35 protein-coding genes are annotated in these 44,533 nt (G+C 62.2%); 17 read left to right on the top strand and 18 right to left on the bottom strand.

Annotation, left to right across the window (positions count from 1 at the left end):
• Positions 1-420: 420 nt before the first annotated feature.
• The gene (locus R3355_RS22025; RefSeq protein ID WP_318963216.1) at positions 421-2,385 is read right to left on the bottom strand and encodes a sigma-54-dependent Fis family transcriptional regulator; all 1,965 of its coding nucleotides are present in this window, start codon (positions 2,383-2,385) and stop codon (positions 421-423) included.
• Between the two features lie 589 nt (positions 2,386-2,974).
• Here R3355_RS22025 and R3355_RS22030 point away from each other — a divergent pair.
• Positions 2,975-3,586 (top strand): VOC family protein, encoded by a 612-nt coding sequence (locus R3355_RS22030; RefSeq protein WP_318963218.1) that lies wholly within the window; start codon positions 2,975-2,977, stop codon positions 3,584-3,586.
• 225 nt (positions 3,587-3,811) lie between these two features.
• Complete coding sequence (locus R3355_RS22035) at positions 3,812-4,744, top strand: transporter (RefSeq protein WP_318963220.1); 933 nt, start codon at positions 3,812-3,814, stop codon at positions 4,742-4,744.
• 189 nt (positions 4,745-4,933) lie between these two features.
• On the opposite strand, the gene R3355_RS22040 is transcribed toward R3355_RS22035, so the two are convergent.
• Together R3355_RS22040 and R3355_RS22045 are read right to left on the bottom strand one after the other, a co-directional pair.
• Positions 4,934-6,115: a CaiB/BaiF CoA-transferase family protein gene (locus R3355_RS22040; RefSeq protein ID WP_318963221.1), complete on the bottom strand. Its 1,182-nt coding sequence runs from the start codon at positions 6,113-6,115 to the stop codon at positions 4,934-4,936.
• Positions 6,116-6,179: 64 nt separating this feature from the next.
• Positions 6,180-7,319, bottom strand: coding sequence for an acyl-CoA dehydrogenase family protein (locus tag R3355_RS22045; protein WP_318963222.1), 1,140 nt, complete (start codon positions 7,317-7,319; stop codon positions 6,180-6,182).
• 273 nt (positions 7,320-7,592) lie between these two features.
• Between R3355_RS22045 and R3355_RS22050 the strand changes: the two genes are divergently transcribed.
• Together R3355_RS22050 and R3355_RS22055 are read left to right on the top strand one after the other, a co-directional pair.
• Positions 7,593-9,803 (top strand): putative bifunctional diguanylate cyclase/phosphodiesterase, encoded by a 2,211-nt coding sequence (locus R3355_RS22050; RefSeq protein WP_318963223.1) that lies wholly within the window; start codon positions 7,593-7,595, stop codon positions 9,801-9,803.
• 130 nt (positions 9,804-9,933) lie between these two features.
• The gene (locus tag R3355_RS22055; protein ID WP_318963224.1) at positions 9,934-10,932 is read left to right on the top strand and encodes an AraC family transcriptional regulator; all 999 of its coding nucleotides are present in this window, start codon (positions 9,934-9,936) and stop codon (positions 10,930-10,932) included.
• A 127-nt stretch (positions 10,933-11,059) separates the two neighbouring features.
• Here R3355_RS22055 and R3355_RS22060 read toward each other — a convergent pair whose 3' ends face one another.
• The gene (locus R3355_RS22060) at positions 11,060-12,244 is read right to left on the bottom strand and encodes an MFS transporter (RefSeq protein WP_318963225.1); all 1,185 of its coding nucleotides are present in this window, start codon (positions 12,242-12,244) and stop codon (positions 11,060-11,062) included.
• A 212-nt stretch (positions 12,245-12,456) separates the two neighbouring features.
• Here R3355_RS22060 and R3355_RS22065 point away from each other — a divergent pair, with 212 nt between their 5' ends.
• Together R3355_RS22065 and R3355_RS22070 are read left to right on the top strand one after the other, a co-directional pair.
• A complete protein-coding gene (locus tag R3355_RS22065) occupies positions 12,457-12,624 on the top strand; it encodes a periplasmic nitrate reductase, NapE protein (RefSeq protein ID WP_318947763.1) in 168 nt (55 codons plus the stop codon).
• Positions 12,625-12,792: 168 nt separating this feature from the next.
• Positions 12,793-13,791, top strand: a complete 999-nt coding sequence (locus R3355_RS22070; protein WP_318963227.1) for an alpha/beta hydrolase — start codon at positions 12,793-12,795, stop codon at positions 13,789-13,791.
• Positions 13,792-14,081: 290 nt separating this feature from the next.
• Here the strand turns inward: R3355_RS22070 and R3355_RS22075 are convergent, their stop codons facing one another.
• The 3 genes from R3355_RS22075 to R3355_RS22085 form a co-directional block, all read right to left on the bottom strand.
• On the bottom strand, positions 14,082-14,963 hold the full coding sequence (locus R3355_RS22075) for a chemotaxis protein (protein WP_318947759.1): 882 nt from the start codon (positions 14,961-14,963) through the stop codon (positions 14,082-14,084).
• 504 nt (positions 14,964-15,467) lie between these two features.
• Positions 15,468-15,704, bottom strand: coding sequence for a glutaredoxin family protein (locus R3355_RS22080; protein ID WP_318963229.1), 237 nt, complete (start codon positions 15,702-15,704; stop codon positions 15,468-15,470).
• Between the two features lie 91 nt (positions 15,705-15,795).
• On the bottom strand, positions 15,796-16,935 hold the full coding sequence (locus R3355_RS22085; RefSeq protein WP_318963230.1) for a DUF5610 domain-containing protein: 1,140 nt from the start codon (positions 16,933-16,935) through the stop codon (positions 15,796-15,798).
• Positions 16,936-17,290: 355 nt separating this feature from the next.
• Between R3355_RS22085 and R3355_RS22090 the strand changes: the two genes are divergently transcribed.
• Entirely contained in the window at positions 17,291-18,544 is a 1,254-nt protein-coding gene (locus R3355_RS22090; RefSeq protein WP_318963231.1) for an OprD family porin, read from the top strand.
• Positions 18,545-18,607: 63 nt separating this feature from the next.
• Here R3355_RS22090 and R3355_RS22095 read toward each other — a convergent pair whose 3' ends face one another.
• On the bottom strand, positions 18,608-19,816 hold the full coding sequence (locus tag R3355_RS22095) for an ammonium transporter (protein WP_318963232.1): 1,209 nt from the start codon (positions 19,814-19,816) through the stop codon (positions 18,608-18,610).
• A gap of 386 nt (positions 19,817-20,202) precedes the next feature.
• Between R3355_RS22095 and R3355_RS22100 the strand changes: the two genes are divergently transcribed.
• The 4 genes from R3355_RS22100 (at position 20,203) to R3355_RS22115 (ending at position 22,319) form a co-directional block, all read left to right on the top strand.
• Positions 20,203-20,520, top strand: coding sequence for a DUF883 family protein (locus R3355_RS22100; protein WP_172147476.1), 318 nt, complete (start codon positions 20,203-20,205; stop codon positions 20,518-20,520).
• An 11-nt stretch (positions 20,521-20,531) separates the two neighbouring features.
• Positions 20,532-20,915, top strand: a complete 384-nt coding sequence (locus R3355_RS22105; protein ID WP_318963233.1) for a phage holin family protein — start codon at positions 20,532-20,534, stop codon at positions 20,913-20,915.
• Positions 20,912-21,247 (top strand): hypothetical protein, encoded by a 336-nt coding sequence (locus R3355_RS22110; RefSeq protein WP_318963234.1) that lies wholly within the window; start codon positions 20,912-20,914, stop codon positions 21,245-21,247. The genes R3355_RS22105 and R3355_RS22110 overlap by 4 nt, the downstream gene beginning before the upstream one ends.
• Positions 21,248-21,389: 142 nt before the next feature.
• Positions 21,390-22,319, top strand: coding sequence for a c-type cytochrome domain-containing protein (locus R3355_RS22115; protein ID WP_318963236.1), 930 nt, complete (start codon positions 21,390-21,392; stop codon positions 22,317-22,319).
• Positions 22,320-22,348: 29 nt separating this feature from the next.
• On the opposite strand, the gene R3355_RS22120 is transcribed toward R3355_RS22115, so the two are convergent.
• Positions 22,349-22,726, bottom strand: a complete 378-nt coding sequence (locus tag R3355_RS22120; RefSeq protein ID WP_318963237.1) for a DoxX family protein — start codon at positions 22,724-22,726, stop codon at positions 22,349-22,351.
• Positions 22,727-23,003: 277 nt separating this feature from the next.
• Here R3355_RS22120 and R3355_RS22125 point away from each other — a divergent pair, with 277 nt between their 5' ends.
• The 3 genes from R3355_RS22125 to R3355_RS22135 all read left to right on the top strand — a co-directional run bounded on the left by R3355_RS22125 (position 23,004) and on the right by R3355_RS22135 (position 28,479).
• A complete protein-coding gene (locus R3355_RS22125) occupies positions 23,004-24,335 on the top strand; it encodes a deoxyguanosinetriphosphate triphosphohydrolase (RefSeq protein WP_318963238.1) in 1,332 nt (443 codons plus the stop codon).
• Between the two features lie 3 nt (positions 24,336-24,338).
• The gene (locus R3355_RS22130) at positions 24,339-25,427 is read left to right on the top strand and encodes an FUSC family protein (protein ID WP_318947742.1); all 1,089 of its coding nucleotides are present in this window, start codon (positions 24,339-24,341) and stop codon (positions 25,425-25,427) included.
• Positions 25,428-25,521: 94 nt separating this feature from the next.
• Positions 25,522-28,479: an HD domain-containing phosphohydrolase gene (locus R3355_RS22135; RefSeq protein WP_318963240.1), complete on the top strand. Its 2,958-nt coding sequence runs from the start codon at positions 25,522-25,524 to the stop codon at positions 28,477-28,479.
• A gap of 80 nt (positions 28,480-28,559) precedes the next feature.
• Here the strand turns inward: R3355_RS22135 and R3355_RS22140 are convergent, their stop codons facing one another.
• A complete protein-coding gene (locus R3355_RS22140) occupies positions 28,560-28,904 on the bottom strand; it encodes a YggL family protein (RefSeq protein ID WP_318947739.1) in 345 nt (114 codons plus the stop codon).
• Between the two features lie 247 nt (positions 28,905-29,151).
• Here R3355_RS22140 and dacB point away from each other — a divergent pair, with 247 nt between their 5' ends.
• The gene (dacB, locus tag R3355_RS22145; RefSeq protein WP_318963241.1) at positions 29,152-30,591 is read left to right on the top strand and encodes a D-alanyl-D-alanine carboxypeptidase/D-alanyl-D-alanine-endopeptidase; all 1,440 of its coding nucleotides are present in this window, start codon (positions 29,152-29,154) and stop codon (positions 30,589-30,591) included.
• 27 nt (positions 30,592-30,618) lie between these two features.
• On the opposite strand, the gene R3355_RS22150 is transcribed toward dacB, so the two are convergent.
• The 7 genes from R3355_RS22150 to recQ form a co-directional block, all read right to left on the bottom strand.
• Positions 30,619-31,047: a hypothetical protein gene (locus tag R3355_RS22150; RefSeq protein WP_318947734.1), complete on the bottom strand. Its 429-nt coding sequence runs from the start codon at positions 31,045-31,047 to the stop codon at positions 30,619-30,621.
• 107 nt (positions 31,048-31,154) lie between these two features.
• On the bottom strand, positions 31,155-32,288 hold the full coding sequence (locus R3355_RS22155) for a CynX/NimT family MFS transporter (protein WP_318947767.1): 1,134 nt from the start codon (positions 32,286-32,288) through the stop codon (positions 31,155-31,157).
• 192 nt (positions 32,289-32,480) lie between these two features.
• The gene (locus R3355_RS22160; protein ID WP_172147466.1) at positions 32,481-32,774 is read right to left on the bottom strand and encodes a SelT/SelW/SelH family protein; all 294 of its coding nucleotides are present in this window, start codon (positions 32,772-32,774) and stop codon (positions 32,481-32,483) included.
• 137 nt (positions 32,775-32,911) lie between these two features.
• A complete protein-coding gene (locus R3355_RS22165) occupies positions 32,912-34,972 on the bottom strand; it encodes a FimV/HubP family polar landmark protein (RefSeq protein ID WP_318963243.1) in 2,061 nt (686 codons plus the stop codon).
• A gap of 283 nt (positions 34,973-35,255) precedes the next feature.
• Positions 35,256-36,659 carry a DHA2 family efflux MFS transporter permease subunit gene (locus tag R3355_RS22170; RefSeq protein ID WP_318963244.1) on the bottom strand — a complete coding sequence of 468 codons (1,404 nt, stop codon included), beginning with the start codon at positions 36,657-36,659 and terminating at the stop codon, positions 35,256-35,258.
• Entirely contained in the window at positions 36,659-37,099 is a 441-nt protein-coding gene (locus R3355_RS22175; protein ID WP_318963245.1) for a MarR family transcriptional regulator, read from the bottom strand. Before R3355_RS22175 ends, R3355_RS22170 begins: the two co-directional genes overlap by 1 nt.
• A 225-nt stretch (positions 37,100-37,324) precedes the next feature.
• On the bottom strand, positions 37,325-39,451 hold the full coding sequence (gene recQ / locus R3355_RS22180) for a DNA helicase RecQ (RefSeq protein WP_318963247.1): 2,127 nt from the start codon (positions 39,449-39,451) through the stop codon (positions 37,325-37,327).
• Between the two features lie 155 nt (positions 39,452-39,606).
• On the opposite strand from recQ, the gene R3355_RS22185 reads away from it, so the two are divergent.
• Entirely contained in the window at positions 39,607-40,194 is a 588-nt protein-coding gene (locus R3355_RS22185) for a YecA family protein (RefSeq protein WP_318963248.1), read from the top strand.
• 15 nt (positions 40,195-40,209) lie between these two features.
• The gene (locus R3355_RS22190; protein WP_318963250.1) at positions 40,210-40,611 is read left to right on the top strand and encodes a YbaN family protein; all 402 of its coding nucleotides are present in this window, start codon (positions 40,210-40,212) and stop codon (positions 40,609-40,611) included.
• Between the two features lie 363 nt (positions 40,612-40,974).
• Here R3355_RS22190 and R3355_RS22195 read toward each other — a convergent pair whose 3' ends face one another.
• Entirely contained in the window at positions 40,975-44,514 is a 3,540-nt protein-coding gene (locus R3355_RS22195) for a type I secretion C-terminal target domain-containing protein (RefSeq protein WP_318963252.1), read from the bottom strand.
• Positions 44,515-44,533 lie beyond the last annotated feature (19 nt).

Genomic DNA, 44,533 nt, shown 5'->3' on the forward strand with positions numbered 1-44,533 from the left:
GACCAAGGTGGATGGCGTCTACGATGTGATTTTCATCCACAAGACCATCCGCCAGATCGACTTGAGAAAGCGCAAGTGAGGATCGTCAACCCGTTACCCATGTCTCCCGACAGGCGTTACCCATGTATCCCGGCTGAACACCGTGCGCACCATTGCCATCTGTCCTGGTGCGCACGGCGCACCCTACGGCCCCCTTCACTCTAACCCTCTTCTAGCCGGCCGCCTCCAAAGGGGCGAGGGAACTAATCAGCATAAGCCCTGCAATCTGTAGGAGCGGTCCATGACCGCGAAAGTGTCTGGCCTCGTGAGGTTCGCGGGCATGGGACTGCGCGTCCCGCCCGTTCCTACAAGGAATTGCTGCATACAACAGCTAACTGGTACAGAGCCTAAAAGAACCCGCTCCGCGGCCAAGCCAGCAACTCACTCCCATGCCTTCGGCGGCACTATGTTGTAGACCTTCATCCAGCGGTAGATGGTCGGCCGCGACAGCGACAGTTCACGCGCCGCGGCGCTGACATTCCAGCGGTGCCGGCGCAAGGTTGCCTCCAGCTGCGCAGCCGGATCGGCGCTCAGGGTGCGGGCCTGTTCTGCCGGTGCTGGCAGGCGCGGCCCGGGGCTGGGCAGGCACTGCTCGGGCAGGTCGTCGACGGTGATCTCCTCGCCTTCGCAGGTGGCCAGGGCGTACTGCAGCGCATTGCGCAGTTCGCGAATATTGCCCGGCCAGGCATAACCCAGCAACGCACTCATGGCATCGCCGCGCAGGCGCGGCGGACGCTGGCGCTGCTCGCTCAACTCCATGAACAGCCGCTCGATCAGGTAACCCTTGTCGGCCCGCTCACGCAGTGCCGGCAGCTTCAGGGTGGCGCCGTTGAGGCGGTAGTAGAGATCTTCGCGAAACTGTCCGGCCTCGATCATCTGGCGAATGTCGCGGTGGCTGGCGGCGATCACCCGGATGTCCACCTTGATCGGTTTGTCCGCGCCCAGCGGCATCACTTCCTGCTCGGCCAGCACGCGCAGCAGACGGGTCTGCAGGTGCAGCGGCATGTCGCCAATCTCGTCGAGAAACAGGGTGCCGCCATCGGCCTGCTGGATCAGCCCGCGCATGCCCTTGCCGCGCGCGCCGGTGAAGCTGCCCGGCTGGTAGCCGAACAGCTCGCTCTCGATCAGCGACTCGGGCATGGCCGCACAATTGATCGCGACGAAGGCGGCCTGGCTGCGATTGCCGCTCTCGTGCAGGGCACGGGCCAGGCGTTCCTTGCCGGTACCGGTCTCGCCATTGAGCAGGACGTTGAGCGGTTCGCTGCACAGGCGCTTGGCGCGGGCCAGCATCTTGCGCATCAAGGGGTCGTCGTCGGCCAGTTCATCCAGGGCGCAGCGTGGTAGTTCGCGGCTGCTGGCCAGCGCCTGCACAGGCGCGCGGCGCGGCTCCATCAGGGCGGCGAAATACAGCGCATTCTGCCGATGGGTGCGGAAGGCGCGCACATGGTCGGCGCTGGCGTAGGGGATATTGAAAACATCCTCCAGCTCGCAATCGAACAGCTGCTGCACGCCGACCTTGGGGGCCAGCGCCGAGGGCCGCAGCGGCAGCTCCAGGGCGCACTCGGCGAGCAGTTGCCGGCCGGCGGTATTGGCCGCCAGCAGGCTGCCATCCTCGGCCATCGCCAGCAGGTAATGACGGTTGATCAGGACGAACTCGCGCGAGCTGTCCAGGCAGAGAATGTGCGTGTCACGGTAGCGCCTGAGGAAGTAGGCGTCCTCGATCATCCGCGCGTACTGCTTGACCAGTTGCAGGGCAAAGGTCTGCGAATCTTTCGAGGGCGGCGACTGCAGGGCGGAGATGTCCAGCACGGCGAGCAGTTGGCCCTGGGGATTGAAGATCGGCACCGCGGTGCATGTGAGGCTGACATGGTGGGCGCTGAAGTGGTCATGGTGGTGACAGGTCAGCGCCTGCTGCTCCTTGATGCAGGTGCCCACCGCGCAGGTGCCGGCATGATCCTCGCTCCAGTCGGCACCGAGGTAGAGGCCGGTCTTGCGGTGCGCGGCCTTGTCGTCCGGGTCGCCGAGAAACTGCACGGTGATCCCGCGGTTGTCGGTGAGCAGCACAACGTAGCCCAGCTCGGCGATATGCCGGTACAGCTGTTCGACGCCGGCGCGGGCCACGTTAATCAGTTCGTCGGCCTGATCCTGGTGATCGAGCAGCACCTGGCGCGGGACGAAACGCGGCGGTGCCGGCTTGGCCGGGTCCAGGCCGTAGTCCTGGATACAGCGTTGCCAGGAGCGCGAGATCAGCGGGTCGAAACCTTGCCCCAGCGGTGCCAGTGCCGGGTCGGCGGCATGGGACAGGACAGTGTCGATATGCACACTGCTGGGCGGGATGATGCGCATGCAGCCTCCTCGGACGCGCGACGCAGCATGCTCAGGCAGCACGCGCTGACGATCTTGTTTTTGTTGCGCCCCGGCCTGCTCGCAGGCAAGCCGGGCGCATCCGTCTATGGGCCAGAGTCTACTCCCCCAGCGCCTGCCCTGCGAAGCCTGTAATACCTGTAACGACGGGCATTACAGCTGTAAGCGGCGTGACAGTCGGCGGCCTTCCGCAGGTTGATACAAGTTTTTACCATCGCCAAAAATCCCTTTAAAAATCAATCGACTGCAGCCACAACCAAGAACCGCGACGGGGTTGGCATGGGTCCTGCCATCTAGTCGGTGAGCCCGGCAACGGGCCCCATAACAACAAGACGAGGATGCAGCATGCCCGCCATTACCCCGATGCCTTTTATCGATGACACCCGCCGCGCTGAGAGCCACCCCAGGCCATTGCTTTGCCGTCCCGGCTTGCCGCTGCGCCAGCAAGCGCCGCGGCGATTACCCCGCCGCTGACCCCTGCCCGCTTCGCACTTTCTCAGTCGAACGACATCGCAGGCGCGCAAGCCTGCGGCGGGCGACCGCTTGCCAATCCTGTACCAGGAGTATCGCCATGACTTTCCAAGCAACAACCCACCTGTTGCGCCGTTTCCTCCTCGCCCTCGCCGCTGCCGCGCTGTCGCCATTGGCGCTGGCCGGCGGGCTTCCCGGCATGCAGGGCCTGCAGCACATCGGCATCACCGCACCCAGTCTGCGCCAGGCGACGGATTTCTTCGTCGAAGTGCTCGGCTGCGAAGCCTACTTCACCTTCGGCGAGTTCAAGTTTGCGGACGACTGGATGGAGCGCCACCTGAACGTGCATCCGCGCGCCGTGATCAAGGACTTCCAGATGGTCCGCTGCGGCAACGGCACCAACCTGGAAATTTTCGAGTACGGCGCGCCGGATCAGAATCGCCGGCTGCCACGCAACAGCGATATCGGCGGCCACCATCTGGCGTTCTACGTGGACGACATGGATGCGGCGATCGCCTACCTGAAGTCGAAGCAGCTGCGGGTGCTCGATACGCCCAGCACCTTCAGCGAGGGTCCGGCAGCCGGCCTGACCTGGGTGTACTTCCTGGCGCCCTGGGGCCTGCAGCTGGAGCTGGTGAGTTTCCCGCGCGGCATGCAGTACGAGCAGGGGCTGGATCGACTGCTGTGGGACCCACGCCATCCGCAGCAATAACCCCGGCACCCCAGCTGCCGGCGAGACCTGCACCGTTCACATCAAACAAGAAAACGAGGAATCAAGATGCTGCCAAATACACCAATGCCGCTGCGCCCTGGCAGGCCGTTGAACAATGTAGGCGAGGCAGGCAAGACAAGGCAAAAACAGGCGAGGAAGGGGCTGGGGTCGCACTCGACTTTACTGGCTGTAAATGAGCATTCCGAGCCTGTTTTTAACGCAGTATTGCCAACGCAGGTAGTTTTTCAACGGCCTGCTGGTGCCCGGCAAGTCGATGCGAAAGTCTGGATAGCGCTCTGGGGCCTGCTGCTGTTGGGCGCGCTGCTGTCCTGGGGCCGGCCCGCTCAGGCCCTGGACCTGGATGCCGGCGACTATGTGCCCGCTGCCGTCGGTACCACCCTGGGGCTGCTCTACCTGCAGTACGCGGAGCGCGACCATCTTTATCGGGACGGTGACCAGCAGGCCGGCTCAGCCGGGCTGGATTCACAGATCGGCATCCTGCGTCTGGTGCACTACACCGACCTGGGCGGCTACCGCATCGCACCGCAGATCCTGCTGCCATTCGGCCGCCTCGACGGGCGTCACGATGGCGGCGCCCTGGGCGACAGCGGCGGCCTGGCCGACCCGATCCTGGCGATGCCGATCTGGCTGCTCAACCAGCCGGAGCGACGGCGCTTCTTCGGCATCACGCCCTATCTGTTCATCCCGCTCGGCAGCTACGACCACGACCGGGCGCTGAACCTCGGCGAGAATCGCTGGAAGTTCAATTTGCAGGCCGGCTATGTCACCGGGCTCGGCGACAAGCTGGCGCTGGATCTGGCGGCCGATGTGACCTTCTACGGGCGCAACCACAGCTACGGCGCACACAAGTGGACCCATCGGCAGAAACCCAGCTACCAGTACCAGGGCTTTCTGCGCTATCCGCTACGCGACAACCTCGACCTGCGTGTCGGCCTGTCCCACCAGAGCGGCGGCGAGAACCGCATGGAACAGAGCTGGCTGGACGACAGCCAGCGCAGCAGCAAGTGGTCGGCGGGCTTCGCCTGGTTCTTCCTGCCCGGCACCCAGCTGGCGGCCACCGTCGGCCGGGATATCGCAGTTGAACACGGCTTTCGCGAGGACAGCCGGCTGAATATCCGGTTGCTGCAGGTGTTCTGAGGAGTACGTGATCGGCGACCGGTGCGAGGCTTATGCGTTCAGGCTAAAGCCAAGCGTCGGCCGCTCAGGAGCGCAGCGACAGCACGGCGGATATGTGGAGCGTCGGTAATTGATGGTGCACTGCCTGCGGCGCTCGGCCAACCTCTGAGGTTGAGGAGAACGCTTGCGAAGAACAACACTATCCCCCGTTTACGCCACGACCTTGTTGGCTTTCAGTTCGGCAATCCGTTCGGCCGAATAACCCAGTTCGGCCAGCACCTGCTCGGTATGCGCGCCCAGTGCCGCACCGATATGACGGGGCGCGGGCAGGCCGCTGGAGAATTTGATCGGGCAGGCGATCTGCGCCTGCGGGGCGTTGCCTGGGCGCGGCACTTCGGTGACCAGGCCACGGGCCTTGACCTGCGGATGTTCGACGGCCTCGCTTAGGTTGAGCATCGGTTCCACGCAGGCATCCAGGCCGGCGAACAGCTGGCTCCACTCGGCAAAATCGCGTTTCTCGAACTCGATTTCGATCTCGTGCTTAAGCGCCTGCTGGTCTTGCGGGTTGGGCGACAGGCCGCGCGCGGCCAACTCCGGGCGGCCGAGGGCCGTGCAGAACTGCTGCATGAATTGCGCTTCCAGGCTGCCGACCGAGAACCAGCGGCCATCGCGGGTGCGGTAGTAGTCGTAGAAGCTGCCGCCATTGAGCACCTGGTTTTCCATCTGCGGCTCGACCCCGCCGGCCAGATAACCGGCGCCGGCCATGCCGTGCAGGCTGAAGGCGCAATCGGTCATGCTCACATCGACTTGCTGGCCCTCGCCCGTGACTTGGCGCTGGATCACCGCCGCCAGCAGGCCCATCACCCCGTGCAGCGAACCGCCGGCGATGTCGGCGACCTGGATGCCCAACGGCAGCGGCCCGCGATCGCGGCGCCCGGTGTAGCTGGCGATCCCGGCCAGAGCCAGGTAGTTGATGTCGTGACCGGCGCGGTCCTTGTACGGCCCGCTCTGACCATAGCCGGTGATCGATACATAGATCAGCCTGGGGTTGATCGCCTTGAGCGCCTCATAGCCAACCCCGAGCTTGTCCATCACCCCGGGGCGAAACTGCTCCAGCACGATGTCGTACTCGGCCACCAGCTGTTTGACCAGCGCCCCCGCCTCGGCCTGCTTCAGGTCCAGGGCGATGCAGCGCTTGTTGCGGTTGAGATAGGCGTGGCTGGCCGATACGCCGCCGTCATGGGGCGGCAGCACGCGCACCAGGTCCATGCGCGTCGGCGATTCGATGCGCAGCACTTCGGCGCCCATATCGGCCAGCAGCAGCGAGGCAAACGGGCCTGGCAGCAGGGTGGAGAAATCCAGCACTTTCAGCGAGGACAGCGGGCCTTTCATGACGGCTCCTTGTGTGCGGATTGAACAGCGCGTGGCGTGCGCCCGAATGGCGGGTTGCCCCCACCTACAGTTTCATACCTCGACTGATGATCTCTTTCATGATCTCCGAGGTGCCGGCGAAGATGCGCTGGATGCGCGCGTTCGCATACATCTTGCAGATCGGGTACTCCAACATATAACCCCAGCCACCGTGCAACTGCACGCCCTCGTCGACCACCTTGCCGAGCAGTTCGGTGGTGAACAGCTTGGCCTCGGCGGCCACTTCCGGGGTGAGCTTCTTCTGATTGTGATCCATCACGCAGCGGTCGACGAACACCTGGGCGACGTCGATCTGGGTGCGCATCTCGGCCAGTTTGAAGCGGGTGTTCTGGAAGTGCGAGATCGGCCGATCGAAGGCCTTGCGTTCCCTCACGTAATCGAGGGTCACCTGCAACGCCGCTTCGGCCCCGGCCACCGCACCGCAGGCATTGGTCAGGCGTTCCTGGGCGAGCATGTTCATCAGGTAGTAGAAGCCGCCCTTGGCATCACCCAGCAGGTTGGCCCTGGGCACCTTGACCTCGTTGAAGAACAGCTCGGCGGTGTCCTGGCTGTGCATGCCGAGTTTCTTCAGCTTGGCGCCGCGCTCGAACCCCGGCATGCCGCGCTCGACCAGAAACAGGCCCATGGCGTGCTTGTTGGCCGGGTCGGTCTTGGCCGCGACTATCACCACATCGGCCAGCAGACCGTTGGAGATGAACACCTTGGAACCGTTGAGGACGTAGTGGTCGCCCTTGTCCACTGCAGTGGTGCGCATGCCGGCCAGATCGGAGCCCGCACTCGGCTCGGTCATCGCTACCGCCAGGATCAGCTCGCCGCGGATGATTCCGGGCAGCAAACGGGCCTTCTGTTCGGCGTTGCCGTATTCGGCGATATAGGGCCCACAGAGCGCCGAGTGCAGCGGCAGCATAAAGCCCGCCTCGTTAATCTTCGCCAGCTCCTCGCACATGATCTGCTCGTAGCGGAAGTCCTTGAGCCCGGAGCCGCCATACTCTTCATCGGCCCAGGGCAGCAGGTAGCCCATCTCGCCGGCCTTGCGCCACACCTCGCGGCTGACCATGCCGGCTTCTTCCCATGCGTCCTGATGCGGCACTACTTCCTTGTTCAGAAAGGCGCGGAAGGCGTCGCGAAACATAGTGTGTTGGCTGTCGAAAATGTTGCGCTGCATGCAGGCATGCTCCCTGAACTGAAGTCGTCCTGCAGGTTAGGTGCCTCAGCCCCCTCGCCTCAATGACCCCAACGCTCAGCAGTGATTGACCCAATCAACCATGGTGTTACGACTTACGCCCACATTCTCAGCGCCCGCGCGATTGGCTATAGTCGTGGTAACCCTTACGCAGACTGCGGTTACTATTTAGACAGTGCGGATTGCCGCATGCAGCAATAGCCCAACACCAAATACAACCAGGGCAACCTTGTCCCCGCCAACGGCAGACCACGCATGCACGATCCGTTGCTCGCTACCGGCCACCGCACGGCCAGATACAGTCGCTGCACCTATCTGCTGCTGGGCAGCCTGACCTTGCTGTTGCTGAGCATCTGGCTGCTGCCCCAGTCGGCCGAACTGAAGCAGAGCCACGGCTGGCTTCCGACCTGGCTGCATACCACCAGCGAGTTCTTCGCCATCGTGGTCGCCATGCTGGTGTTCAGCGTCACCTGGCACAGCTACCGGGTGGAACGCGCCGGCAACCTGCTGATCCTGGCCTGCGGCTTTCTCGCGGTAGGTCTGCTGGACTTCGCCCATGTGCTGTCGTATCGCGGCATGCCCGACTTCATTACCGCGGCCAGCCCGGAAAAGGCCATCGACTTCTGGCTCGCGGCCCGCCTGAGCGCCGCTTTCTGCCTGCTGACAGTGGCCTTGCGACCCTGGACAGCACTGCGCAAGACGACAACCCGCTATTACCTGCTGGGCGCGGCGCTGCTGGTGACGGCATTGTTCAGCTACCTGCAACTCTGGCATCCGGCCCTGTTCCCCCGCACCTTTATCGATGGCGTGGGCCTGACGCCGCTGAAGATCATCGTCGAATGGCTGGTCATCTCGGTGCTCACCACCGCCGCCCTGTGCTTCTGGCGCGACAGTCGGCGCGCGCATGCCTACGACGCCCAGGGCCTGTTTCTGGCGGTGGCCCTGTCGATTCTTTCCGAGCTGTGTTTCACCGCCTACAGCAACGTCAACGACATCTACAGCCTGCTCGGCCACCTCTACAAAGTGCTCTCCTACTGGTTCATTTACCGCGTGGTGTTCATTTCCAGCGTGCACGAGCCCTACCGGCTCCTGGCGGCGGAAGTCAGCGAGCGCCAGGCGGCCGAACAGAAAATCGAGACCCTGGCCTTCTACGACACCTTGACCGGCCTGCCCAACCTCGACCTGTTGCGCGACCGAACCAACCAGGCCCTCATGGCCAACCACCGCAGCCAGAAGCATGTGGCGTTGTTGTTCATGGACATCGACGCCTTCAAGACCGTCAATGACTCACTCGGCCACTCCTACGGCGATGCCCTGCTGGTCGCGCTGGCCGAGCGGCTGCGTCTGCTGCTCAGGCACAGCGACACGCTCTGCCGGCCTGGCGGCGACGAGTTCCTGATCCTCCTGCCCGATCTGGAGAGCGCCGACGATGCCGCCGCCATTGCGCAGAAGATCATGACGCTGCAGCGCCAGCCATTTTCCCTGTTTGACCGCACTATCAGCAGTTCGCTGTCCCTCGGCGTGGCAGTCGCACCCAGCGATGGCGACTGCTTCGAAAGCCTGCGGCGCAATGCCGAAACCGCCATGTACAAGGCCAAGCAGGATGGCCGCCAGACCTGGCGGTTCTTCGATGCGACCATGAACAGCGAAGCCCTGGAACACCTCAACCTGCTCAACGGCCTGCGCCAGGCCATCGATGGCGATGAACTGCTGTTGCACTATCAGCCGCAAATCGACCTGCGCGACGGCACACTGATCGGTGTCGAAGCCCTGGTGCGCTGGCAGCACCCCGAATGGGGCCTGATCGCGCCGGGACGCTTCATCCCTGCCGCAGAAGAAAGCCGCCTGATTGTGCCGATGGGCGAGTGGATACTGCAGCACGCCTGCGCCCAGGCGGCCGCCTGGCACCGCGCCGGCCTGGCCATCCCGCAGATTGCGGTCAATCTTTCGGCCATCCAGTTGCAACATGACAACGTCGAACAGCTGGTGCGGCAAGCCCTCGCCAACTCACAGCTGCCCGCCCATATGCTGGAACTGGAGATCACCGAATCCAGCCTGCTCGACAATACCGCTGAGGTCCTGGAAACCCTCAAGCGGATCAAGGCCATGGGCGTCAGACTGTCCATCGATGACTTCGGCACCGGCTATTCCAGCCTGGCCTATCTACGCAACCTGGCGGTGGACAAGCTGAAGATCGACCAGTCCTTTGTCCGCGACCTGACGACTGGCAGCGACAGTCGCGCGATCATCACCGCCATCGTGCAAATGGCCCGTTCACTGGGTCTCGAGACCATCGCCGAAGGTGTCGAGGACGCGCCAACGGCCAACGCGCTCTACCGCCTGGGCTGCCTGCAGGCCCAGGGCTATCTGTATGCCCGCCCGCTGCCTGCCGCACAGTTGGCACAGTTTGTCCGCGAACAAATCCCTCTACCTTGTGCGGTGCTTAGTCATGAGCTGAGCGTCTAGCAGAGGCCTGCTCGTTCCACACACCCCGACTGGCCACTGTTGACGCCCCTCGCTTTATCGAGAAGCGGCCACGTAGGTGGTTGCTCAACGGCCTGCTAACATCGGCCGGCCTTACTCACGAGCCCAGCCAATGCGCGAACGCACCATCGCCAGCCACTTCGTCCGCGCCGCATTGCGCGGCGCCGAGCGCCAGGGTCATGACTGCGCGCCGCTGCTGCGCCAGGTGAACATCCAGCCAGCGCTGCTCGACGAGCCGCGCGCGCGCATTGCCCCGGAGCAGTTCACCCGCCTGTTGCAACTGCTGTGGGAGACCCTGGACGACGAATACATGGGCTTTGGCCGTATCCGCAGCAAGCGCGGCACTTTCGCCATGATGTGTTACGCGATCATCCACTGCCGCACCCTGGAAAAGGCCCTCAGCCGTGGCGCGCTGTTCTACAGTCTGTTCCCCGAGGCGCCGAGCATCCGCCTCGAACGCGAGGGCGACCTGGCCAGGCTTAGCGTGGATGACAGCCGCCTATGGGATCCGGATCATTTCCTCCTGGAAAGCCTGCTGGTGATCTGGCATCGCCTCGGCAGTTGGCTGATCGGCCAGCGCATCCGTCTGCAGGAAGCCACCTTCAGCTATCCCGAGCCGGCCCATAGCGGCGAATACGACCTGCTGTTTCCCTGCCCGCGGCGCTATGCGGCCGGCAACACCAGCCTGCTGTTCCAGGCGCGCTACCTGGCCATGCCGCTGCTGCAGGACGAGCGCACGCTCAAGCAGTTTCTCGAACATTCGCCAGCCGATCTGCTCGCCCGCCCGGATGGCGGCGACAGCCTGACCAGTCAGATCCGCCGCCTGCTCGGTCGCGACTGCGCCAGTTGGCCGGACCTGGAAGCGGTAGCGCAGCAGCTGCATATGAGCCCGCAGACCCTGCGCCGTCATCTACGCGAAGAGGGCTCGAGCTTTCAGGAACTCAAGGATCAGCTGCGCCGCGACCTGGCGATCTATCACCTGGGCCGCGCCGACCTTTCGATCCAGGACATCGCCGAGCAGCTCGGATTCTCCGAGCCCTCGGCGTTTCACCGCGCGTTCAAAAAGTGGACCGGGCTGACCCCGGGTGCCTATCGCGCCCAGGAAAGCTGACCCGGTGCGGGCGTGGATCCTATGTTGATGCGCAAGCCTCGCAGGACATAGAAATCGTAGGAGCGGCGGGAGCGCCTAGCCCATGCCCGCGATGCTTTTTGCAAGCCCGGAGGCAATCCGGAAAACCTTACAAGCGTCTCGCCCACCACCCCGCCACCAGGAACAAACCCGCCAACACAGCCAGCAATGGCAACCAGCCGGCATGCTCCCAGACATAGCCGCCGGCATAGCCGACCACGCTGGAGCCCAGGTAATAGGCGCACAGATACAGCGCCGAGGCCTGCGCCTTGGCGCCTTTGGCATGCTGACCAACCTGCCCGCTGGCCACCGCATGGGCGGCAAAAAAGCCCAGGGTGAACAACGCCAGGCCCAGCACCACGGCGCTCAGCCAGGGCGTGGCGCAGAGCGCGACGCCGATCAGCATGATGCCGATGCCGCCCTGCAGCACCTGCCGCGCACCGAAATGCGGCACCAGGCGCCCAGCCCAACCGGCACTGACAATCCCGACCAGGTACACGGTGAACAGCAGGCCGATCAGGGTCGACGATAAACCGAACGGCGCCGCCGCCAGGCGAAAGCCGACATAGTTGAACAACGCGACGAAGCCGCCCATCAACAGGAATGCCAGCAGAAACAGTGCGCGCAGCTGCGGGTTGCCCAGGTGTTGGCCGAAGTTGCCGAGCAACCCGCGCAGCGACAACGGCTGGGCACGGAAATGCCGCGACGGCGGCAGCAGCCAGATAAACAGCGCCAAGGCCAACAGCCCCATCCCCGCGATGCCGCCCAATGCCAACGGCCAGCCGCCGATATCGCTGAGCAGACCGGCGAGCAGGCGCCCGAGCAGACCGCCCAACGCCGTGCCACCGATATACAGGCCCATGGCCGCCGGCAGCGCCTCGGGGTCGAACTCCTCGCCGACATAGGCCATGGCCAGCGCCGGCAGGCCGCTCAGCGCCAGACCGAGCAACGCGCGCAGCAGCAACAGATAGTCCCAGGTTTCGACCAGCGCACAGGCAATGCCAAGTACACAGGCCAGGCCCAAGGCAGCGACCATCACCGGCTTGCGCCCCCAGCTCTCGGCCAGGGCGCCCGATAGCAACAGGCACAGCGCCAGGCTCAAGGTGGTCAGCGACAACGCCAGGCTGCTACCGGCTGCCGATACCGAAAAATGCGCGGCCAACAACGGCAACAGCGGCTGCACGCAATAGAGCAAGGCAAAGGTGGCGAAACCGGCGCAAAACAACGCCAGGGTGGCGCGTCGATAACCGGCCGTACCGCGCTTGAGGTGTGCACTGACAACAGAAGAAGACATCGACGACACTCAACGAAAAGGCCCAAACAGGCCGCGGCAAAGCCTAGCACGCGCTCTGCTCCGCCAGTTCATGGCTACTGCGCACAAGTGTTGTGCCAGAGCCGAACAAGCCCCCCGCCGTTGCGACCGTCTGTCCTGATTCGGCCCGGCGCTTATGCCAATTCATCCCCTGAGGTCTAGCCTGAAACTGACCAGACATAGAGTCAGCCGAGATGCCCGCAGCGCTTGATGACAAACCATCCAGAAGTAAGGAAACCCGCCTGCTTCTCTTCCTTATCATCTGTTTTTTCCTACTGTTGTCGATCGCCCTAGCCGGTGGTTACGGCGTCTTCATCTGGTTTATGCAAATGCTCCTGGGTCCACCCGGCCCACCCAACTGACAACCCTGCCCGATTAGAACTGGAGCCGCGGGACATGCTCACCCCCTGCATATCGCCAGCCTGCTGGTGATCAGATAGCACAGGCAGCAGACACAGGCTCGGATACGCCAGCCAGGTCGTAGACGCATCACACGGAGCCACTTCTTCAGCAGACAAGGAGGATTCGTGATGAACGCTTTCGTGGTCAGCGCCCGCCGCGTCAGACAAGGCGCATTCGATGCCGAACCCGGCCCTTCGCATATGCTGGTCGTCCCCAGCGACGCCCAAGAGCCGCTGCCCAGCCATGGCCGCATGGGCGAAACCTGGGTCAAGGCCTGGTTGCAGCAACTCTTGAGTGAGGCGATCTGGGGAACGGACGAACGTACCGGCGCCGAGCGCGGCGACATCCTGGTGTACGTGCACGGCTACAACAACAGCGCCACAGAGGTAATCAAACGCCACCGCCGCCTCAATGCCGACCTCACGAGCATAGGCTGGAAAGGTGTGCTGGTGTCCTTCGACTGGCCCAGCGACAACAAGACCGTCGGCTACCTGGAAGACCGCCACGATGCCAAGCGCTCGGCGATGCAGCTGGTCACCGACCTGATCGCCCTGCTCGCGACCAGGCAAACCCCCGATTGCGCGGTCAACACCCATATCATCGCCCACTCCATGGGCGCCTATGTGGTGCGCGAAGCCTTCGACGACGCCGACGATGCCAAGCTGGAGAACAACTGCTGGATGATCAGCCAACTGTGCCTGATCGCTGCCGACGTATCCGCTGCCTCGCTCAGTGACGGTCATGCCAGCAGCGCCTCGCTGTACCGTCATTGCTCGCGCCTGACCAACTACTTCAGCTTTGCCGACAGCGTGCTGAAGCTGTCCAACGTCAAGCGCGTCGGAGTGGCCCCGCGTGCGGGGCGCGTCGGCCTGCCGGAGTCGGCGCCGCAAAGGGCGGTGGATATTGACTGCAGTGCCTATCACCAGGCCCTGCTGGCCGATCCTGCGCTGCAAGCGAACGACCAGCCGCACGGTTTCCTCGGCAATCAGGATCACTCCTGGTTTATCGGCAACCGGGTGTTTACCCTCGACCTGTTCGAAACGCTCAAGGGCGACCTGGATCGCAGCATCATTGCCGCCCGCGAACCGATCGGCGATTCACGACGGCTCAGGCTCGCACGCCGATAGGCAACACTGATGCGCGGCCACGGGCATTCTGGGCAGTACCCTGTGCCCCGAACCAGGTACACGCCGGACCACCTAGGAGGGCGGACAATTCGCCTTGGCTGCCGCCCTGCCTGTCAATCCTCGGCGTCCCGCAATAATGCCAAAGCCCATAGAAAACGCCCCCTGGCAGATCCAGTGTGCGTTTCTACTTGCTCAGGCGTACACGACTCAGCAGTGGTAAAAATATCGAGCGCAACGCCGCAGCGGGCGGGCTGTCGAATTTGCAGCGGTCGCAGCAGGCGAGCGTTTTTTCACAGGCTCTGAAACGCGTGCAGTAGCGCCTTGCTCAAGTCCACGGTGGAAAACTTGGTGAGCACATCATTGGCGCCTACCGCGCGCGCTTTTTCGGTGTTCATGGTGCTGTCCAACGAGGTGTGCAGCAGCACATAGGTCTGGCCGATATCGCTACGCTGACGAATGTCCCGGACCAAGCTGTAGCCATCCATCTCCGGCATTTCGATATCCGAGACCAGAACCTCGATCGGCAGCCCGGCCTGATGCTGGGCAAGCAACACCTCCAGGGCACCGGCGGCGCTTCTCACCGCCTGGCAATCCAGATCGAGCTTGCGCAGCGTGACCAGCGTCTGCTGCAAAGCCACGTGGGAGTCGTCCACCACCAGGACGCGGCGACCGCGCAGCAGGTCGCGCTCGGCCTCCGTGAGCAACTGCTCGTCGACCTCCTCCGGGAGCACAGGGGTGATCTCGTGCAGGACCTTCTCGATGTCGAGAATCTGCACGATGGCGCCATCGATCTGGGTCACCCCGGTGATAAAGGCTCTCGCCCCGGTGCCGGCCGGTGGCGGGCGCACGTCGCTGGTGGAGCACTGGACAATGCGCTCGACACTCTGCACCTGCAGCCCCTGTCGCGAACGGCTCAGTTCGGTGACGATCAGGCAACCGTCCCGGCTGTCAGCCTCCCCGCGTTCGCCAATTGCCCGCGCCAGGTCGACCACGATCAGGGACGCACCACGCAGGGTTGCCACGCCGCGCACATGGGGATGGCGATTGGGCAGCTTGGTCAATCCCGGGCAAGGAATGATTTCCTTGACCTTCAGCAGGTTAATGCCTAACAAACGACCACTGTGCAAACGGAATAACAGCAGCGATAACGCATCCCCCAGCACCACACTCATCAACCACCCTCCGCTTCGAATTCCGCTCTGCACATGCTCAAAGCCTAACAGTTGAGCCCGATCCATCCGAGAACAATTACCTGATACACCTCCGGCCCACCCGACTAAATCGACGGACAACAGCCAACGCGTACATCAGGGCTAAAACTGCGGCCAAGCATGTCGTCCAAACCGATGATGACAAGCCGGCGAGGTACGCAAGATAGAGTGCGTAATCAGAGCAGCTTGAATCCTTATCGACCGATATCGCCAGGACTAAACCCTCAAAGTTTGTGAAAATATCGAGCACCGTCGCGAGAGAGTCTCCAGGCGCTCGCAGCAAGGCGCACTGCGTGGAAAACAGGGGGGGGGGGTGGTGAGCTAGATGACCCTGCTTTGACTCGCTTCGCTCGCCCTGCGGGCCAGCCTGCGGCTGTTACTCCGCTGCGCTCCGTTCAGGTAGAGCAACGTCAGTAACGGTCGCCTGGAGGCGGTTGCAGTAGGCGAGCGTTTTTTCACAAGCTCTCAGCGCAAGAACTCTACAACCTGCTCGGCCTCGAACGGCCAGTTGAGTTCGGCGCCGGTATCGCAACGACGCAATACGGGGATGCGCAAGGCATAGCGATCGAGCCAGTCTTCGCGCTCGACGATGTCGACCACTTCGACCAACAAACCATGTTCGACGAAAGGCATCAGCATCGCTTCGGCCACATCACATAAATGACAGCCAAGGGTGCCGAACAGTTGGCATTCAGGGAGCATCCGCAGGCCTCCATACAACAGGGACTTGCAGTCTAGCACCGCGCCCTGCTGGCGTAAGGTTGCGCCTGCATCAGAGCCCCTGGGTCAGGTATCAGACCGCAGTCGGCAGCGCGGCAGGACCGAGCAGGCCTTGCAGACCTTCGAGCAGGCGGTTGTTAAGCAGTTCGGCCTTATCCAGGCGCGCCCTGTCGAGACGGGGATCCAAGGCAAAACCACCCTTGAGCAGCTCCTGCAGACCGCTGCGACCATCCTCGAACAGGTCATCGACGTTGCGCAATGCCTCGAACAAGCCCTTGGCATAATCAATCAGCGACGTATTGACCGCGCTGGCCGCCTGACCGCCCTGCTCGGCCACGGCGCTGTAGGCGTCGGTGGCCTGACGCACGCTGCTCTGGGTCAGGCGCAGAGACATGGAGGCCAGTTGTTCGCCGTCCAGCTCCAGCGCTATGGCGCGATCGAAAGCGCCCGTCAGGTCGCCGGCATAGAACTTGTCGGAGAGGTCCTGCACCTGCGCAAAAAGCTTGTCCAGGGCCGCGCGCTCCTGTTCGTCCAGCTCGCCGTCGACGCTGACCTGCCAGGCGCCGATCTGCACGCTGCCGGACCGGCTGCTGGCGACCAGCTCAACAGCGCTGCCGTTACCGGTGGCGGCAACGCTGGTTTGCGACCAGTTGGCCGACGCCTGGGCGACGGAGATGCGCAGGCGATCGCCATCACGGGTTGTCACCGCCATCTCGAAGGTCTGCGCGGCGGCAGCGAAGCGCTCGCTGGAGGCCGCGACCCGGGTATTGCCGGCGGTCTCTAACGCGGCCGGGTCGAAGCGTTTACCGAGGTCGCCCAGACCCTCCTGGATGCGCTGGTAGGTGTCGTCGATGTCCGCCGCCACCTTGCCTTGCAACACCCCCATGCCATCGAGAATCTTGCGTGCCTCGGCAAAGCCTTTTTCCACCCCATCGCGCGCCTGGGTCATCAGCGCCTGCAGCTTGGCCGGATCGGCCCCGGCGGCCGCTTCGCTGTGCAGACGTTGCTCGATAAAACCGAGCACCCGCGAGGCGACCTTTTCCGGGCTGAAGGCATCACGCTTGCCACTCAGCGCACCTGGCTCAAGACCGAGACGCTCGGCCAGACGGTTGGCCAGGGTCTGCTGCGCATCTGCGGTATTGCGAATGGCTGACGGGGTGTTCGGCAGAGACGAACGTGAAGCAGGCGATGCGAGCGGGGCCAGAGGGTTCATGACGAGGTACCAGAGCAGGATATCTACTCGGTTGACGGCCGCGAGCAGGCGAACTTGAGCAGGCAGCCGGTACTGGCCGACCAACGGCGCACGGCCCCTCCAGGCGTTCGAGCCAGCCAGGTAGCGCATGTCCGGGCCACGTCGAGTGCCGACCGTCGTGCCGAGCCATGAAGCCAGCCCCGCGAATGCTCGGTAAGTCACCCATTACAGACTGGCCAGTCACGCGCAAGTCACTGATACATAACGCCTGCCGACTAAAGTCTAAAGGCCAGCCAAGCGCGCGCGTGGTTTATTCCGCAATGCCGTAACAGGTCGGTCATGTGCCGGCTCGCACACCACCATGGAGACAATAATAATGAGTAAGACGCGCCTCGCCCAAGCAGTGGCCTTTGCCACCCTGGGCGCCAGCCTCACCCTACCGTCCCTGGCTCACGCCGAATTCATCAAAGACAGCAAAGCCAGCCTGGAGCTGCGCAACTTCTATTTGAACCGCGACCTGCGCAACACCACCGCAGCGCAGCAATCCAAACGTGAGGAGTGGGCACAGGGCTTTATCTTCAAGGCCGAGTCCGGCTTTACCGAAGGCACCGTCGGTTTCGGCCTGGATGCCTATGCCGGTCTGGGCCTGAAGCTCGATTCGTCGGATGATCGCGCTGGCACCAACCTGCTGCCCAATAGCTTTGGCAACGAAGGCCCGGACGAATATTCCGAAGCGACCGCGGCAGTCAAAGTGAAAATGTCGAAGACCGTGGCCAAGGTCGGTGGTCTGATGCCGAAATTGCCGATCGTCTCTTCCGGCGACTCGCGTTTGCTGCCGCAGGTCTTCAACGGCGGCATGATCAATTCCCAGGAAATCGATGGCCTGAGCCTCAATGGTGGTCAGCTGCGCGAGGTGAACTTCCGCAACTCCACCGACAGCCAGGACATTACTGCCAGCAACGTCGGCGGTCAGAGCGACCGTTACAACTTCGCCGGTGGCGACTACAAGTTCAACGGCGGCAACACCACGGTGGGCCTGTGGTACGGCGAGCTTGAAGACATCTACGACCAGAAACTCTACAACCTGGTTCATATTCAGCCGATTGGCGACTGGAAGCTCGGCGCCAACCTGGCGTACTTCGACTCCCAGGACAATGGCAAGAAGCTCGGTGGTGCGCTGGATAACGACCTGACCTCGGTCAACCTCTGGGCCGGCCTGGGTGCGCACACCTTCCGCCTGGGTTATCAGGACGTCGGCGGCGACAATGCCTTCCCCTTCCTCAGCGAGACCGACCCCTACATCGTCAACTACCTGCAGATCCTCGACTTCACCCGCCAGGACGAGAAGTCCTGGCAAGCGCGCTACGACATCAACTTCGCTACCTATGGCGTACCCGGTCTGACGGCCTTCGTACGCTATGTCACCGGTGAAGACTTCGCCGGTGCCGGCGGCCGCGATGGCAAGGAATGGGAACGCGATCTGGACATCAGCTACGTTGTTCAGGAAGGCCCCCTGAAAAACCTCGGTGTGCGCTGGCGCAATGCCATGGTTCGCAGCAATGCGGCGGCCACTGGTGGCGACCTCGACGAAAACCGCCTGATCGTCAGCTACAGCATCCCCCTGCTGTAACCTGGCTGAAAACAAAAAGCCCGCTCATTCGAGCGGGCTTTTTGCGTTCTGGATCGCCCTTGATCAGTCGTCGCTGACCGAGCCGATCTTGTGGATCGACAGGTCGGCACCATTGAACTCGTCTTCCTGGCTCAAGCGGATGCCGACCAGCGCCTTGAGTACGCCATACACCAGCAAACCACCGAGTAACGCCACCACCACGCCCAGCGCGGTACCGGCCAGCTGACTGCTCAGGCTGACGCCGCCCAGGCCGCCGAGCGCCTGTTGACCGAAGATCCCACAGGCGATTCCGCCCCACACGCCGCACAGGCCGTGCAATGGCCAGACACCGAGTACGTCGTCGATCTTCCATTTGACCTGGGTCGCGGTGAACGCCCAGACGAACAGCGCTCCGGCGATGGCACCAGTGGCCAGGGCGCCGACCGGGTGCATCAGGTCGGAGCCGGCACATACGGCCACCAGTCCGGCCAAGGGGCCGTTGTGCAGAAAGCCCGGGTCATTGCGCCCGACCAGCAAGGCCGCCACGGTACCGCCGACCATCGCCATCAGCGTATTGACCGCCACCAGGCCGCTGACGCTGCCCAGGGTCTGCGCACTCATGACGTTGAAACCGAACCAGCCGATGATCAGGATCCACGAGCCCAGGGCGAGAAACGGAATATTCGACGGCGCGAACGCCACCAGCTTGCCGTCACGATAGCGCCCGTTACGCCGCCCCAGCAACAGCACAGCTCCCAGGGCCAGCCAACCGCCCATCGCATGCACCACCACCGAACCGGCGAAGTCATGGAAAGGCGCGCCGAACTGCGCCTCGAGCCAAGCCTGAACGCCATAGTTGCCGTTCCAGATCACGCCTTCGAAGAACGGATAGACGAAGGCCACGATCAGAATGGTGGCGCACAGTTGCGGGCCGAACCTGGCGCGCTCGGCGATACCACCGGAGATGATCGCCGGGATCGCTGCGGCGAAAGTCATCAGGAAGAAGAACTTGACCAGGGCATAACCGTTGCCTTCGGTCAGTACGCTCGCCGGCTCGAGGAAAGTCACGCCATAGGCGACCCAATAGCCTATAAAGAAATAGGCCAGGGCCGATACGGCGAAGTCGGAGATTATTTTCGACAAGGCGTTGACCTGATTCTTCTGCCGTACCGTGCCCACCTCGAGAAAGGCGAAGCCGGCGTGCATGGCCAGCACCATGACCGCACCAAGCAGGATAAACAGGGTGTTGGAGCCGTGAATCAGGGTTTCCACAGCACTATTGATGTCGTCCATCAGCGAAGAAAACTCCGTGGTTAGGGAATATGCACCAAAGCAGTTCACTCATGATCGAAGACGCACCATCTGGTGGCGCATCGACCAGACTGCTTTATGCAGCACAGTCATGCAGGGCACTGAAATGGCCCCAGCTGAAACTACATAAAAGGCACTTAATCTTTATTTATTAGTTACTTATAAATGCACCATGGCGTCCAGGCCGACCCTTGGCAGGCCCCATAAAAGAGCATTAGACCAAAAGCGCGCACCAGCACAATGCAAGCGTTGTACCAGTACCCGATCGATACGAAGGCGAAACCGCCCAACCACATAAAGAAGGAACCCAATCCCCGCACTACACTCGAACCTCTTACACTGAACAAAACCGCTCAAGGAGAGACCCGATGCCTCGTAAAAACGCCAGCGCAACAAGCCAGGACGAACTGATCAACGAATTTCAGGCACTGGTTAGCGACACTGAAAAACTGCTGCAACATTCGGCCAGCCTGGTTGGCGAGCAAGCCGAAGAGCTACGCGAACAGATCCGTACCAGCCTCGGCCGCGCCCGCTCCACCTTGCACAATGCCGAAGACTCGCTACGTGATCGCGGCAAGGCTGCGGTTCAGGCTACCGAGGGTTATGTGCAAACCCATCCGTGGCAAACCCTAGGTGTGGCCGCCGCCATCGGCTTGCTGCTGGGCATGCTGATCACGCGGCGCTAATGAGAGACGACATGGACGCCACCACCCCCTCCACACCTAGCCGCGGCGGCTCGCCGCGGCGCTTTGCCGGTGCCTTGCTGGGTTTATTACAGGGTCATATCGCACTGTTTGGCGAAGAGCTGAAAGAACAGCAAAGCCACACCCTTCGCCTGCTGGTGTTAACCAGTCTGAGCCTGGTGTTTGGCTTGCTCCTGGTGATCGGCCTGTCCGCTGCGCTGCTGATCAGTTTCTGGGACAGCTATCGGCTGACGGTGATCTTTCTCCTGTGCGCCGCTTATGGTCTGGGTCTGCTGATCTGCCTGCTGCGCTTGCTGACACACCTGCGCAATGCCCCCCCACCATTCAGCGCCAGCCTCGAAGAACTGGCCCGCGATCGCGAGCAACTGTTGCCATGAGCCTACCTGAACCATCCGCCAAGGCTTCGCGCAGCGAGTTGCGCAAAGCCATGCTACGTCTGCGCCTGGAAATGCATCGCCAGGAACTGCGCCACGAAACCCTGGTAATGCTGCAACCGCTGCGGCAGGCGCAGTATTTCAGCAGCCATTGGCGTGAAGAGCTGGGCAACAGCAACGCCCCACTCTGGGTCGCTGGTGGCGCCCTGCTACTCGCGACGCTGGGCGTACGCCGCGGCAACTGGCGACGCTGGCTGCGTATCGCCCTGATCGCCTTCCCGCTGCTCAGGCGTAACCCGCCGCGTGGCACTGACAGCGAGACAAAAGCCCCATAAGCGTGCAACCGGCATGGTCTTGCCTGGTTGAGCCATAACACACACGGGCTACGGCAGCTTTGCCCGCTGATATTTTCCATCCGGCAACGGAGCACCAGCTAGTCTTGGGAGACCGAGATACAACCCTGAGACGTGGTTCGCCATGCCTGATCATTCCTCCCGTACGCTGGCGATTGCCCTGCTGCCGAGCCTGCTCACAGGCCTGCAAAGCAACGCTGCCGAACCCGCCTATAGCGCCATCGCTCCGATCCTGCAAAGCCGTTGCGTGCTCTGCCACAGCGGCCCGCAGGCACCACTGGGCCTGTCGCTAGACAGTCTGGACCAGTTGCTCGCGGGCAGTCAGCGCGGCCCCGTGGTGCGGGCGGGCGACCCCGCCGGCAGTGAACTGCTCAAGCGCCTCAAGGGCCTCAGCCTGCCGCGCATGCCGTTGAGCGGCCCACCCTTTCTCAGTGCAGCGGAGATCACCCTGTTCGAGCGCTGGATCGCCGCCGGCCTGCCGCCCGGTGCAGGCTCTCCTGCGCGGAATGCCGCGGCCAACCGTCCGGCCACGCCCTCGCCGCAGCCCGGCGAAACGGTGAACTACAGCCATGTCGAGACGATTCTCAACCAACGCTGCGTCAAGTGTCACTCGGCATCAGGGATCATGGGGACAGCGCCCGAGGGCTACCTGCTGTCGTCCTATGCCGCGACCCTGGCCTCCGGTGAGCGCGCACGCGTGGTACCAGGTTCGGCCGAGGCCAGCGAGCTGGTGCGGCGCATCCGTGGACAGGCACGGCCGCGCATGCCCTATGACGGCCCACCCTTTCTCGATGACAGGGAGATCGCCTTGATCGTCGCCTGGGTCGAGCAAGGCGCCCGCGATGCGCAGGGCAAGCCGGCAGCCATGCCCACAGGGGCGAAGCTGCGCCTGCACGGCACACTCGGCGGCAACTGGCGGCTGGACGGGCTGGCGCTCAAGGTCAACGCCGCGACCCGCCTCGATCATTCACCCCAGGCCGGTGACTATGTGCAGGTGCGCGGACGCCTGCTGCAAGACGGCAGCGTGCTCGCCGAGCGAATCAGGCCACGCTAACGGCCTACCTCGGCCGTCGTCCCGACTCCTTATTTGCCGCGCCAGGCATCGATACTGAAAGTGCCAGGCCCCTGCACGTAGAGCAGTAGAAAACCGCCGGCCATGGCGAAGTTCTTCATGAACAGAATCATCTGCATCTGCTCGTCGAAGTTGCGATGAAAGATCACCGCCGCCGCCACGCAGAACGCGGCCAGCGCCAGCGCCGCCCAACGGGTGAGAAAACCGAAGATCAGCGCCAGGCTGCCGCCGATTTCCAGGACGATAACCAGCGGCAGCAGTGCGCCGGGTATGCCCATGCTTTCCATATAACCCTGCGTGCCGGCGTAGCCGGTGATCTTGCCGAATCCGGCCAGCAGGAAAATATGTGCGAGAAACAGCCGAGCGAGCAAGACGATTGCATTGTTCATACACCCACCTCTGGAGCGGAAACCGCTTCATCCAGCGCCTGACATCGAGTCCACCGCCCCCCGTTGGTGGTTCCATTCATGTAGCGGAGGCGCAACCGACTCCAAGATTCCCTGCGCCCCCTGGTTTGACCTTAGCAACGCTATACCCGACCCGCCAGCCGCACGCGGATTGTCCGATCTTCCTGGCTTTACCCGCATGCCGCAGAGTTTAGGCTTGCAGGCAATCGCACGAACCCCGAAGCTAGGGCCATCTGCCACTGAATGGCGAGGACTGGCCTTGGACTGGCAAACACTGCTCAACCGCGAACGCCTAGGCAAGCCGACGCACAGCGCCGACGAACTGGGCCGCAGCCCGTTTCACAAAGATCATGACCGGATCATCTTCTCCGGTGCCTTTCGCCGCTTGGGCCGCAAGACCCAGGTACACCCGGTGTCGAGCAACGACCATATCCACACGCGGCTGACCCATTCGCTGGAAGTCAGCTGCGTCGGCCGCTCGCTGGGCATGCGCGTCGGCGAGATGATTCGTGCGGAACTGCCCAACTGGTGCGAACCGAGCGACCTGGGCATGGTCGTGCAGTCGGCGTGCCTGGCCCATGACATCGGCAACCCGCCGTTCGGTCACTCCGGCGAGGATGCGATTCGTCACTGGTTCCAGCAGGCCGCCGGACGTGGCTGGCTGGATGCAATGAGCGAGGCCGAGCGCGGCGACTTTCTCAGTTTCGAAGGCAACGCCCAGGGCTTTCGCGTGCTCACCCAACTGGAATACCACCAGTTCGACGGCGGCACGCGGCTGACCTATGCGACCCTCGGCACCTACCTGAAATACCCCTGGACCGCACGCCACGCCGAAGCGCTCGGCTACAAGAAGCACAAGTTCGGCTGTTACCAGAGCGAACTGCCACTGCTCGAGCAGATCGCCCACAAGCTCGGCCTGCCGCAACTGGAAGAACAACGCTGGGCACGCCATCCGCTGGTCTATCTGATGGAGGCAGCAGACGACATCTGCTACGGCCTGATCGATCTGGAAGATGGTCTGGAGATGGAGTTGCTCGACTACAGCGAAGTCGAGGCCCTGCTGCTCGATCTGGTCGGCGACGATCTGCCGGAAACCTACCGCCAGCTCGGCCCGCAGGATTCCAAGCGGCGCAAACTGGCGATCCTGCGCGGCAAGGCCATCGAACACCTGACCAACGCCGCCGCCCACGCCTTCGTCGAGCAACAGGACGCGCTGTTGGCAGGCACCGTGCAGGGTGATCTAGTCGAACATATGCACGCCACTGCCAAGCGCTGTGTGCAGAGTGCCAAAGACATGGCGCGGCAGAAGATCTTCCAGGACAAGCGCAAGACACTGCACGAGATCGGCGCCTACACCACCCTGGAAATCCTCCTCAACGCCTTCTGTGGCGCCGCACTGGAGCAACATGGTGGGCGCACGCCCTCGTTCAAGCACCGGCGCATCCTCGACCTGCTCGGCAACAACGCGCCGGATCCGCACGGATCGCTGTATACCTCGTTTCTGCGCATGATCGACTTTATCGCCGGCATGACCGACAGCTACGCTACTGAAATGGCCCGAGAAATGACGGGACGCTCAAGTCCGGTGTAATCAATGAAAAGCGTTTTGCAGAAGACGTTCAGCTGGCATGCTGGACCGCCGGCCTGGGGGCCGGCGATGGTCGCCGGCTTCGGCTGCGCCCTGCCCTTGCTGCTCGGCTTGTTCAGTGCCCATCCGGGCTTTCTCTGGGCCTCGGTCGGCGCCTTTCAGGCTGCCCAGGCCAACCCCTTGCACCGGCTTGGCATGCTACGCATGTTGATGCTCATCGGCCTCGGCGCCAGCAGCGCCGGCCTGGGTTTCTGGGCGGCCAACGACCCGCTGATCAGCCTCGGCCTGTTCGGCGCCTTCGGCTTCTTGCTCGCTTGGCTGCAACGCTTCGGCAGCGAGGCCGGCAAACTGGGCATAGGCCTGGCCGTCTGTCTGTGCCTGGGCCAAGGTCAGCAAGGCCTGGGCAACCTGGATAAACCGTTGGCCATTGCCATGCTTTTCACCCTCGGCGGTCTCTGGGTGATGCTCCTGGCGTTCGGCCTGCGCGGCATGCACGGCCTGCGCATGTGGCCGTACATGCCGCGCTTCGTCAGCCTGCTCAAGGTCCTCAAGCGTCACGCCAAGCGCCTGCCCCGGCGGCAATGGCGCCTGCATGCGCTGGCTTGCACCCTGGCCTTCTCCCTCGCCGGAATGGCCGTCAATCTGGCCGGCCTGGAACGCGGCTACTGGTTGACCTTGACCGTGGTGACCACCCTGCAGCTGGAATTTCAGGGCAGCCTGGTGCGGGCCCTGCAGTCGAGCCTGGCCAGCCTGGGTGCTGCAGGGTTATTGATTTTGCTCGGGCACAGCCTGCAGGATCCGCCGCTGATGGTCGCCACCCTGCTGCCGCTGATCACCCTCAGCCGTGCCATACAGGCCAACCACTATGGCTTGTTCGTGCTGCAAACCAGCGTCTGCTTCGTCCTGCTCGCCGAAAGCCTCGCACAGGATTGGCAGCTTGCCGAAGTGCGCTTGCTCAACGCCCTGTTTGGCGTGGTGCTGGCGCTGTTCGTCGCGCTGCTCATGCACGGCCTGAGTCAGTTGCTGGAAAAGCGCGCGCAGCGCACTGCCGACCGCCTTGAGCGGGTCGACACGCACATTACTCGCTCTAAGTAGAGAACTTCTTATGCCCAACCGCTTTTAACCGGCAATCCTGCGGCTGCTTCACTATGCTTGCTGAGCCCGGACGCAATCCATGGAGTGAGGCGCGATGCTCAAAATCGCTCAAACCCGCAACCGCAGCTTCCCCCTGCACGTGCATATCAGTGTGCTGTTCACCCTACTGCTACTGCTGACCGGTGTGGTGCTGGGGCTGTTCAACTACCAGCAGAACTCTCAGATCATCGTCTCCAGCAGCGCCAAACTGTTCGAGCGCATCCGCCAGGATGTGCAGAAGGATCTCCTCCACACCTACCAGCCGATACGCCATCTGCTCAGTTTGCTGGTGCTGGACAACGCTACCCAGGCGACCGACCTGCAGGCGCGCCTGGAGCTGCTGAAACCCTTAACCCAGGCTCTGCGCGACAATCCCAAGCTGGCCTCGCTGTACCTCGGCTATGCCGATGGCGACTTCTTCATGGTGCGGCCACTACGCAACGATGCCCTCAAGCAGCTGCTCGACGCTCCCGCCGAGGCGGCATACCAGGTCTGGTCGATCGAGCGCAGCGAAACCGCTATCGAAGCCAATTACCTGTTCTTCGACGGTTCGCTGAACCTGATCGCGCAACGCCAGCGTCTGCAGGAAGACTTCGATCCACGCAGCCGCAGCTGGTACCAGAGCGCCCGCCTGGACAGCAACCAAATCACTACCGCGCCCTATGTGTTTTTCTCCACCCGGGAAGTCGGCACCACCCTGGCCAGACGCGCCGGGCAGACTACGGTACTGGCCGCGGACCTGACCCTGGCCGACCTTTCCGCAACCCTGGCCCAGCACCAGGTCACAACCAGCAGCGAAGTAGTCCTGTTCGACGCCAGCGGCAATACCGTGGCCTATCCCGACAACACGCGCCTGCTGATGATGCACAACGGCGAACCGCACTTGACCCCGGCCCGCGACCTCAGCCCCGCACTCGCGGCCCTGCTCGACGATGACCAGGATGCCCCACAGCAAGGCGTGATGGAGCTGAGCAAGCAGCGCTGGGTGGTGTCGCGCAGCCATCTGCAGGAAGGCGGACCGCAAGGCCTGCATCTGGCGCTACTGGTGCCGGAAGACGAACTGCTGGCCGACGCCTACCGCATCCGCTGGCAAGGCGCGCTGGTCACCCTGGCCACCCTGCTGCTGTGTCTACCGCTGGGCTGGCTGACCTCGCGCCTTCTGGTCAAGCCGCTCAAGGCGCTGGTGCTGGAGGCCGAGGCGATCCGTCGCTTCGACTTCGACTACCCCGCCAGCGGGCGCTCGCCGGTACTGGAAGTGGATCAACTGGCCGAGTCCATGACGCGAATGAAAGAGACCATTTCCAGTTTCCTCGACATCGCCGCCAGCCTCTCGGCCGAAACCCGCTTCGATACCCTGCTCAAGCGCGTGCTGGAAGAAACCGTAGCCATCAGTGCGGCCCACGGCGGCCTGATCTACCTGATCGACGCCGACAGCGGACGCCTGGAGCCTTATGGCCTGTTTCTCGACGGCACCCAGCACAGCCTCGGCAAGCACGGCATACTCGGCTACGACAAGGTCACCGACCAGCTGCCCGTGTGGCTGCAACAACCGGCCAGCGGCGGCGACAGCACCGTCAGCTCGATCGGCTTCGACCAGGCCGGTGACTACCAGAGCCTGCTGCAGTCCCTCGACAGCCCACGCATGCACCTGGTTGCCACCGGCCTGCACAACCGCCAGGGCGATACCCTCGGGGTGCTGGTGCTGATGCACTGCGACCGTGGCGAGCCATCCGATCTGGCCATGCAGAGCCCCGAGCGCGTGGCGTTCGTCGAGGCGGTTTCCGGCGTCGCAGCGCTGTGCATCGAAAGCCAGCGCCTGCTGGAACGACAGAAACAGCTGCTCAATGCCTTTATCCAACTGATTGCTGGCGCCATCGACGCCAAGAGTCCCTACACCGGCGGCCACTGCCAGCGCGTGCCGGAGATCACCCTGATGCTGGCCCGCGCAGCGGCAGACAGTGAAGAGACGGCCTTTCGCGACTATCGGCCCAGCGACGAGGAATGGGAGGCGCTGCATATCGCCGCCTGGCTGCATGATTGCGGCAAGGTCACCACGCCGGAATACGTGGTGGACAAGGCGACCAAGCTGGAGACGCTCTACGACCGCATGCATGAGGTGCGCATGCGTTTCGAGGTGCTCAAGCGCGATGCCTGGATCGCCTACTGGCAAGGCTGTGCGCAAGCTGGTGATCAGGCGCAGCTGGCGGTCCTGCGCGATGAATTGCTGGCCACCCTGGACGACGAGTTCGCCTTCGTCGCGCGCAGCAACCTGGGCGGCGAAACCATGGCCGATGGGGACTTGGCGCGCCTGCAGCAGATCGCCAAACGCACCTGGATGCGCACCCTGGACGACCGCCTCGGCCTGTCCTGGGAAGAAGCCAAACGCCATGAACGGCGGCCGGCACCGAGCCTGCCGGTCGAGGAACCGTTGCTGGCCGACAAACCCGAACACCTGATCGAGCGCCCAGCCAGCGAAGTCATCCCGGCCGACAATCCATGGGGCTTCAAGCTCGAGGTTCCCGAACACAAATTCAACCGTGGCGAGTTGTACAACCTGAGCATCGGCCGTGGCACCCTGACGCGTGAGGAGCGCTACATCATTAACCACCACATCGTGCAGACCATCCGCATGCTCGAGCACCTGCCCTTCCCGCCCCACTTGCACAACGTCGCGGAGATCGCCGGGGGCCATCACGAAAAAATGGATGGCAGCGGCTACCCGAAACGCCTGCGCCGCGAGCAGATGAGCCTGCCGGCACGCATGATGGCGATAGCCGATATTTTCGAGGCACTGACCGCCGTGGATCGCCCCTACAAAAAGGGCAAGCTGCTCTCGGAGTCGCTGAACATCATGGCGGACATGTGCAAAAACGCGCACATAGACCCGGAACTGTTTGGCTTGTTCGTGCGCACAAAAATCTATCGGCACTACGCCGAACGCTTCATGCAGGCACAACAGATCGATGGGGTAGACGAGCACGCCGTGCTGACGAAAGCCGGACTGGCGGGCTAGGCAGCGGTTGGCTGGAGCCTAACCGCGGAGGGACAAGCGAAAAGCCACGGCCGGGCATGCAGCATGCCCGGCCGCAGACATCAGGCCGGAGTATTGATAGTGCTTTCCGGATACCAGACGTCCATCAGCGGGCTGACGGTAATGTCGACCAGCTCATCACGACCTTTCAACCAGGCTTCGACCTGGGCACGCTGCTCTTCGCTGACCGAACCACGCTTGGCCAGGCATACCAGACCGTAGTCATCGCCACCGACATAGCCGAGACCATTGGCGGTCATGGCGTCACGCAGGAACTGTTCGAGGAAAGCGTCAATGGCCTCTTCGGCCAGATCGTCTTTGAAGTTCAGGTTCAGCTCAAAACCCAGCTCCTGGAATTCATCCACGCAGAGTTTTTTGCGCAGACGGCGGGAACGGTTAGTAGCCATGGAACAATCCTCAAGAGTGATAACGCGCGGCACTTTAGCAGCTTGCCGTACGAATTGCCCGCCTCTCTGCCAGCCAGGCGACCGACGCTGCACAAATAAAGTCGCTGACTGCACCCCTGCACCGGTCGCAGAGCGACGCAGACATGGCGCCCCTGATGCATAATGTGCGGCAATTCACAAAACCTCGACGGGATCAGCCGTACATGCCTCGCGCCAGCTCCACTCTTCGCCTGAAGGGTATCCGCCCATGACCAACATCTTGCGCCCACTGGCCATCGCCGGTTTGCTCCTGCCGCTCGCCTTGCCCCTGCATGCTGCCGTCAACAGCAGCCTGCCAGTCAAGGTCCAGCAATCGCTGAAAGCCAGCAAGATCAGCAGCCAGTCGCTGTCGGTGGTCACCCTGCCGCTTACCGGCCCGGGCACCAGCACCTTCTTCAATGCCGACGTATCGGTCAATCCGGCCTCGACCATGAAGTTGGTGACCACCTTTGCCGCGCTGGAACTGCTCGGCCCGACGCACCAGTGGAAAACCGAGTTCTACACCGACGGCCCGCTGAAAGATGGCGTGCTGCACGGCAATCTGTTCCTCAAAGGCGGTGGCGACCCCAAGCTGAACATGGAGCGACTCTGGCTACTGCTACGCGACCTGCGTGCCAACGGCGTGCACCAGATAAGCGGCGACCTGGTACTTGACCGCAGCCACTTCAACCAACCCACGTTACCGTCTTTCAACGATGACGGCGGCGACACCAACAAACCATATCTGGTCACCCCCGACGCCTTGCTGGTAAACCTCAAGGCGTTGCGCTTCGTCGCCCGCACCGACGGCGGCAAGGTGCACATCGCAGTCGAACCACCGATCGCCGAGATCCGCATCGACAATCGGGTCAAGGCCTTGCCATCAGGCAAATGCCCAGGCTGGCCGGATGTGCGCTACAACCCGGTGAAACAGTTCGACGGCACTACCGTGATCGTCAGCGGCAAACTGGCCGAGGGTTGCAGCGCCCAGACCTATCTGTCCCTGCTCGATCATCCTGGCTATGCGGCCGGCACCGTGCGAGCTATCTGGCAGGAGCTGGGTGGCAAGATCCTTGGCGATGATCGCCTCGCCGATGTGCCAAAAAAAGCCCGCCTGCTTGCGCGTGCCTTCTCCCCGGATCTGGTGGAGATCATCCGTGACATCAACAAATACAGTAACAACACCATGGCCCGTCAGCTGTTTCTGAGTCTCGGCGCACAGTTCCGCAACGAGGCCGACGGCGACGATGCCAAGGCTGCGCAGCGGGTGATCCGTGGCTGGCTGGCGCGCAAGGGCATTACCGCACCGCACCTGGTGATCGAGAATGGCTCCGGTCTGTCGCGTGACGAACGCGTTAGCGCACGTGAACTGGCGCAGCTGCTGCAGGCCGCCTGGAAAAGCCCCTATGCCGCCGAGTTCATCAGTTCCCTGCCGCTGGTGGCCATGGACGGCACCATGCGTAAGCGCCTGCACCGCACCGCGCTGGCCGGCGAGGCGCATATCAAGACCGGCACCCTGAACAATGTCCGCGCCATCGCCGGCTACAGCCGCGACAGCAATGGCAATAGCTGGGCAGTGGTGGCGATTCTCAATGATTCGCGGCCCTGGGGCGCGTCATCGATTCTCGACCAGGTACTGATCGACCTGTATCGCCAACCTAAACCCTGAACGCCTGGATAGGCGGCTGCCCGGCATTCAGCCGCGCAGGCCGCCCTCGCGCTCCCAGGCACAACGCACCCGCAACTCACCTTCCTGGGGACTGTGACAGCCGTTATCCGACTCCCAGCGGAAGGTATGAGTACCGCTCAGTTCGGTTTCCAGATGGACCACGGCACTGGCCCAATACAGGCGTTTGAGCAACGTCTCGAACTGCCCGACCCACAGGCTCCACTCATACTCGACTGCGCGGTAACTGGCGCCGAAGTGAATCACCTGGGTCTGGTACAGGCCTTCTCCGGGCTGCAGGCAAAAGGCGAACATCTCGCGCCCGAGAAATGGCCAGGTCTCGCCAGCCGGCAACTCGCCCAGCACCTTGTGGTTGATCTGGCGACGCAGACGACTCTGCACCGGGCTATCGGATGGCCAGTCGCGAATGCAGCCATAAACGATGGATTCGGACTCCACACGGGCACTCCAGAAAATCAAGGCTGCCTTCTATCACAGCGCCGGGTGCCAAGAAAGGAACAGCTGGGAAACTTTGTCGTTTTGCCGGCCGGCTCACACTCGCCTGATCAGGTATGGCGCGGGCCGCGGCGCATGACCCAGCCCAGCCCGGTCATCAGCAGCGCCAGGCTGGTCAGCACCATGAACGGTAACTGATAGTGACCTGCAAGATCGCGGGCCAGCCCGGTAAGGACCGGAGTCAGACATGCCATGCTGTAGCCCATGCAAAGCATCATCGCGGTCCAGCGACTGACCGCCAGCGGCGAACCCGCCTCGTACAGCGGCAGTACCAGGGACAAGGCAAATGAACCGCCAAGCCCCAGGCCAATGGTGACCGCCCACAACTCCGGCGCGAAGGTCGGCACGAAGGTGATCATCGCCAGACTGACGGATGCCACCACGCCGCAGGCGACCAACAAGCCATAACGATTGCCGAAACGCTGCGCCAACCAGGGCAACAGGAACGCACTGGGCATGCCCATCAGCATCGAGATACTGAATAGCGCATTGCTGTGCAGCAGGGTCAAACCGGCCTCGTGGTAACGCGCCACCGCCCAGGTTGCCAAGGCATAGAACAGCCCTGCCTGAAGCGCGAAAAAACAGCTGATCAACCAGGCCCGCGGTTGCTTCCATGGCAAACCGCTGCCGGCTTCGGCGGCATCCGCAGGCTCGGCCTGACTGGGCAGGCACAGCCACAACAGCAACCCCAACACCGCGGGCAAGGCCCAAACCGCCAGCCCCTGCGGCCAACTGCCGCCAAACAGTTGCGTGGCTGGCGCCGTCAGCACCGCACCGGAGGCGCCGCCAATGGCCATGCTCAGGGAGTACCAGCCAACCACGGTGCCCATCTGCCCAGCGAAGTGGCGCTTGATAAACCCCGACAGCAAGGGCCCGGCAATCGCAATGGCGGCACCGAGCAACACCGCACTGGCAATCAGCACAACACTGGACTGGCCGGCCAGGCGCATCAACAAGGCGGCGGCGATCACACCCATGCACAAGGCGATGGTGCGCTCCAGCCCCACCCGCAACGCCAGGCGCGGCGCGAAAGGCGCCAGTAATCCCATGCACAGGACCGGCAATGCCGTGGTCAGACTGATCAGGCTCCGGCTCAATGCCAGCTCATCGGCAATCCGCTCGATCAGCGGGGCCAGAGAAGTAATGCCGGGGCGCAGATTGATCGCTGCCACCACCAGCGCCAGCAGCAATAGGGCTCTAGACGGCGCGTTCAATTTGCGGTGGCCCGGGGCGGTCGAAAAGACAATTGCAAACAGGTTTCTGGCGAGGTTTTCACTAAGATTCCAACATCGTGACGGCTAGACTGACCGAGCTGGGAACCCTAGCGCCTGGGCAGCTAGAGAGCAAGTCCGCAAGCACTAAAGCTGACCGAACGATCAGGCGCCATTCGAACGATCATTGTGGCCGAGATCACGCGCGGGATCGATCAAGTCGCGCAAGCGCTGCTTGAGCACCTTGGCTTCGGGAAAACCGCCGTCGGCTTTGCGCTCCCATAGCTGCACGCCATCACAGGTGACGCGAAACACCCCACCGGTGCCAGGCTGCAGGCTGACCTTGCCAAGATCATCGGCAAAGGTCGACAGCAATTCCTGGGCCAGCCAGGCTGCGCGCAACAGCCACTGGCACTGACTGCAATAGGTGATGGTCACTTCAACCTTGCTGCTGGACATAAACCACTCTGCCTACACAAAAAAATCATGATAACCCCGCACCCCGGGTTGCAGCGTAAAAAGGCCCGCTTACCTTGCACAGGTATGCGGGCCTTTTTAAGTGACGCCCCGATCAGCGAGCAGGCCGAACCATCTCTTCAGGCAATTTTCGCCAGCAACTCGCGCGCTTCCTGCTTCTGCTCGTCATCGCCATCGCTGATGACTTCATTGAGGATGTTGCACGCACTTTCCAGACTGCCCTGGTCGATGTAAGCCAGGGCCAGGTTGAGCTTGGCCAGGTTGTCACGGCTCCCGGCCAACTGATCGAGGTCGTGCAACAGGTTGCTCTCATCGGCGAGGGGTTGCTTGAAACCCTCATCCAGATCTTCCTGCAACCAGTCATCCGCCGATGCCTCTTCGACCAGCATCGACTGGGCAAAGGGACTGCGTGCATCGCGATTGCCCGCCGACTCAAAAACCTCCGGCAGGTCCTCACGCTCGAAAAACTCCGAAGTCGACGCCAATGTCTTCTTACGCATGCTGGTTGGAAACGGGCTAACCAGATCCCAATCCGCATCCAGCGACAAGTCATCCAGATTGAGCTGAAAATCATCCTCCAGGTTTTTATCCACTTGCACTGGCGCCTGCGTCTCGTCCAGCACCAAAACAGCATCGTCCAGAGTGTCAGCAGCCATGGGCGCATCGAGCAAACCGGGGTGACGCGCCTTGAGCTGATCGATACGTGCCGCCGTGAAACCGGCATTGCGCAACCTTGCTTCCTCCTCGACGAAGGCCTGGACATTGCCCTGTTGGGCCAGCACTTCCAGCAGTCGGAAGCGAATATCGCTGCGCTCTGGCTGGAGCTCAAGCGCCTTACCGAGAACCACAGCGGCTTCACTGAGACGGCCATAGGCAATGTAGATATTCGCGCCTTCCAATGCGTCGGCGGGACTGGCCGAAACGGCAGTGACGTTCTTGGCCATGCTGACCTGGGGAGCCGCCGGCAACGCCTGCGCAGGTGGCTCGGGCTCTTTTGCCGGCGGCTTGGAAGCTGGCTGGGCCTGCGGCGTTGACGGCGCAAGCGGACGCCGGTTACGCCAGAGCAACCCGAGCAGGCTGACCAGCAACAAGACCAGCGCAGCCACACCGACACTCAACCAATTGCGGCTCGGCGCCACCGCCGACTCGTTCAGCTCAACCAGCGCAGGCTCCGCCACGGCAGGCGCCGGAGACGCTTGTGCGAGCGCAGGACGCTCCGCCAACAGGGTTTGTAATTCAACCAGCTGCTGATCCTTGTCGCCCACCTGCGCCTGCAGCTGCTGCAACTGCGCCTGCAGATCAGTAATGCTCTGCTGCAGGTTGAGATTTTCCTCAGCCTGACTGAGCAACTCCTGATCCAGGCGCCGTTGCATTTTTGCCATCTGTTCGGCCTGCGAATCGACTGGCGGCTCACCGGGCGCCAGGGCTTGCACACTGGCAGCCGCAGCAGTATCAGCGGAGGCGATCGGCGCACTGCCCGCCCGGGCTGCATCCGGTAGCAGCAGATCGGCCCCGGCCCGCAGGCGGTTGATATCGCCACCACTGAATGCCTGCGGATTGAGCGCATGGATATCGTCCATCAGCGCTTGCTGCGCTGCCTGGCTACCGGCAGCGCGCAAATCTGCGGCGATCTTCCACAGACTGTCACCACTGACGACCCGATAACGCGCACCCGCTTCGGCGACAGGCATGACGCGCGGCGCAGCAGGCGTTGCCGAAGCCAGCGGGCGCTCGGACGCTGCCCTAACCTCAGGCGCGGCAGCGACGGTGCGGTAGGCCGATGAGCCGGGCGGATCGAGCAGCAGGGTGTATTCGCGCAGCAGCGCACCATTGGGTCGCGCCACTTCGACGATGAAGTTCAAATAGGGTTCACGCACCGGCTGGCTCGACACCACACGAATCACGCTGTTGCCGCCTCGCAGCAAAGGGGTGAAACGCAGATCGTTGAGAAAGAACAAGCGATCGACGCCAGAGCGGTTGAATACATCGGCAGATGCAAGCCGCACCAACAGATCACTGCTGCTCAGGTCGGCGACTTGCAATAATTCGATTTCAGCCTCTAGCGGCTGATTCAACGCTGAATGCAGGGTGATTTCGCCCAGCCCCAAGGCCGGTACTACCCCGGAATAGAATGCCGAGCTTGAAGCAAGGCCGAACAGCAATTGCCGAACTCGAGACATATGAACTCTCCCGCTGACTCCGCTCCCGAGTCGTCACACCACTCCACGCCTTGGCGTGTGTTTCCGTCAGTGGTGAAAACAGTGGGTGCAGCAAATTCTCATGTCGGGGGGGAACATTCCATGTCGAACCCGGCTAATGAGTGAGTATGGCTATGATTTACCAGCCTGCGTGCATTAATGCGCACATAGTGGTACGGCAGGACGCCATCATACGCAAAAGCAACGGAAAACAGTCAATATAATGACCCCACAACCCCACTGCATGTTGCCTGTGTGCCGGCTGTCAGTGCTTTGTTGAACGCACGCGCCAAGCCGCCAGCACCGTCAGGGCAAAGACTGCCGCCATCAGCCAGAAGCTCTGCTGGAACGCCACGGCTTCGGCCGCCAGATCACCGCCTTCACGACCGTGGCGCCACTCGAGAAAAAAAGTCAGCAAATTGACGCCAAACGCTCCACCCAACTGACGAACGAAGGTAATGGCACCGGCACCCAGAGCCAGTTCCTGCGCACTGAGGATATCCAGAGACCCGGTGCTCAGCGCCGGCAACAGCAGCCCGAGCCCGACCCGCCCGACACAGGCCCAGAAGCACAGCACGGCGAATGAGGCGCCCTGCTCGATCCAGCCGAAACCTGCGGCAGACAGGGCGAAAATCAGCAACCCACTGACCAGCAGCAAGGCCGCCGACTGCCTATCGCTCAGCCAGCCACCGACAAAGGACGCGGCGCCCATCAGCACCCCTGTTGGCAATAGCAGCAAGCCGGCGCGGCCGGCGCTGTAGCCTTCGACTGTTTGCAGGTACAGCGGAATCAGATAGGTCGAGCCATACAGGCCCATGCCCAGGGTCAGCGCCACCCAGCTGGCATTGCGAAAGCCGGCATGCCGCCACAAATGCAACGGCAGCAGCGGCTTGGCGCTACGCCAGCTACGGGTGAAGAAGCCGATAAATGCCAGCGTACCCAGCAGACCGGACAACCATACCCGTGGCGTCAGCCAGGCAAAGCGCTGAGCCTCGGCCAGCGCAGCGAGCAAGGCGAACAAGCCCACGCACAATAGAACGAACGCCCATACATCCAGCAAAGGCGTGTTTTTTTCCCGCTGACTGGGCAACAACCACTGCCCGCCCAGCAGCGCCAGGCCGCACATGGGCAAGGGCAACCAGAATACGGCGCCCCAGCCAAAGTGGTCGACCAGATAGCCGCCGATGGTCGGCCCCAACGTTGGCGCAACCATCACTCCCAGGCCGTAGAACCCCAAGGCCATGCCCCGACCGCCGCCAACGAATACGCGAAAGATCAGCACCATGGCCAATGGCTGGACGATTCCGGCACACAGACCCTGGACGATGCGCAGGGCTATCAGTTGCCAGGCGTCCTGGGCGACCAGTGCCAGCAATGAACTGAACACGAACAGCCACAGGCCGAACTGCGCAGTGCGCCTGGCGCCAAAACGCGAGTGCGCCCAAGCGGCCAATAACAGGCCGGCGGTCATGGCCGCAAGGAAACCGGTGGACAGCCACTGCGCCTGCGGCCGGCCAATCGAAAAATCCAGCATGATCGCGGGCAGGGCCACATTGATACTGGTCGAGGCCAGGACCATGGCCATGCTGCCGATCATCAATATGCCCAGCAACCAGCGCGGGTAGCGTGGACCGAAACGCGCCTGCAAGTCCGCCAGGTCTTGCCCCATCAGCGTTTTTCCAGGTTACCCAGAATCCGTGCGTGCACTTGCTGGCATCGGCGCAGCTCTTCTTCGTCGATACCGGCGAAGAGCTCTTTGCGCAGCTGGGTGGAGATAGCCTCGATTTTTTCGATCAACGGCTGCGCCGGCGGGCTCAGAGCGATTTTCTTGGCGCGGCGATCTTCCGGTACTGCCTGCCGGGTAACCAGCCCCTGGGCTTCCAGGCTATCGAGCAGCCGGGCCAGGGTTGGCCCTTCGACCCCCACGCTTTGCGCGAGCTCACGCTGGGTCGGCAGCTCTTCAAAGCGCGACAGATGCAAAAGCACCAGCCAGCGCGCCTGTGACAGACCAAGCCCGACCAGACGACGATCAAGCTCTGCACGCCAGGAGCGGGACAACTGGGCTAATTGCATGGCGAAACGGTGTGGATCCAACTGCGACTGCGTCATGGCTAAACGGCTCTTTAAATATCAAAATCTAATTATTAGTGAGCTAACCATAACCGCAACCCCGAGAGCAAGCCCCCAGCAAACTCTCGGTATGTCACCCGTTGACACACAGGTCATCCTCGGTAGGGCTGAACAGTCGACGATAGACGCTCGCGCTGGCCAAAAGAGAGTTAAAAAGCAGCTAAAACTGCCGAATATCTGCCCTGCATTGAGGACGTCGCGGACTCAGGCGCCGAACTCGGCCTGCAACGCGGCACGCACGCAGTACAACACGCCGTCCTCGGCCCGCCCAACGAACAAACCGCTGACTTCAGCCACCGGCGGCAGCTCGCCTTCACCATCTAGAAAGGCATCCTGGATCTCGCCGAGCAGCTCTTCCGGCAGATCCAGGGCTTGCTCCAGGGAAAGCTGCTGCTGGCCGATGGCCTCGGCCAGCAGGCTGTAGACGTTCTTCTCGCTGCACTGGAGCTGGCTGGCGATCTGCAACGGGGTCATGCCGGCACGGGCCAGGCTGACCAGTTCATGCCGCAGGTCAAGCACCACCCGCGGCGCCTCGGCATTACCGCCCAGCACTTCGAGGAAGGCCTCGCCATAGCGTTCCAGCTTGCGCGCACCGACCCCGCTGACCTGGGCCATTTCGGCCAGGGTGCCGGGCTTGCTGCGCAGCATTTCCAGCAGGGTGGCGTCGGGGAAGATCACATAGGGCGGCACCGCATGCTCCTCGGCCAACTTGCGCCGCAACGCGCGCAGGGCTTCCCATTGCTCGCGCTCGTCGCCGCGGACCAGCTGGCTGGCAGCACTGCTGGAGGTTTTCGCCGTGTGCTGCGGTTTCAGATCGCGGCGCAATTGCAGGGTCACTTCACCGCGCAACAAGGGCCGGCAACTGTCGGACAGACGCAGGCCGCCGTAGCCCTCGAGGTCGACATCCGCCAGGCCGCGCGCCACCAGCTGGCGAAACAACGAGCGCCACTCGCCCTCGCTGAACGCCTTGCCGACGCCGAATACCGACAGGTGCTGATGGCCCGGGCCGCGCACCTTGTCGTTGTCGCGGCCGAGCAGCAGGTCGACCAGATGACCAACACCATAACGCTGACCGCTGCGGTAGATCGCCGAGAGCGCCTGGCGCGCCGGCTCGGTGGCATCCCAGGTCTGCACCCCGTCGACGCAGTTGTCGCAGTGGCCGCAGGGCTGTGGCATGTCCTCGTCGAAATAGGCCAGCAATACCTGACGGCGGCAGCGGGTTTCCTCGCAGAGCGCGAGCATGGCGTCGAGCTTGTGCTGTTCGACGCGCTTATGCCGCTCGTCGCCTTCGGAGTTGTTGAGCATCTGTTTGAGAAAGATCACGTCCTGCAGGCCATAGGCCATCCAGGCATCCGCCGGCAGACTGTCGCGGCCGGCACGGCCGGTTTCCTGGTAATAGGCTTCCAGGGATTTGGGCAGGTCCAGGTGGGCGACGAAGCGCACGTTGGGTTTGTCGATACCCATGCCGAAGGCGATGGTCGCCACCATGATCAGGCCTTCCTCGTTGAGGAAGCGCTTCTGGTGATAGGCGCGCAGCTCGTTGGCCAGGCCGGCGTGGTAAGGCAACGCCGGAAAACCCTGCTCGGTGAGGAACGCCGCCATCTCGTCGACCTTCTTGCGCGACATGCAATAGACGATGCCAGCATCGCCCTTGCGCTCGGCGAGAAAAGCCAACAGCTGCTTGCGCGGCTGATCCTTGGGCACAATGCGGTAAAAGATGTTCGGCCGGTCAAAACTGGAGAGGAAGCGCTCGGCGTTGTGCAAATGCAGGCGCTGAACGATTTCTTCACGGGTGCGCATGTCCGCCGTGGCGGTCAGGGCGATGCGTGGCACATTGGGGAAAAGCTCGGCCAACTGGCCCAACTGCAGGTATTCCGGGCGGAAGTCATGCCCCCACTGCGACACGCAATGCGCCTCGTCGATGGCGAACAGGGCGATGTCCAGACGCTGCAGAAAGGTCAGCATGCGCGGTTGCACCAGGCGTTCCGGGGCCAGGTAGAGCATTTTTATTTCGCCGCGGTTGATCCGCTCGGCGATCTCGCGCTGCTGCTCGGCATTCAGGGTGGAATTCAGGGCCACTGCTGCCACCCCCAACTCGTCGAGGGTAGCGACCTGATCATCCATCAAGGCAATCAGGGGCGACACCACCACCGCCAAGCCCTCACGCAGCAAGGCCGGCACCTGAAAACACAGCGACTTGCCGCCGCCGGTCGGCATCAGCACCAGGGCGTCACCGCCGCCCGCCACGCGCTCGATGATCGCCCCCTGGCGGCCACGGAAGCTGTCATAACCGAAAACGTCTTTGAGGATGCGCAGTGCCTGGTCGAGCATGAAAGGTCTCCGAAACGAGCCGCGCATTATACGCACCTGCTTGCCCGACTGAGTTTTGATCTGTTTTTTCGCTGCGCATTTTCCTAGAACTATGGCCGCTGTAGCAGGTCTGGACTAGAATCCATCCTCGTTTACTTCTTCAAGGTAGCCCCACGATGTCCTTCGCCGAGCAACTGTCCCGCCTGCAAGTCTTCCTCGACGCCGATGAGCTGCACGAAGAGGCTCTGGACTACGTGGCCGCCCACGGCTACCTCACTGCCTTGTCGATCTGTCCCGACCCGGTACCGGAGCGCGAGTGGATCGATGCCCTGTTCTCCGAGCCGCCGCATTACCGCAGCGACGAGGAGCGCGACGATATCGAAGCCACCCTGGTGCAACTGCAGACCCATATCGCCCGCCAACTGGCCAGCGACGACGATCCGGAAGTACCTTGTGAGCTCGACCTCGGCGATGATCCGGACGACTCCGATCTGCGTGGCTGGTGCATCGGTTTCATGGAAGGGGTGTTCCTGCGTGAAGCCGCCTGGTTCGACGATGCCGAAGACGAGGTCAGCGAACTGCTGCTGCCGATCATGGTCGCCTCCGGCCTGTTCGAAGAACAGGCAGAGTTCGCCGAAATCGCCAGTGACCGCGACCTGGTAGACAGCATGGTCGAGCAAATCCCCGAACTGCTGACCGCACTATTCCTGCTGTGCCAGGCCCCGGAAGAAAAGCCAGCGTTGCTCAAACCCCGCCACCATTAAGCCTGCGCCACGGCCATGGCGCGTGACGTTGTAGAAAACCGTAATCCGCTGATTCGCTGTGCGCTGCTGACCCTGGGTTGGCTGTGCGTGGCACTCGGGGTGATCGGGATCTTTCTGCCGGTCTTGCCGACCACGCCGTTCCTGCTACTGGCCGCAGCCTGCTTCGTGCGCAGTTCCAGGCGCTTCTATCTGTGGCTGGTGCTGCACCCCAGACTTGGTCCGTGGGTTCGCGATTACCTCGAGGGCCAGGGCATCCCGCTCAAGGCCAAGGTCTACAGCATCGCCCTGATGTGGTTCAGCATCGCCCTCTCCTGCTACCTGGTTCCGCTGTTCTGGGCCCGCGCCTTCATGCTGACCAGCGCACTATTGGTGAGCCTCTACATCCTCAAACAGAAAACCCTGCCCAATCCGCGTTAGCCGCACCCGCACGAGCCTAACCGCTGACTCACGGCAAAGCCGCTGGATGCAGCCGTTTCTCCAGCCATGATCGGCGGAGACACGGCAGATGCGGCGGTGAATTCAGCGAGCTCGCCCCCGGCCATGGTCCAGGCGCAGAGCGACCCCAGACTGCCGTGGGGGTACCTACACGATTTCGCCAGCCAACCCGGGCTGCATGAATGGCGCGTGTTGTTTGATTAGAGATAAACCCCGCACGGATCGATCCCCTTGAGTGCACGTTGACTGCAGATACTTTGCATACGGGCCTATCAATTGCACCAGGCGGAAGACAGATATAACCTCCCGCCACCAAGGTATGGCAGCGGGCAGTTTTGTAGCGGTCTAGACGGTATCTACCTTAAGCGCATTATCGTCGAGCAAATTGGTGATTATGCTGGCCTCATTTGCCGTGCCATAGAACGTCGACAGATTGATGTTATCCAGCACTAGCTGCTGTTCAACCGGACCGCTCGCATCGACATTCACCGAAATAGTGGTGGTCGTTCCGGCGAAGGCGAAGTCCAGGTAACTTTGCAAGCTCCCGACGCTCGTATCCACACCAGTTAGCAATTGCGACAAATCCAACACATCCGAACCGGTCCCGCTGGTGTCGATGAAAAAATCGGTAATGTGATCGACTCCATCGCCCAAAGTGTCTGGCTGCCAGATATAGCTATCCTGCCCTGCACCACCGGTCATGACATCGGCACCAAGGCCGCCGATCAGAAGGTCGTCATCATCGCCGCCGAGCAGCGTATCGTTGCCCGAACCACCGAACAAGACATCATCGCCACTGCCGCCGGAGATGATGTCATTGCCCTCTTGCCCATACACCAGATCGTTTCCTGCACCGGCATCAATGCTGTCATGGCCGAGTGCACGCCCAGACTCCTGCCCAAGTTCATCCGCGTGAGTCAGTACATAATCCACCGTATCCGCACGGGCCCATGTGGCGTATGCACCCGCTCCGGCACCGGCTTCCAATGCAACAAACACCTGCCAACCCGCACCCGGGTTAGTAGTCAGCGCCGCAGCGGCAGCCAGGATATCGGTATACAGCACATCAGCAAAAATCAGGTCATCTCCCGCGCCGCCCAGGATAGTGTCATTGCCTGCATCATATAGCTGAGTCGCCGGATTGAAGTCGGCCAGCACACTCGCCAGTTGCTCACCGGTGGTTATATTGCTGGCGACGTCAGGGTTGACGGAGGACAGTTCGCCCTCGATCTGGTTGAGAATATCGAGCGCCGAACCGCCCACATTGATGCCGACCGCCTGAATCTGTCCAAAGCTCGCCTCGAGCAAAGCTACTTCACTTACGCCGTCGTCATTCTGCTGGCCCGACGGGTTATGTATACCCAGTACATGAGCAACCGCCGTGCTGGTAGCACCATTGGTCACGGTATTGTTGAGGTTGGTTGAGTCTCCGGTCAGCCAACTGTTCGGCGCACCATCGGAAACGAACACAACCTGGTTGATCACATTGGCCCCTGTATATGGGGCGTCAGCGCCCACACTCGCGACCCAGTTCAAGGCCACTTGCAAGCCCGCCTCATAATTCGTCCAGCCGTTGGCAAGCAGACCATTTACCGCATTTTGCGCGGCAATCAGTTCCCCTCCCTTGATATCGAAAATCCCAAGGCTCTGGGCCGAATTACTGAAATCGACAAGTTGGATGCGCACATTGTCCGCAGCACTGACCGCGAGTCCCGAGAGCAGGCCATTAACGGCTAACTTGAGAGCGGCCATGCGACTCATGGTCGTCCCATTGAAGCTGATATTCGTCGTCATGCTGCCGGAGGAATCGAGCGCAAGTATCATGTTGACATTTTTTCCAACGAGGTCACTGCGCCCCTCATCGCCCACCAGAATATCGTCCCCTCCTTTGCCCGTAATGACCCCCGCCCCTGCTGGAGTCACATAGAGAGCGGCACTTCCCTCCACGTCGTTGGCGTTGGAGCCAACCACCAACTGGCCTGTAAACTGCGGCTGAAAAACAACGTCCAGTGTGGCCGATGCCTGGTCACCATCAGCATCAATAACAGCGACGGAAAAAGATGTGCTTATTGGGTCTTCTTCGATCCGGTCAACGATCGAGGAACCGTTCACCCGGAACCCGGAACCCCCGGTATCAGACAGGTCTATTCGGGTTATCCCCGTCAACACCGTAGGAATAGCGGTCAGCACACCGTCGGTAAATACCGTGGTGCCACTCTCGGTGACGCTATTGCCCAACGCGTCTTGGCCATAGACAGTCCAGTTGACCGCGTTCGTTGTATCCGAACTCTGAATATCAATGGAAAACTGTGCACTGACCACCGGACTGGCATAGGAGAAGTAAAGTGCCGTACCACCACTTATCCATTGACTATCCGCCGCCAGACCCTGCTGACTTGAATTCACCGTCCCCACCGAAGAGTCAACTGACATAACGACCGTCTGCCCGGCTGGAATTGAATCCGTAGGTTTGTAGAGCGCACCTGTATCCGTCAGCAACAGGTAATCCTGGTTGCCGCCAATATTCTGGTTGAAAGTCGCACCAAATATCTGGGTAGGGCCATCCAGCTTACCGTTCATATCAATTACATAATTGCCTGCCACATCATATGTCAGGGTAAATATCAGCGACTGACCCGCCCCCCCGGTATAGGGCGCTGGCGTTGTACTGGTAAAGGCGTAAAGCACGCCCATATCGCCGGGATTGACTGAGTAATAAACGGTATTACCGCCCGAAGTTAGCGACGATGCGCCGAACGTGACGCTAGTGCCATCCCAGCCAGCAATATTGCCGGTCAAATCAGCGCTTCCAGGTACATCTGCGCCGATAACAGGGTCAGAGGTACCTGTCGCGTAACCCGATGGATCATTGTTCAACGATGCCGGCGAAACAGTGGTGAGCGTCGGCGTATCGTCGACGATCCGGATGACCAGCTCGTCGCTGGCACCACTGCCGCCTACGCCCAGCACACTGACCGTGACGCTGTCATCAAAATGGGTGCCGGTCGCACCTGCGTGACTGTCGTTGTCGATGGTCGCGCTCAGCGTGTAGCTGTAACTCAGCGTGCCTGCACTGTCCGTACCGCTGTAATCGGTCAGGGTCAGCAGCCCTTCTCCCGTATTGATGACCTGATTGCTTGTTGCCAGGGCCTGCAGTTGCACCAGGCTCAGGGTCACCCCGCCGACCGTAACGCTGGCGATGCCGTCAGTGGCCGATACCGTGAAGTGGCCACTGGTGGTTTCGCTGGTGTCCGCTACCGAAGTCAGACCTTTTTCGTAGACCGTTTCATCGGGACCGTGCAGCGCGGCGGTCACCACCTGGGCGCTGTCGTTGCTGCCGGTGATGGTGATGGTCAGGGTTGCGGTGTCCAGGTCGCCGTCGGCGTCCTGCATGGTGTAGCTGAAGGTTTCCGTAAGGCTCTCGCCACTGTCCAAGGCCTGCACCGCCGGATTGGCGTTGTTCAGCAGGTAGCTGTAGCCGCCATTGCCGGTGTCGCTGAAGCTGCCGTAGCTGGCTGCGGTGCTGGCCCAGCTGACGAAGCTGGTTGGCGTGTCCGCACCCGGCTGGCCGTTGGCATGCAGGTCGTTGCTGAGCACGTTGCCGCTGATCGGCGTCAGCGTGTCTTCGGCGATGCTGTGGCTGTCGTCCACCGCGTTGGGCACATCGTCGACGATCTCGATGATGATGCTCGCCGGCGCCGAGCTGACCGTACCGTCGGAGACGCTGAGGCTGAAGGTATCCGTTTCGATCCCAAGGCCATCAGTGGTCGGGCTGGTCAGTTCATAGCTGTAGCTGGCCACGCCGGTGGCTGCGTTGTAGGCGCTGATGGTCAGGGTGCCGTTGGTGCCGGCGAAAGTACTGCCGGCCAGATTAGCGATGGCCACGGTGACACCGTTGATGGTC

Source organism: Pseudomonas sp. (genome assembly GCF_033723075.1).
Classification (GTDB): Bacteria; Pseudomonadota; Gammaproteobacteria; order Pseudomonadales; family Pseudomonadaceae; genus Aquipseudomonas.

Coding starts and splice junctions, on each gene's coding strand:
- R3355_RS22025 (WP_318963216.1), bottom strand. CDS start 2,385: ATGCGCATCATCCCGCCCAGCAGTGTGCATATCGACACTGTCCTGTCC.
- R3355_RS22030 (WP_318963218.1), top strand. CDS start 2,975: ATGACTTTCCAAGCAACAACCCACCTGTTGCGCCGTTTCCTCCTCGCC.
- R3355_RS22040 (WP_318963221.1), bottom strand. CDS start 6,115: ATGAAAGGCCCGCTGTCCTCGCTGAAAGTGCTGGATTTCTCCACCCTG.
- R3355_RS22045 (WP_318963222.1), bottom strand. CDS start 7,319: ATGCAGCGCAACATTTTCGACAGCCAACACACTATGTTTCGCGACGCC.
- R3355_RS22050 (WP_318963223.1), top strand. CDS start 7,593: ATGCACGATCCGTTGCTCGCTACCGGCCACCGCACGGCCAGATACAGT.
- R3355_RS22055 (WP_318963224.1), top strand. CDS start 9,934: ATGCGCGAACGCACCATCGCCAGCCACTTCGTCCGCGCCGCATTGCGC.
- R3355_RS22060 (WP_318963225.1), bottom strand. CDS start 12,244: ATGTCTTCTTCTGTTGTCAGTGCACACCTCAAGCGCGGTACGGCCGGT.
- R3355_RS22065 (WP_318947763.1), top strand. CDS start 12,457: ATGCCCGCAGCGCTTGATGACAAACCATCCAGAAGTAAGGAAACCCGC.
- R3355_RS22070 (WP_318963227.1), top strand. CDS start 12,793: ATGAACGCTTTCGTGGTCAGCGCCCGCCGCGTCAGACAAGGCGCATTC.
- R3355_RS22075 (WP_318947759.1), bottom strand. CDS start 14,963: ATGAGTGTGGTGCTGGGGGATGCGTTATCGCTGCTGTTATTCCGTTTG.
- R3355_RS22080 (WP_318963229.1), bottom strand. CDS start 15,704: ATGCTCCCTGAATGCCAACTGTTCGGCACCCTTGGCTGTCATTTATGT.
- R3355_RS22085 (WP_318963230.1), bottom strand. CDS start 16,935: ATGAACCCTCTGGCCCCGCTCGCATCGCCTGCTTCACGTTCGTCTCTG.
- R3355_RS22090 (WP_318963231.1), top strand. CDS start 17,291: ATGAGTAAGACGCGCCTCGCCCAAGCAGTGGCCTTTGCCACCCTGGGC.
- R3355_RS22095 (WP_318963232.1), bottom strand. CDS start 19,816: ATGGACGACATCAATAGTGCTGTGGAAACCCTGATTCACGGCTCCAAC.
- R3355_RS22100 (WP_172147476.1), top strand. CDS start 20,203: ATGCCTCGTAAAAACGCCAGCGCAACAAGCCAGGACGAACTGATCAAC.
- R3355_RS22105 (WP_318963233.1), top strand. CDS start 20,532: ATGGACGCCACCACCCCCTCCACACCTAGCCGCGGCGGCTCGCCGCGG.
- R3355_RS22110 (WP_318963234.1), top strand. CDS start 20,912: ATGAGCCTACCTGAACCATCCGCCAAGGCTTCGCGCAGCGAGTTGCGC.
- R3355_RS22115 (WP_318963236.1), top strand. CDS start 21,390: ATGCCTGATCATTCCTCCCGTACGCTGGCGATTGCCCTGCTGCCGAGC.
- R3355_RS22120 (WP_318963237.1), bottom strand. CDS start 22,726: ATGAACAATGCAATCGTCTTGCTCGCTCGGCTGTTTCTCGCACATATT.
- R3355_RS22130 (WP_318947742.1), top strand. CDS start 24,339: ATGAAAAGCGTTTTGCAGAAGACGTTCAGCTGGCATGCTGGACCGCCG.
- R3355_RS22135 (WP_318963240.1), top strand. CDS start 25,522: ATGCTCAAAATCGCTCAAACCCGCAACCGCAGCTTCCCCCTGCACGTG.
- R3355_RS22140 (WP_318947739.1), bottom strand. CDS start 28,904: ATGGCTACTAACCGTTCCCGCCGTCTGCGCAAAAAACTCTGCGTGGAT.
- dacB (WP_318963241.1), top strand. CDS start 29,152: ATGACCAACATCTTGCGCCCACTGGCCATCGCCGGTTTGCTCCTGCCG.
- R3355_RS22160 (WP_172147466.1), bottom strand. CDS start 32,774: ATGTCCAGCAGCAAGGTTGAAGTGACCATCACCTATTGCAGTCAGTGC.
- R3355_RS22165 (WP_318963243.1), bottom strand. CDS start 34,972: ATGTCTCGAGTTCGGCAATTGCTGTTCGGCCTTGCTTCAAGCTCGGCA.
- R3355_RS22170 (WP_318963244.1), bottom strand. CDS start 36,659: ATGGGGCAAGACCTGGCGGACTTGCAGGCGCGTTTCGGTCCACGCTAC.
- R3355_RS22175 (WP_318963245.1), bottom strand. CDS start 37,099: ATGACGCAGTCGCAGTTGGATCCACACCGTTTCGCCATGCAATTAGCC.
- recQ (WP_318963247.1), bottom strand. CDS start 39,451: ATGCTCGACCAGGCACTGCGCATCCTCAAAGACGTTTTCGGTTATGAC.
- R3355_RS22185 (WP_318963248.1), top strand. CDS start 39,607: ATGTCCTTCGCCGAGCAACTGTCCCGCCTGCAAGTCTTCCTCGACGCC.
- R3355_RS22190 (WP_318963250.1), top strand. CDS start 40,210: ATGGCGCGTGACGTTGTAGAAAACCGTAATCCGCTGATTCGCTGTGCG.